Annotated in this window: 50 protein-coding genes and 1 riboswitch (1 of these 51 running past the window's edge); of the genes, 1 reads left to right on the plus strand and 49 read right to left on the minus strand. The window is 50.2% G+C overall.

Annotated features, from left to right (window positions below):
• Positions 1-178 precede the first annotated feature (178 nt).
• The 48 genes from metK to OIN60_RS04920 form a co-directional block, all read right to left on the minus strand.
• Positions 179-1381 (minus strand): methionine adenosyltransferase, encoded by a 1203-nt coding sequence (gene metK / locus OIN60_RS04685; protein ID WP_305753697.1) that lies wholly within the window; start codon positions 1379-1381, stop codon positions 179-181.
• Between the two features lie 196 nt (positions 1382-1577).
• Positions 1578-1880: an alpha/beta-type small acid-soluble spore protein gene (locus OIN60_RS04690; protein WP_305753698.1), complete on the minus strand. Its 303-nt coding sequence runs from the start codon at positions 1878-1880 to the stop codon at positions 1578-1580.
• 115 nt (positions 1881-1995) lie between these two features.
• Entirely contained in the window at positions 1996-2553 is a 558-nt protein-coding gene (locus tag OIN60_RS04695; RefSeq protein WP_305753699.1) for a hypothetical protein, read from the minus strand.
• Between the two features lie 146 nt (positions 2554-2699).
• A complete protein-coding gene (locus tag OIN60_RS04700) occupies positions 2700-4229 on the minus strand; it encodes a stalk domain-containing protein (protein WP_305753700.1) in 1530 nt (509 codons plus the stop codon).
• 127 nt (positions 4230-4356) lie between these two features.
• The gene (locus OIN60_RS04705; RefSeq protein ID WP_305753701.1) at positions 4357-6762 is read right to left on the minus strand and encodes a copper amine oxidase N-terminal domain-containing protein; all 2406 of its coding nucleotides are present in this window, start codon (positions 6760-6762) and stop codon (positions 4357-4359) included.
• 525 nt (positions 6763-7287) lie between these two features.
• Positions 7288-8637 carry an efflux RND transporter periplasmic adaptor subunit gene (locus tag OIN60_RS04710; RefSeq protein WP_305753702.1) on the minus strand — a complete coding sequence of 450 codons (1350 nt, stop codon included), beginning with the start codon at positions 8635-8637 and terminating at the stop codon, positions 7288-7290.
• 34 nt (positions 8638-8671) lie between these two features.
• A complete protein-coding gene (locus OIN60_RS04715) occupies positions 8672-11806 on the minus strand; it encodes an efflux RND transporter permease subunit (protein WP_305753703.1) in 3135 nt (1044 codons plus the stop codon).
• 291 nt (positions 11807-12097) lie between these two features.
• Positions 12098-16039: an S-layer homology domain-containing protein gene (locus OIN60_RS04720; protein WP_305753704.1), complete on the minus strand. Its 3942-nt coding sequence runs from the start codon at positions 16037-16039 to the stop codon at positions 12098-12100.
• Positions 16040-16305: 266 nt separating this feature from the next.
• The gene (locus tag OIN60_RS04725) at positions 16306-17433 is read right to left on the minus strand and encodes a glycosyltransferase family 4 protein (RefSeq protein WP_305753705.1); all 1128 of its coding nucleotides are present in this window, start codon (positions 17431-17433) and stop codon (positions 16306-16308) included.
• Between the two features lie 168 nt (positions 17434-17601).
• Complete coding sequence (locus OIN60_RS04730) at positions 17602-18357, minus strand: WecB/TagA/CpsF family glycosyltransferase (protein ID WP_305753706.1); 756 nt, start codon at positions 18355-18357, stop codon at positions 17602-17604.
• A 9-nt stretch (positions 18358-18366) separates the two neighbouring features.
• Positions 18367-19500: a polysaccharide pyruvyl transferase CsaB gene (csaB, locus tag OIN60_RS04735; RefSeq protein ID WP_305753707.1), complete on the minus strand. Its 1134-nt coding sequence runs from the start codon at positions 19498-19500 to the stop codon at positions 18367-18369.
• Positions 19473-21491 (minus strand): DUF5693 family protein, encoded by a 2019-nt coding sequence (locus OIN60_RS04740; RefSeq protein ID WP_305753708.1) that lies wholly within the window; start codon positions 21489-21491, stop codon positions 19473-19475. Before OIN60_RS04740 ends, csaB begins: the two co-directional genes overlap by 28 nt.
• Before the next feature lie 203 nt (positions 21492-21694).
• On the minus strand, positions 21695-23413 hold the full coding sequence (locus OIN60_RS04745; RefSeq protein ID WP_305753709.1) for a phospho-sugar mutase: 1719 nt from the start codon (positions 23411-23413) through the stop codon (positions 21695-21697).
• A gap of 65 nt (positions 23414-23478) precedes the next feature.
• Complete coding sequence (gene fabZ / locus OIN60_RS04750; RefSeq protein WP_305753710.1) at positions 23479-23913, minus strand: 3-hydroxyacyl-ACP dehydratase FabZ; 435 nt, start codon at positions 23911-23913, stop codon at positions 23479-23481.
• A 314-nt stretch (positions 23914-24227) separates the two neighbouring features.
• Entirely contained in the window at positions 24228-24428 is a 201-nt protein-coding gene (locus tag OIN60_RS04755) for a DNA-directed RNA polymerase subunit beta (RefSeq protein ID WP_305753711.1), read from the minus strand.
• Positions 24429-24439: 11 nt separating this feature from the next.
• Positions 24440-25258, minus strand: coding sequence for a flagellar hook-basal body protein (locus OIN60_RS04760; protein WP_305753712.1), 819 nt, complete (start codon positions 25256-25258; stop codon positions 24440-24442).
• Between the two features lie 13 nt (positions 25259-25271).
• Positions 25272-26162 carry a flagellar hook-basal body protein gene (locus tag OIN60_RS04765; RefSeq protein ID WP_305753713.1) on the minus strand — a complete coding sequence of 297 codons (891 nt, stop codon included), beginning with the start codon at positions 26160-26162 and terminating at the stop codon, positions 25272-25274.
• Positions 26163-26265: 103 nt separating this feature from the next.
• Positions 26266-27264, minus strand: a complete 999-nt coding sequence (locus tag OIN60_RS04770) for a rod shape-determining protein (RefSeq protein ID WP_305753714.1) — start codon at positions 27262-27264, stop codon at positions 26266-26268.
• Between the two features lie 162 nt (positions 27265-27426).
• Entirely contained in the window at positions 27427-27714 is a 288-nt protein-coding gene (gene spoIIID, locus OIN60_RS04775; RefSeq protein ID WP_305753715.1) for a sporulation transcriptional regulator SpoIIID, read from the minus strand.
• Between the two features lie 186 nt (positions 27715-27900).
• Positions 27901-28638, minus strand: a complete 738-nt coding sequence (gene spoIIQ / locus OIN60_RS04780) for a stage II sporulation protein SpoIIQ (protein WP_305753716.1) — start codon at positions 28636-28638, stop codon at positions 27901-27903.
• Between the two features lie 75 nt (positions 28639-28713).
• The gene (gene spoIID, locus OIN60_RS04785; RefSeq protein ID WP_305753717.1) at positions 28714-29937 is read right to left on the minus strand and encodes a stage II sporulation protein D; all 1224 of its coding nucleotides are present in this window, start codon (positions 29935-29937) and stop codon (positions 28714-28716) included.
• 217 nt (positions 29938-30154) lie between these two features.
• Positions 30155-31501 (minus strand): UDP-N-acetylglucosamine 1-carboxyvinyltransferase, encoded by a 1347-nt coding sequence (gene murA, locus OIN60_RS04790; RefSeq protein WP_305754081.1) that lies wholly within the window; start codon positions 31499-31501, stop codon positions 30155-30157.
• A gap of 381 nt (positions 31502-31882) precedes the next feature.
• Complete coding sequence (locus OIN60_RS04795) at positions 31883-32098, minus strand: DUF1146 family protein (protein ID WP_305754082.1); 216 nt, start codon at positions 32096-32098, stop codon at positions 31883-31885.
• 435 nt (positions 32099-32533) lie between these two features.
• Entirely contained in the window at positions 32534-32932 is a 399-nt protein-coding gene (locus OIN60_RS04800) for a F0F1 ATP synthase subunit epsilon (RefSeq protein WP_305753718.1), read from the minus strand.
• 68 nt (positions 32933-33000) lie between these two features.
• On the minus strand, positions 33001-34401 hold the full coding sequence (gene atpD / locus OIN60_RS04805; protein WP_305753719.1) for a F0F1 ATP synthase subunit beta: 1401 nt from the start codon (positions 34399-34401) through the stop codon (positions 33001-33003).
• 93 nt (positions 34402-34494) lie between these two features.
• Positions 34495-35361: an ATP synthase F1 subunit gamma gene (gene atpG, locus OIN60_RS04810; RefSeq protein WP_305753720.1), complete on the minus strand. Its 867-nt coding sequence runs from the start codon at positions 35359-35361 to the stop codon at positions 34495-34497.
• A 177-nt stretch (positions 35362-35538) separates the two neighbouring features.
• Complete coding sequence (gene atpA / locus OIN60_RS04815) at positions 35539-37053, minus strand: F0F1 ATP synthase subunit alpha (RefSeq protein ID WP_305753721.1); 1515 nt, start codon at positions 37051-37053, stop codon at positions 35539-35541.
• Positions 37054-37072: 19 nt separating this feature from the next.
• Positions 37073-37618, minus strand: coding sequence for a F0F1 ATP synthase subunit delta (locus tag OIN60_RS04820; RefSeq protein ID WP_305753722.1), 546 nt, complete (start codon positions 37616-37618; stop codon positions 37073-37075).
• Positions 37615-38103: a F0F1 ATP synthase subunit B gene (gene atpF, locus OIN60_RS04825; protein WP_305753723.1), complete on the minus strand. Its 489-nt coding sequence runs from the start codon at positions 38101-38103 to the stop codon at positions 37615-37617. The genes OIN60_RS04820 and atpF overlap by 4 nt, the downstream gene beginning before the upstream one ends.
• 111 nt (positions 38104-38214) lie before the next feature.
• On the minus strand, positions 38215-38439 hold the full coding sequence (gene atpE, locus OIN60_RS04830; RefSeq protein WP_305753724.1) for a F0F1 ATP synthase subunit C: 225 nt from the start codon (positions 38437-38439) through the stop codon (positions 38215-38217).
• Positions 38440-38531: 92 nt separating this feature from the next.
• Complete coding sequence (gene atpB / locus OIN60_RS04835; protein WP_305753725.1) at positions 38532-39350, minus strand: F0F1 ATP synthase subunit A; 819 nt, start codon at positions 39348-39350, stop codon at positions 38532-38534.
• 18 nt (positions 39351-39368) lie between these two features.
• Positions 39369-39761 (minus strand): ATP synthase subunit I, encoded by a 393-nt coding sequence (locus OIN60_RS04840; protein ID WP_305753726.1) that lies wholly within the window; start codon positions 39759-39761, stop codon positions 39369-39371.
• On the minus strand, positions 39754-40008 hold the full coding sequence (locus tag OIN60_RS04845; RefSeq protein WP_305753727.1) for an AtpZ/AtpI family protein: 255 nt from the start codon (positions 40006-40008) through the stop codon (positions 39754-39756). Before OIN60_RS04845 ends, OIN60_RS04840 begins: the two co-directional genes overlap by 8 nt.
• A 186-nt stretch (positions 40009-40194) precedes the next feature.
• A complete protein-coding gene (gene wecB / locus OIN60_RS04850; protein WP_305753728.1) occupies positions 40195-41349 on the minus strand; it encodes a non-hydrolyzing UDP-N-acetylglucosamine 2-epimerase in 1155 nt (384 codons plus the stop codon).
• Positions 41350-41374: 25 nt separating this feature from the next.
• Positions 41375-42004 (minus strand): uracil phosphoribosyltransferase, encoded by a 630-nt coding sequence (upp, locus tag OIN60_RS04855; RefSeq protein WP_305753729.1) that lies wholly within the window; start codon positions 42002-42004, stop codon positions 41375-41377.
• A gap of 122 nt (positions 42005-42126) precedes the next feature.
• Complete coding sequence (locus tag OIN60_RS04860; protein ID WP_305753730.1) at positions 42127-43392, minus strand: ABC transporter substrate-binding protein; 1266 nt, start codon at positions 43390-43392, stop codon at positions 42127-42129.
• A 16-nt stretch (positions 43393-43408) separates the two neighbouring features.
• Positions 43409-44245, minus strand: coding sequence for a carbohydrate ABC transporter permease (locus OIN60_RS04865; protein ID WP_305753731.1), 837 nt, complete (start codon positions 44243-44245; stop codon positions 43409-43411).
• A complete protein-coding gene (locus OIN60_RS04870) occupies positions 44245-45126 on the minus strand; it encodes a carbohydrate ABC transporter permease (protein WP_305753732.1) in 882 nt (293 codons plus the stop codon). The genes OIN60_RS04865 and OIN60_RS04870 overlap by 1 nt, the downstream gene beginning before the upstream one ends.
• A gap of 156 nt (positions 45127-45282) precedes the next feature.
• Positions 45283-46533: a serine hydroxymethyltransferase gene (gene glyA, locus OIN60_RS04875; RefSeq protein ID WP_305753733.1), complete on the minus strand. Its 1251-nt coding sequence runs from the start codon at positions 46531-46533 to the stop codon at positions 45283-45285.
• 83 nt (positions 46534-46616) lie between these two features.
• A complete protein-coding gene (locus tag OIN60_RS04880) occupies positions 46617-47204 on the minus strand; it encodes a TIGR01440 family protein (protein ID WP_305753734.1) in 588 nt (195 codons plus the stop codon).
• 155 nt (positions 47205-47359) lie between these two features.
• Positions 47360-47441: riboswitch (ZMP/ZTP riboswitch) on the minus strand.
• An 81-nt stretch (positions 47442-47522) separates the two neighbouring features.
• Entirely contained in the window at positions 47523-48113 is a 591-nt protein-coding gene (locus OIN60_RS04885) for a low molecular weight protein arginine phosphatase (RefSeq protein ID WP_305753735.1), read from the minus strand.
• Between the two features lie 37 nt (positions 48114-48150).
• Entirely contained in the window at positions 48151-48711 is a 561-nt protein-coding gene (locus OIN60_RS04890; RefSeq protein ID WP_305753736.1) for a manganese efflux pump MntP, read from the minus strand.
• A 140-nt stretch (positions 48712-48851) separates the two neighbouring features.
• Complete coding sequence (locus OIN60_RS04895; RefSeq protein ID WP_305754083.1) at positions 48852-49937, minus strand: L-threonylcarbamoyladenylate synthase; 1086 nt, start codon at positions 49935-49937, stop codon at positions 48852-48854.
• A 215-nt stretch (positions 49938-50152) separates the two neighbouring features.
• Positions 50153-50809, minus strand: coding sequence for a stage II sporulation protein R (gene spoIIR / locus OIN60_RS04900; protein ID WP_305753737.1), 657 nt, complete (start codon positions 50807-50809; stop codon positions 50153-50155).
• 146 nt (positions 50810-50955) lie between these two features.
• The gene (locus tag OIN60_RS04905) at positions 50956-52137 is read right to left on the minus strand and encodes an FtsW/RodA/SpoVE family cell cycle protein (RefSeq protein ID WP_305753738.1); all 1182 of its coding nucleotides are present in this window, start codon (positions 52135-52137) and stop codon (positions 50956-50958) included.
• A gap of 98 nt (positions 52138-52235) precedes the next feature.
• The gene (prmC, locus tag OIN60_RS04910) at positions 52236-53099 is read right to left on the minus strand and encodes a peptide chain release factor N(5)-glutamine methyltransferase (protein WP_305754084.1); all 864 of its coding nucleotides are present in this window, start codon (positions 53097-53099) and stop codon (positions 52236-52238) included.
• A gap of 25 nt (positions 53100-53124) precedes the next feature.
• Positions 53125-54192: a peptide chain release factor 1 gene (gene prfA, locus OIN60_RS04915; protein WP_305753739.1), complete on the minus strand. Its 1068-nt coding sequence runs from the start codon at positions 54190-54192 to the stop codon at positions 53125-53127.
• 368 nt (positions 54193-54560) lie between these two features.
• Positions 54561-56123: an FAD-dependent monooxygenase gene (locus OIN60_RS04920; RefSeq protein ID WP_305753740.1), complete on the minus strand. Its 1563-nt coding sequence runs from the start codon at positions 56121-56123 to the stop codon at positions 54561-54563.
• Between the two features lie 207 nt (positions 56124-56330).
• Here OIN60_RS04920 and OIN60_RS04925 point away from each other — a divergent pair, with 207 nt between their 5' ends.
• Positions 56331-56972, plus strand: coding sequence for a TetR/AcrR family transcriptional regulator (locus OIN60_RS04925; RefSeq protein ID WP_305753741.1), 642 nt, complete (start codon positions 56331-56333; stop codon positions 56970-56972).
• Positions 56973-57140: 168 nt separating this feature from the next.
• Here the strand turns inward: OIN60_RS04925 and ychF are convergent, their stop codons facing one another.
• A protein-coding gene (gene ychF, locus OIN60_RS04930) for a redox-regulated ATPase YchF (RefSeq protein ID WP_305753742.1) crosses the window boundary here: on the minus strand, positions 57141-57671 show its end. It continues 570 nt past the right edge of the window; only the last 531 of its 1101 coding nucleotides appear in the window; its start codon lies off the right edge, out of view; it ends in the stop codon at positions 57141-57143.

Genomic DNA, 57671 nt, shown 5'->3' on the forward strand with positions numbered 1-57671 from the left:
ATTCGAATTGGAGCGAAGCATGCAACCACCGCCTTGTTAGGATACTATATTATACCATATTAACGCGGTGAATAGATGAATAATGAAAACAAAAAATAGCCTGTTGAGGGTTTCTCAACAGGCTGACGACTGAACCCTTCAGTCGTCTTTGTTTATTTTTATGATGTGCAAAAAAATATTACAGTCCGGCTTGTTCCTTAAGGATGTCAGCCTTATCCACGCGTTCCCACGGAACATCCAGGTCTGTGCGTCCAAAGTGGCCGTATGCAGCCGTTTGCTTGTAAATCGGGCGACGCAGATCCAGCATGCGAATAATACCTGCAGGACGAAGGTCAAAGTTGTTGTGTATAAGCTCAACTAGCTTTTCGTCGCTAATTTGGCCTGTACCGTAAGTATCAACATGAATAGAAACCGGTGTAGCCACGCCAATCGCATAAGCGAGCTGAATTTCTACTTTATCAGCCAAGCCTGCCGCAACCAGATTTTTGGCAACATAACGAGCTGCATAAGCAGCGGAACGGTCTACTTTAGTCGGATCTTTACCAGAGAATGCTCCACCGCCATGACGTGCGTAACCACCGTAGGTGTCTACGATAATTTTACGTCCTGTAAGCCCTGCATCCCCTTGTGGTCCGCCAATAACGAAACGGCCCGTCGGATTGATGTAATATTTCGTTTGATCATCAAGCAGCTCGGCAGGTACTACCGGCAAGATAACCTGCTCCTGGATGTCCTTCTGGATTTGTTCCAGAGTAGCTTCTTCAGCATGCTGTGTGGATACTACGATAGTGTCGATACGAACAGGCTTACCGTCCTCATATTCCACAGTCACTTGTGTTTTACCGTCTGGACGCAGATAGCCCAGGGTACCGTTCTTACGTACTTCGGACAGACGGCGCGCGATACGATGAGACATAGCAATCGGCAGCGGCATCAATTCAGGCGTCTCGTTTGTTGCAAAACCGAACATCAGGCCTTGGTCGCCTGCACCAATGTTATCTGTTTCCTTATCCATCTCTGCAGGATCGCGGCTTTCCAGAGCTGCGTTTACACCCTGAGCAATGTCAGGAGATTGTTCGTTCAAAGAAGTAAGTACTGCGCATGTGCTATAGTCAAAGCCAAATTTGGCCCGGGTATAACCAATTTCTTTAATTGTGTTGCGCACAATGGATGGAATATCAACATATTCCGACTTGGTGCTGATCTCACCAATGACAAGAACCAACCCTGTAGCTACAGATACCTCACATGCTACACGTGCGTTAGGGTCATTAGCCAAAAATGCGTCCAAAACGGCATCGGAAATCTGGTCACAGATTTTATCCGGATGACCTTCCGTAACGGATTCGGACGTAAAAAGATGACGACCTTTTACAGACATAAATGTTAACCTCCCGCTAGAGAAATAATGAGTTATGGCAAAATACTTCCGTATTCAAAAAATGAACCTTTTCCAAGTGGAAAAGGTTTCACAAGCCTCAAGTGCCATATTAGCGTATTTGATTTGTGGTGTCAATTGAAAACAAGCCTAGAAATGGGTATAAGGGCTTAGCCGGAAATCATAAGCTTTAGCGTTCTTACATTAAACCAAACTTTGATAGCTCACTTTCCGCACTGCGGATCAAGCGTTGGGTTATCGCTCCGCCGACGGCTCCATTTTGACGAGAGGTCAGATGGCGCCATTCAACAGTACCGGCCCCTGTCTCACCTACCGAGCCTAATTCTCCGGCAAACTCACTATCGGCTGCAAGGCCGTTTACTGAACCCGTGTAATACGGATTGTGTACAGGCAAACCCAGCTCAGCAGCAATTTCATATTTCATCTCCTGCAGCATACTCCGGCTTGCAGGTACAATTTGATTACGACGTTTTCCCGGCATTCATGCCACCTCCATACTGTGTAGTACGGTTATTTTGCCGAGAGCGAGCCGTATTCAGCCAAGCACATATTGTTAAATAAGGTAAATGGATTACATACGAGAGAAGAAGTCCTTTTTATTGGACCGTATATCCTCCACGGACCATTACCGTTAGCTTGTAGGTCTGCCCTTCTTGTACTTGAATACCTCTGCCGTCACGAGGAAAAGATAACAAATGGTTATTTTGAACCGTTTGGTTATGGAATATTTCCTTTCCCTCTGTAATGTCAATGGCACCACTTGCATCCATACTGTAAACCGATGCATAACCGTTGCGGACGATGAATTCTGCCCCCGCTTTTGCAATAAGCTTCTTACCTGGTGTTAATTCGACAATTTTAACCTCGTTATTCGCTGCAGATGAAGTGTTGTCAGTTGGTGCATTTGCGACAGGCGCAGTACCCGCGGGTTCTTCTTTGGGACCAGACTGCGGATCACTTGTGTTAGAAGGAACTGCTCCTCCAAGCGCTTTAGCAATCTGCTCATCCACATAGCTTTTGGTTACGACCGGATCATCGGCTGTTCCCGGCTGCCCTCCGGAAGCACCGTTAACCGTATTATTCATCACCGTTCCTGCAAGAATGCCCCCACCGACCAGAAAGGCCGCTAAGACTGCTTTATAACTGGATTTCATGTATTTCCTCCCACGTCATTATAAAAAATGAAATATATCATTCTTAAATGTATTTTAATAGAAGATAAATCTATCATACTGGCTTTGTAAAAAGAGAACAAGAAAAAATCCCCTCAAGGGGGATTTTAAGTTTTCCGTCTATTCAATTATCCCTGCTGGCCTGCAACAAGCCATGGCTTCTCATAAGCTGTTTTAGCGTTATCCAGGTTCGTAACAATCGTAGTCATTTGTTGTTTAAGAGATTCGAGCTGAAGCTCTGCTTGGAACACTTCATATTCTGTGGACATACCAAGTTCAAACCGCTTTTTCGTCATGTCAAGAGCACTTTGTGCGCTTGTCATGGAAGCTTGCAGTTGTGTATATTGCGTCTCAAGCTCTTTAATTTGGTTATAGGTTTGACGAACTGCATCTTCCAATTGTTTTTTTGCATCAGCGGAGCTGATTTTTTTCAGATCTACGTTTATTTCTTTGTTTTCATAGGCGTTATCGGTACTTCCAACAAAGTTAAAATAATTAATATCCAGTTCAGCTTGCTCGATCCCCCGCTCAGCCATCCATACGGTAGGGCTGTCTGCCTGAACACGCCCAACGTGTGCTTCTACGTCATCCTTAAACACTTCAAATTTAGGGATGTCCAGCACCTCATACTTTTGATCAGCTTTATAACCGATTATTGCATTTAAGGATCGGTAAGCATCATCCAGAGCTTTAGCTGCGACCTCTTGTGCAGCCTTTTGTTGTGCCAGTGTATTTTGAGCCTGAGTTACATCATAGTCACTGGCCATTTGATTGTCGCGCTTGGTCTGTGCAATACGCAGCTTCCACTCCGCATCAGCTACATTCAGATCGGCAATGCGTTTTTTCTCAATAGCATCAATAATCGCATTATATTTATTTTTGACCTGAAGACCCGCGCCATCTTTCTCAGTCTCCAATTTCTTTTGAGATATAGAATAGTTAATTTGCTGTTGGCTATAATTATTGAAGGCCGAATTAGCCGCATCATTGGTTCCGTTGCGTGGAGGGATAAAGTCGATATCATCTGCAGCATCCTCCAAGCTGTTGTTTTGTGCCTTTAGGGTCGCTTCCTGTGACTTGATAGAATTGCTGTTACTTACGGCAAGCGCTACTGCATCCTTGTAAGCAAGCGGCTCTGTATTCGTTTCATAAGTTGCATAGGTGCTTGTAACGGCGGTTTCCAAAGGATTCAGGCTGCCTTGTCCAGCAGATGCAGTCTGCGTTGTTTGCTCTGTTTCAATCTTTACCGTCGAAGCAGCTCCATCCCAATTTACTTTGGCGCCTAACGATTCGCCGACAAAACGCAGAGGAACATAGGTTGAACCATTGATCGTTTTAGCGGGTATAGACAACGCAATGGATTGCCCATTTTTATAAGCAGTGGTGCTGTTCATTTGAAACTCAAGTGTGTCTGGACCTTTGGTCGCTGTAATTTTGTGGTTCGCTTCGTCGTAGCTTACTTGAGCTCCAAGAGATTCAAAAATGGCCCGAAATGGAACCAATGTTGCATTATGATTTAATACAGGCTGCTGAGTATAGGATTGGGTCACTCCATTAATAACCACCTTAATGTTATCAGCTGCTGCAGCAGAACCTGCACCCGCTACCACTGAAGATAGCAGTACCGTGGATAATAAAGCCGAGCCTAGTCGTTTCATATCGAGATATACCTCCAAATCTAAAAAGAATAAAGAATGTATAAAGATTCTTAAAATTGTTCATATTATTGAAAAAAGGGTTCCATAAGGAACCCCTTTCTCATTATTCATGATGGCTAGGAACTAATTACTTCTGGGAAACTGTAACTGTTTTAGCAGTTGCGTCGTAGTTAACAGTTGCTCCCAGAGCTTGTGCTACAAAGCTCATAGGCAGCATTGTGCGGTTGTTCTTAGTTACTGCTTTAACGTCCATAGTGATTACAGTACCGTTAATAGTCAGTTTGTTAGTGTTCAGTTTGATTTGTGCTACACGGTCACCCTTGATCAGAGTTACTGTGGAAGTAGCTTTGTCAAACAGAATGTCTTTAGGACCTACACCCAGAGCGTCAGCAACGTAACGAACTGGCAGGTAAGTACGAGAGTTCTCGATGTAAGGAGCAACGTCAGCAGTTCTTGTTTCACCGTTAACGGAGTAAGAAGTACTGTTGACTGTGAATACAGTTTTCAAGTTTTGATCGTCTGGAGCTGGAGTCGAAACAGCTGCGATTGCTACTTTAGCAGCCGCATCGTTGTCAGCCCATTTCGTGTAAGCTTCAGTTTCAGAAACTGCGCTACCACGAACGTCCAGAGTGATATCACCTTCTGGAACAGTACGATCCAGATCAATAGCTACGCCAGATACAGTGATTGTGCTAGCAGCAGTACTGTCAGAATCAATTGTGAACAATACTCTGTTGTCGTCAGAAGCTCTTCTTACGTTGGAAACTTTCGCATCGCCGGAAGTTACTTCAACTTTTGGAGTAGAAGTGAAGTATACACCGTTTGGCAGATCCAGAATTACAGTGCCGTCATCTTCCAGTGCCTCAGCTTGGCCTTCAGTCAGCGTGAAGCTGGAAGCTGTTTGGTTAGTAGCACCAATGATTACGTTAGGTTTGTTGGATGCTGCTGCAGTGATAGGAGCTACTGCTTTAGCAACAACAACTTCACCTTCAACACCAGCGTTACCGCCAACAGTAACCTTCACATCACCTGTGAAGTTGCTAGCCAGTGCCAGTTCCACATCTTCAAATTCCAGAGTTGCTTCGTCAGTGTCGCTGCTGCTTCTTGTAACTGTATACTTCGCTGTACGACGATCTGTACCAGTGTAACCAGCAAATTTCAGTGTAACACCTTCGTCTTTAATTTGATCTTTTCCACCAGGAGCTGCAAGGTCACGGTAATCCGGAGCAGCTGCATCTTCATAAACCGCCTTATAAACAGGCTGCCAAGCAGCACCTTCTGGCAGTGTCAGTTCAAGTGTACGGCCGTTAACCAAGCTCTCGCCAATAGTTTCGGTCAACTTAATATCTGCTACTTCTTGCTCATCTTTACCTGCAGTGATTGTTGGAGCATCAGTTGCAGAAAGTGTGCTGCCGTAGTCGCCGTAAGTACCGATTTTAGCGCTAGTTACGTTAGTGCTTGTTTTACCGGAGATACTAGCTGTAATATCGCCAGTCTTCACTGAACTGGAGTCATCAACCTCGAAATCAAAAGGAATTTCAAATTTGGTTGCTTTTTTAGATGGAACATCGCTAGTATACGTAATTACCAACTCACGGCCGTTATCACCTTTAGTATCAAATTTCAGAGCTTTAGGATCAGCGTCACCGTAAATGGCCTCAACGTTAGCGCGAAGAGACGTCCAAGAATATCCGCTAGGAAGCTTGACTTTCACTTCTGTCGCAGTTGAGAATGCACCAGCTTTTGGCTCTTCCAGAACGATTTTTGGTGTAAATCTGTTGTTGGAAGTATCCAGGCTTGAGAATGCCAGGTTCAGATCATCAGAGTCGGTGATTTTAGCAACCGTTGCTTTACCAGCTGGGAATACGCTGGAAGACGAAGCTTCAAATGAAACTTCAGCATCATCGTTTTCACCCTCATCAACCCAGATAGAACCCAGACGCAATGTGAATTTAGCTGGATCACCAGTTACTTCTTTGGTTGTACCATTGTAAGTTACAACGATACGGTCCGAAGCAGCTACTCTAGCTGAAAAATCACCTTCAGCAAGTTTCGCTTTGTCAGTCGTGGAAACAGCACCGTTAGCAGTCAAGGAAACACCGTTGCCAGCCCCTGTAATTGGGAAAGCCGAGAAGTCATAAACTGTAGTACCAAGAGTGTTGTAAGTGCTCGCAGCTACACTGGATTTGGCTTGATCTTTAGTCGCAAGATCATAATCCAATTTAATGACTACTTCGTCGCCATTATTGAGTGTAGTTCCTTCAGGAACTGTAAATGTTACGGAACCCATTGAGACAACTCCACCGTCACTAACAGTTGGAGTGTTAGTAGCTTTGATTTCTCCGCCGCCAGCAGCGTGGATTGCAGTTGGAGCAGTAAGTGCTGCTACAGGTGCTGCTACACCAGCAACCAGAGTTGCAGTGGCAAGCACGTTGATCATTTTCTTGTTAAACTTTGTCATAACCTTTTTTTCTCCTCCTTGAATATCATGCGATACAATATTCTTTTCTTTGTGTCGGATCTTGTCACTCATCAGTCGTTACACCTCCTTTCCGAGCTCTCATAACCCATATAAAATGATATCTGTGACAATATCACAGAAGCTTGTAATCAAAATAATTTTAAGAAAGCGTACATCACACAACTTACTCCAGTATTATACAATGTCATTACAATGTCGTAAAGATTTTTTTTATCATATTTTGTCTTTCCGAGATTGTAACCCGCTGTATCTTACTCACACAATTAGACGTGGGGAGTTTCGAAAAAGTTGCGTCCTTTTAAAAAAAGTTTTTTTCTTTTTTTAAAAATATGTATTCGCCTTCTCACAGTCATAATTATACTCCTAAACCTTATCCAACGTCATCCGACAATTATTCCCTTCCCCTCCTAATATCTACAAAAAAAAGATACATAGAATGATGCGTCTCCGGGGTTCAGAAATCGCATCATTCCACTGAGGAAAGGAAAACGTGCAACGTATTTTAAATAATCATACCGTGAATTCCGCTAAAACAGATGCCTCATATCAAGATATGCCAAGCAGGCTGCTATTATTCTACTGTTTTACCACAGTTACCTGCGCGCCGTCAGTAAGCATGCTTGCGCCTTTCACAACAATTTGCTGCCCTTCTGAGAGACCTTCAGTTACTTCCACCTGCTCGGCGCTCTCTTCCCCAGTCTGAATCTTCACTTGTTTGGCTGTAGTTCCTTCTATTATATAGACGTATTTTACGCCCGCCTTTTCGGAAACAGATGCCTGCGGAATGAGCAAACCTTCCGCTGCTCCGGATTGGATATACACATTAGCAACCATACCCGACTTAAGTGTATTGGAAGGATTGGCTATGGATATCTCAACAGGATAAGCCTTCAGCTCTTGATCCATAACTGAGTTGATCGCCGTGACCTTGGCGTTAATTCTCTTGTCCAGGGAATCAATTCCAACCGTAACGGAGGAACCAACTTTGACGTTCATCACCTCAGACTCGGACAAATTCACCTTTACAAGGATCGGATTAGTATTCGCAATCGTCACAACAGCCGACTGAGAGCTAACAATCTGTCCAACTGTTCCGTTGACAACTGAAATGATCCCAGACATCGGAGCCTTAACCGTAGCGTCTGTCAACTGGCTGCGGGCTGTCTCCAGGGAAGATCGTGCCTGCTCGACACTGGCTCGAGCCACATCAATACCCGCGCCTTTCCGAGCAAGTTCAAGTGATTTCAAGGAATTTTGGTATGTCGTTTGCGCACTTTCCAAGGAGGATTGAGCATTGTTCAGTGTCAGCCTTGCATTATCCAACGCGCTTTGCGCCTGCCTTGCTGTCGTCTCTGCCTGCTCCAGCTCAGTCTGAGACGCGACCCCTGCCGCAAACAATTGCTGCGTACGGTTTAGTGTGTTCTGCGCATCCCGCAAAGAGCTTTCAGCATCGGCAATCGAGTTTTGCGCCTGATCTATAGAGCTTTGCTGCTGAACAAGAGCTGCTTTAGCCTGGTCAACGCCGGATTCCGCTTGCTGAATCGATTGTTCGGTGCTGCTCTGTGCCTGCTTCAAATTGGCCAGCGCAACGTTGTAGGATTCCTGAGACTGTTTGATGCTGTCGCGGATATCCTTTTGATCCAGCGTGAACAAAACTTGTCCCTTACTAACGGTCTGACCGATTTTCAAGTTGATATTTTCAATCGTGCCGTTGATTTTGGGAGATACCTGGACCGTTTTGTAAGGAGCCAGAGTACCGACAACACCCGCTTCGGCTTCAATACTGCCTTTGGTTACCTTGCCAACTTCGACTGACATGGCCGTTTTCTCCGTAGGTGCGGCTGCCGGGGGCTCTCCCCCTGAGCAGCCGGCCAGGGCCACGGATAGGGCCAAGACCGATAGCATGGTTATACTTTTTTTATTCATGGTTTTCCCACCTCACTATGTCCTGCTTATTCTATTAAATCTGCATGCCGTTTTGTTGAAGTTTCGCCTGCTTTTTAGCTTCTCTTTTCTGCTGCCGTTTTAATTTGCGATTATTTCGTCTAACCGTAACGTTATCAAACAAAATATAAACAACCGGGATCAGAACCAACGTAATTACTGACGCAAAAGCAAGACCAAATACTACGACGACTGCCATAGGTGCCATAGACTCGTTTGCCGGATCGTTGGAAAGCACCATCGGCAGCATGGCAAGAACCGTCGCCAGTGTAGTCATCAGGATTGGCCGTAGCCGTTCAGAAGCCGCGTGCAGTATCGCCTTGTCCCTTTCCATGCCTTCTTTACGAAGCTGAATAACAAAGTCAATCAATACAATCGCATTGTTAACCACAAGTCCGGCGAGCATGATATATCCGACAAAGGCCATGACGCTCAAGGCAGTATCTGTCAAAATCAACCCCAGCACAACACCTATAAAAGTTGGCGGGATCGAGAACATAATGATAAACGGCGTAAACATGGATTCAAACTGCCCGGCCATAACCATGTAAATCAGAAGCACGGACAATAAAAGCGCGACAGCGAGACTTATAAACGACTCCATCATCTGTTCTGCTTCTCCGCCGCCTGTATCCGCTGAATAACCATCAGGCATCGACAGATTGCTCAACAGGCTGGTTACCTCCTGGTTGACAGCGACCGTATCCGTACCCTCAATGTCAGCCGTAACCTCTACTTGCCGGGTCTGATTTTCACGGGTGATTGTAACAGGGACTTCGATCCGCTTCAAGCTCGCAACGGAAGACAATGGCACATCAAAGCCCTGTGCTGTCGTAATCCGTAAGGTTTCAAGATATGTGAAATCTTCTCTGAACTGCTCCGGCATTGAGATCTCCACATCAATCTGATCGTCTCCAGTACTATAGGTCGTAGCAACCGAACCATTAAATGTGGTTCGCAGTGCCGACAATATCTGTGATGTAGACAGTCCATACTGTGCCGCCAGCTGACGGTCAACAGTTACCTGATACTCTTCACGGGCTTCATCCAGTGTACTCGCAACATTGACCGTTCCTTTAATATTACTCACTGCTGCGACGACCTGATCCGAGAGCTCCCGCAGCACTTCCATATCGTCGCCTTTGAGATTGATTTGAACGGCTGAACCGGCTGAAAATCCTTCAGTAGCATTAAGAGTTATTTTCGCATCTGGAATACTGCTGACTTTATCCCGAAGTTCCGATATGACTTGGTCCGTTGAACGAGAACGTTCATCAACAAGCGTCACATTCAACGTAGCTGCATTGGTCGGGTTGCTAAAGCTAAATCCTCCCGCCGAGCCGACAGTTGCCGTCAGCTTCTCCAATTCAGGAATGCTCATAATTTCTTTTTCAATTTGCTGAACGGCGTTGTTGGTTTCCTCCAGCTTGGCTCCATCCGGCAGTTCCACCGATATGCTGAATTCTCCCAGATCTTGAGAGGGGATAAACTCAGACTTAATCATTGGGGTCAAGGCACCTGCTCCTACAAACATAAGAAGCGTGATTGCGAGAATGCTTTTTCTGTGATGGATACTCCAATCCAACATCTTGGTGTAACCATTTTTGAACTTTTCGAACCCGATATTAAACCATACGATTGGATTAATGCCCTTGTAGGTACCAGATGTATAAACCGACTCGTCCGGAAGCTTAGGCAGCCAACGCGAACTCAACATTGGAACAATCAACAAGGAAACAAGCAATGCTGCAATGTGAGAAAAAATAACCGTTAAGGCGAGTGGCTTGAAAAGCTCCCCTGCAATTCCTTCTACGAAAACAATCGGCAGAAAGACAACAATCTGTGCAAGCGCCGATGCCATAACGGCATTACCTACCTGCTTGGAACCTTCAATGGCACCCTGCAGCATGCTTTTCCCCTCATGCCGCCGCCTGAAAATATTCTCAATAATAACGACCGCAAAGTCTACAAAGGAACCAAGTCCCAGCAACAAACCGCTAAGCGAGATAACGTTGATGGTCTGGTCGGTGAAATACATCATTAAGAATGTAGCCACAAATGAAATCGGAATAACAACAGCGGCAATGATCGTGGAGCGAACGCTGTTAAGGAACAGCAAAAGAATGAGGGATGCGATCACAAGACCAAGCACAGCATGTTCCACCAACAAGTGGACTGAGTCGCTGACCGGCTCGGAGGCATCAGTAACAAGCTCAAGCTTGGTTCCTTCCGGCAGATCCTCCCGGATCGAATCCAGACGTTCCTTTACAGCATCCGCAATCTGCAGAGTGTTACCACCGGAAGCTTTAGTGACCCCAATGTTGATACTCGGTTGCCCATTGTATGTAGAAATGGAAGTTACATCGGAGAAAGAATCCTCTACTGTAGCTATATCTTTCAGCTTAACAGTTCCCGAACCCGCTGAAATCGGAATTTCTCTCATTTCCGAAACAGCTTGATATTTTCCATCTACACGTATTTGGATTTCTGCATCACCTTTGGCCACAGCGCCAGCAGAACCTGATTGGTTATTAACCGCTAACGCCTGGCTTACCTGATCCAGGGTGATCCCATAGCTTTCCAGTTTAGCAGGATCCAACTGAATGCGTACCAATCTGTCTTGTCCACCTGTCACGCTTACAGATGCCACACCCGCTATTCTTTCAAGCTGGGGCTGAATCACATCTTCCGCGATCGGTCTTAGGGAATTGACATCCTGATTCCCTGTGAATGAAAGATTGATAATAGGAGTCGCATTTAAATCAAGCTTCAGTATCCTGGGAGAATTAGCGGCATCAGGTAAAGCATCCCTGACTCCGTCCAAGCTGTCCCGAATATCCAGTGTCGCCTGATCCAGATCCACCCCCCAGTTGAACTGGATCATAACCATTGATGAGCCTTCCTGCGATTGAGAACTGATCGTATCTACGTTCTCTACGGATGCAAGATTGCTTTCCAGCGGCTTAGTCACCAACTCTTCGACCTCAGATGGCGTTGCCCCTGTCATGCTTGTAACAACAGCCACAACAGGAAACTCAAGCTCTGGCATCTGTTCAACAGGTAACTTTAACGCAAAAATGCCGCCCCCGATAAGCAAAGCTACAACCAGCATAAAGACGGTTACTGGACGGCGTATTGAAAACTGTGACATCTCCTCACTCCCCATATGATCTCTATATAAGTATAGACTGCCATACCTTCGATACTACGTTCTTGCAAGCAAGGAAGTTTCAATTGGGCAGGCAAAATTTATATATTTTTTTAGAATAATCGCAATTTGAAATATTTGCACGCAATTAGTCCCTCTTCAGTTATTATGGCATAGTTCCCTCAGCCTAGTCAATTCCTTCAATAAACAAACGCACCCCTGTCATGCCGCATAAATATAGAAGCATTTATGCGGCATGTGGAGTGCGGTTTCAAGTCTGAATTATGGGATACATCACTGTAAAACTGGTAGTTTCTTCGTAGATGCCATGACCTTCGCTACAATGATGGCAGCATCACCGCGGAGCGTGAAGGAAGTCGGATTGAAATTATAACCTTTGCTTGTATCCTTAGCATCAATCGGAGAACCTTTAATAAAGCCTTTTTGGGCAATCGCCAAGACAGATGCGGCAGCATAATAGTCGATTTCCGCATAATCCTTGAAGTACTTGGCCAATCCCTTTTCAACCTTCGCACGGTCGGTCAACAGCTTAAGGTTGAGCGCCTTCGCGATAATAACAGCCGCATCCTGACGCGTGATGTTGCTTTCAGGATTGAACACTCCCGGCTGAATGCCTTTTACAATCCCTGCTCTCGCCGCCGTTTCTATATAACGGAAATCCCACAGATTGTTAGTGTAGCTTCTGGAAACATCGTTGAAGGACAAGTCCCCCTGATAGTTGAACGGAAGCTGCTGTGCCTTAACAATCATTTCCGTAAACTCAGCACGTGTAATGTTGATATCCGGCTTGAAGCCAACAGAAGGATCCTCTGCATTCATAATGCCTTTCGCAAACGTCGCTTCGATATAATTCCGTGCATACGGATGGCTGATAATATCGGTGTAGGTTTCGCCCAATTTAGCCACAACGTAGTAGCCGAATCTGTCAAAAGGAACGACTATTGTGTTTTTCTTGTTATTGACGACCCCACCGATATTTTCCCACTGCTCAGTTTCAGGGTTAAAATAAAGCACCGTAATCAGCTTGCCAGCATCCGCCGCCACACTCTTACTATAAGTAAGTGTCAGCTGTCCACGCTTGGAAGGAACGAGTTCATCTTCCGTATCCCGGGCATAGAAGTTTTTAACTGGAGAAGTAGGCGATAACTGATACGGGTCCAAACCATACGTTACTGGATCATACGCATCTGTCTGCAGGTCATCAGCCACCCCGGCATCAATCCAGAACACTGGGCTGGACTTCTCGAACTTGTCAGGGAACTGGCCAATGAAGTATTGTGCGCCTGCATCGAACGCTTTGTCAATCTGGTCCAACTGGACCTCATCAAGACTACCAAGGTTATTATATCGATCCACAACACCATCTTCACTGTTGGCAATGGCAAACAACAAATCATGGTTGGAGAAGACCTGGTTTTTATAACGTACAGGTACATAAGAGTCATTACGAATAAGGCTTGTACTCGAAGGGAAGGTCAATTGAAGAGCTCCCTCGAAAGCTTTATGAGACTTTTTCATGGTATCCAATTGCTGAGCGCCAGGGATATTGGCAGGTACGTATTTAACGATTACTTCATCCTTGAGCACCTGATTCCCAACAGTGACTTCAATCGGGATTTTGGTTTCTTTATTTGCTTTCAGACCTTTTACAACGTATCTGTACGCTGACGGATATTCTATTGTCCCATCATAGTTTGTATCAAAATCAACCTTTTGTGCAGGCTCCTTGTCGATCTCGACACCGGTAGCATTAGGAGCACTGACAACCACCTCTACAAAATTCTGATTGATTAGATTGCGATCCGGCAATGGACGAATAATTTTGTAGGAGGAAGTAGCAAAGTTAATCTCCAAACGGTAAGTGGCTGACGGACCGCCATCTCCCGCATTAAACAGCTTAAAGTTATACACGAGTGGAGATCCGTCCTGCGGAATTTCCTGATCAAACAGGACAAAGCTGAAATTTTCTTCTTTTGGATGGTAATACACTACCAAGTTATCAACTTGTCTACCCGAGTAATTCTTTTGCGGAGAACCATCAGAATGGAAGCTATTTTCCAATGTCCATTTCAGTGGAGCTCCGTTATTTAGTTGCTTACTCGAAGATTCAATTTGCAAAATATAATTCCCTTTATCGGTAACGTCTTTCAGTTTAAGATCAACATTCTCCTCATTATCACCCAGATCAATAAAATCAAACGTACCGAAAATGTTCATCTTCGAAACGGTTGTGGTGTAATCCCCCTCACTTCCCGTGAAGTTGGGGTCTGACTTCGTAGGTGCGATATCCTTGTACAGCGGAGTCCCTCCATCCCCTTTCTTGTAGGTGAATGGAATGATTCCTAGCGCGCCTACAGGGACCAAAGGTACATTGGTTGTCGTAATATTAATCTTCATCGTTTTCTCATACTCATCCGAATTGGATTTAAATACAAAACGGATAGTGTTGGAGCCTATCACCATAGCATCGGCTGCTGCAGCCGTATCACTGGCTACGAATTTAGCTTGGCTGCCATCTGCTTTGAGCGCTATCTTAGTATTATTCACATATAAGAATACTGTTTGGCCAGCCCCATCATATTTGATGTTACTTTCAGAAGCCACATTGAACAGTTGTCCACTGAAATTATTTACGGCACTGAGTTTAAGTTTAGTCGCTTGATCGGGGCTGTTGGTATCAATCTTAATCTGTTGGCCGTCATACACGCTGTCGAATTGCACGTAAGGGCCGTACAGCATATTGATTTTAAGCGTTTTGGTCTCAAGCTCCTCGTTACCATTCTTCAATTTCAGGCTAATTTCTTTAACCGTGCTTGGCAAAGAACTTACCTTGACAATGAAACGCTTGACATTGGTTGATACACCGTTGATGGTACGGTTTACATTTTCGGAGGCTACGTCACTCAGTACCACCACACTCGGATCGCCCGAGACGACAGTAGTATCAGCCTGTGCGTTGATAACCTGAACCTCAATCCCTGCCGGTACCGCATTAATGTTGGTAGTCGCATCAAGCATGGAGCTTCCGGTGAGCTTCAATGCATCCGCTTCTTTGGTGTTGCTGTTGTATCCTTGCAGATAATTCACACCGTAAATAAACGGTTTTGCACTGTTACGAAGCGTGAAATACAGATCGCTGTCACCAGCCAATCCAGTAATGCCAAGGTTCGCTCTGACCTTGGAATCAAAAACTGTACTATTCGGGATAGGAATCTCAAACGGCACCATGACATGGGTAGCCGCTGTTTGAGAATACTTCGCTTGGTTCACCGTCACAGTGCCGGTGCCCGTCGCTCCTCCCGAGAGCTTGTAATTAATATCTACACTAGCAGGTGCAGTCCCTGTAAAGGGAACTACCGCAGTACCATGCATTACGATATTGTTTGCATTATCAACACTAAAATCCGGCGTTGTCGACAAATCTGCCGAAGTGAGTGTACCTTGCTTTAAATAGGTATTGTAGAAGGTTGTATCGCCATTAAAAAATGTAATCTCACGGGTCGTTGTAACGGACTGATCATTGTTGGAGGCTGTAATGGTCAGCGTGTTGTTCCCTTTATTAACAACTACTGTACCAGCCGTAAACTTGTAGTTACTCGAGCTCGAAACATTATAAGTCCACGATTTTCCGTTTGCTGAAATGGTTACTTTTGATGCATTGACCGCATAGCCAGAAACTACGATCTGTGCGGAAGAATCGCCTTTATTCGTGTTGTTTGCCATGAGAACTGCCGGTGGCGGATCTTCAGGTAGTGCTACTGTTGTCCCGTTAAGGGTCGCGTTAAGATCCGATAACGTCGGACCATTGCGGTATTCGATGTAAATGGTGTCGGATACGTTGGACGATCCTTTTTTACCGCTGATCACAATTTTGTTGAGGCCAGAGAACAGCTTCACATTCAAAATCCGCAGCTCCGTACCATCCGGATAGATACTCCCGGTCTGCCCTACATTTGAACTGACTTCCTTGTAATCGGAGCCGTTTTTCGACAGTTGATACACACTGTATGAAATCGTATCTTCATCAACATTGTTGAAGGAACCTTCGAGATCTACGCGTTCAGTGGTAACCACACGCGCATCTCCGACACTGTATTTTTCTGACGGAAAAATAAAGTAAGTTCCCGAGGCGGCTTCCGCCTTGCCCATCCAAGCCGTCGGCACCATGGTTACCAATAAGGCGACCGTCAGCAACATGGAAAGTAATTTTCTCAACTTGATTGTCCTCCTTTGATTCTGCCGTACCTTTTGGCACGTAATGAGTGCATAATTAGTTTATCGGCCGGAGGAATCCAATTTTTTAGCCTTTCCCTAAAAAAGGTAAAATCCCTTGCTGCAACGCGGGCTTGTTGAACTTCTTTAACAAAGAAAACAACAAAAAGCCCTTAAACTCCATTGCTGCGGAGCTTAAGGGCTTTCGCAAGAAAAACATCCGCTAAATGCGGGCTGTCTTCTTGGCAAGTACTTCGATAAACTTTTTCTTATAATTTCGAACGTGATTGGTCCGGCTTCACCCGAAGACGGAGCAGTGTATTGATAATCGGTCTTTTCGTCTTGCTGACAAGCCCGATCACTTCTGCACCGATCTGCAGGAAAAACATCATGATACAGATAACCACAAAGGTTACCCAGTTGGCTTCATTCATGGCTGCTGATGTCTGGATGACGGCCAGTACACCGAAGAAAGCTGCGATACTATAAATAATCAGAACCGTCTGCCTATGGCTGAAGCCCAGCTCACGCAGACAATGATGAAGATGTCCTTTGTCAGGAGAAAAAATCGGCTTCTTCTGCAGCTTACGACGTACGATGGCGAAGAAGGTATCCGACAACGGAACCCCGATAATGATCAACGGTGTAATAAAAGAAACAACTGCGATTTGCTTATATCCCAAGAGTGACAGCATCGCTAGGCAGAAGCCCAGGAACAGCGACCCGGTATCACCCATAAAAATTTTAGCCGGATGGAAATTAAAGAACAAAAATCCGATAATGCTGCCCAGCAGCACCAGACACAACAAGGCAACGGGTACATTACCCATGAGCATGGACATGACGAAGATGGTACCGATTGCGATGCCGGACACACCAGCCGCAAGCCCGTCCAGTCCGTCAATCAGGTTAATCGCGTTCGTCACACCAACAATCCAGAAAATGGTCAACGGAATCGAAATCCAGCTCTCGAGTGAGGAGTAGGCATTCTGAAACGGAATATCTACAAAATCAACACGAATATCGAATCCGAAAACAACCATACTGGCGATACCAATTTGAACCAAAAATTTGAGCTTGGCATTCAGATCGAAGCGGTCATCCAAAGCACCGATAACAACAATCAAGGTTCCACCGATCAAAAAGGCGGAAATGAAGTTAATATCCCGCGATGTCAATACGCCTTCCGGTACGAACGGCAACAGCACCAGCGTCGTTAAAATAAATGCCAGAAATATTCCTAGCCCGCCCAGGCGCGGCATAATTCTGGTATGCACTTTACGGGCATTCGGCACATCAACGGCTCCAACCCTGACCGCGAATTTTTTTACGAGTGGCGTCAGGGCTAATGCCAGTGCCAATGCTGCGACAAAACCAATGATATAGATCGGTAACATTTGATCATTCGACCCCCATTTTTAACGTGAATCTTTTCGCCGTCCTCTTTACCATGTGAAGATTTGGTGAAAATGATCCAACCGCATTGAATTATACTCCGATCAAAAATAAATACCAACCTTTATTTTATGGCAATTTAGGTTGTTTACAGGTCAAATTCCCGCTTATCAGCCCATTTTTGTCACATTTTCTCTTGCACGCAGTACTTTCACTGCGAATTTCGGCAGCGCAAGCATTCTTTTATACCGACTCGGCTCCTTTAGCAGGCGATAAAACCATTCAAGACGCAGCTTTTGAAAGACGACCGGTGCACGCTTGCTCTTGCCTGAAATGACGTCAAAGCTTCCGCCTACACCCATCATTACGGGAACATTTAACCGTTCCTTATGTCTGGCGATCCATGGCTCCTGCGTATCTGCTCCGCGGGCTACGAACAGCAGATCGGGCTCAACCTCGCGAATAGCCCTGATCACCTCGTCATCCTGATCAGGACCAAAAAATCCATCCCTTATTCCGCATATCACAACTCCAGGATAAAGCTCCTTCAGCCTGGCTGCTGTCGCCTGAATCACTTCTGCAGTTGATCCAAGCAGATACACCTTCCATCCACGAGTCTCGCCCACTTTGAACAATTCGTGCATCAAATCAAATCCGGCCACACGTTCGGCTACGGGCATGCCCGCCACTTCTGCCGCCCAGACAACACCTGTGCCGTCCGGCACCAGCAGCTCAGCGCTCCTCATCACGTTCATGTAGTCCGCATTTTCCAGCGCTGTCATGACCATAATCGGATTGGCCGTAATGATTTGATGGGGCCTTCTGGAGCTAACAGCCGCTGTTAACCAAGCTACTGTCTGCTGCATATCGAGCCTTGATACCAGGAGTCCAAAGATCGGAACCGTCGGAACTGTTTGCTGCTGCATCACTTTCAATCATCCTTTACGACTCAAATATTCGATAATTTGCCGTGCGGGCAGACGAGCTTCCTGCCGCAGAGCCTGAATCGCAGCAGCCCGACTGCTGCGCCATGCTTCGCGGTTGTCGAGCAGTGTGGCTGCCTCCGTTGCAAGCTTGTCCCCGCTAAGTGTATCCGATGAACCAACCGGCGTACTGCCGATCCGGCTCAGAAAATGATTGATCTTCGGATCATAAGATATGCCGATCAGCGGAACCTCTCTGGAAGCGGCATAGATGAGACTGTGAAGCCGCATTCCGATCATAAGATCACACCTGCTGACTTCCAGCAGCATCTGCTGGGGGTCCGTGATCTCCTGCGCCATGCTGATACGGCTGCTTCCACTCGTGCTCAGATCGCCCAATTGCTCCAGAACATATCTGGAGGCCTCCACATCATCCGGCAGGTGAAAAGGCAGAAACCGCAGATGAACGGTGCGCTCGGCGCTAAGCTTGCGCAATCCGTCAGCAATGGCGCCCAGCTCTCTTTTTTCCTTATCCCAATAACGTACCGAGATGCCGACCACCGGCGGCTTTGCAGATGGCATATCTGCAGCCCCTGACTCTGCATGCGGTGGCAGCGGGAGTCCCATCACAGGATCCGGAACAACCTGAACGGAGGAACGATGTACGCCCATGGTTGCCAACAAATCTGCCGACTGCTCATCCCGGACCGATATATATGCGCAGCGGTTGAACACTGACTTAATCAGCGGGTAAAACCATCTGCGCTGCACCGGACCAATTCCCTGCGCATAGACAAATGTCGGCTTTCCTGCCCATTGCGCCAGCTTTAGTATAGCCAGGTAATACGGGATGGATTTAGGACTGGTAGCATCCTGCAGGAGACTTCCGCCGCCGCTGATGACACCCGTGCTTTCCCTGATCGCCGCTCTGACTTCCTTCAATCTCATCCGGTTCACGGCCCGCACACCATACATATTCATGGTCCATGCGGGATCAGAAGAGAGGACGATGGGCTCGACGGTTATTCCAGCTTGCTTACCGGCTTCATCCAAAGCCGTTAGAATGGATTTCAACACAGCCTCATCCCCGCTGTTGCGGAAGCCGTAATAGCCGGAAATTACAATTTTCGGAGCCGGGGAGACCATTTATTCCAACATCCTTCCAACAGTTGCCATACGGCAACCGCAATAATTCCAATCAGAAGCCCCATACCCAGACCGAGCAGTCCGCGAATCAGCGAGATCACAATCGGAGAATGGATATGAGCAAACGTATCAACCATCGACAGTTGGCCGATTACGGCGATAATCAGCACATAAATCGCTTTACGGTGCTTCAGCGCCGCGAATATCCCTACGATAAATAATGGATGTGCCATTAAAAATTCCTTGTTGCGCGGTCTGACGCCAAATGTATTTTCCAGGAACGTGCGGAACGCCATTTCATACGAAGATACAGATCCGGCATTGCCCGTGCGAGAGAGGTAATAATAGCCCGCTCCCGCCAGAATAACCGCCGCCCCCACCATCAATACCGTAACTGGCATCCGCAGCAGCTTAGGAATTTCTGTTTTAAGCGATATCCCTCTATAGAAGAACAGATACACCGCTACCAGGAAAATCGGAGCAAAATGCAGCAAGCTTACGCCCCTGAACTGATTGAGCACCAGACTGTAGCTGATGTTATTCAATAGAGCGATGACAAAAGGTACCGCTGCCAGCGACAAGATCGAGGTCTGCACAAACAGAAGCACAGATTTAGCCAGCCTGCTTCCTGCGGAAAGTCCCGGATTCTGCTCATGGAGCGCCGATACTTTCCGTATGGCCAGCACCGTGGCCACAGTGGGCGCACTAATCGCAGCAGCCAGCGCAAGCGCCTGTTCCATCAGACTGGCGTTTAGCACATACAGCCCCGCACATCCGATAATGCCAAGGCCAAAAGCAGCCAACGTCAAGGCTGGAATGAAATAGGAAATCATAATGGCGATCAGAGCAACAGCACCTGCGACAGCCACCATTTTAAAATAACGCTGCATTGAAGAATCACTTACCTGGAACGGCTCGGCTTGTCCTATAGTAAAACCGTTACTCTCTATGCGTTGAACGGCATTCCCCGGTGCAGCCAGCGCTTGTATGAGGTTATCGACGGAATCTTTAACCTTTGCTTCCACAACACTCCGGGTAGGGATCGTATTTAGATACAAAATCCGTATATTCCGGTCTTTGGTTGCCAGGACAAACCGGTCAGAAATCGTCTGAATATCGAGCGTCGAGTCACCTTCACTCAACGAATGCAGCCGGACCACATTATAATCAATCAAATAAGCGAGCCGGTTAAAGCCAAGCTGCGGAGCTTTCAGGCCTTCTATAGCCGCCACGCCGATACCATGCTTGTTCAGCAGCTCTGCAAAGGCAGTAACGCTGTTCATCTCGGCATCATCATGGAAGCCCTTCACAGACTCGCCTTCGAACAGAATACGCTTTACCCCATTTTGCTCAAAAGTGGAAAGCGTACTCTCCACCAAATGCTGGTTGTACGGCAGGCTGTCCGTCATCCGCGGCATAATATTAAAGCCCTTGGAGCGCAGCATCGCCATAGCAATCGGGTCAGGCTGCATCGGCTTCAGGGAAGCATCCTCCGGCGAGGTTTCAATCACGAGCCCGCTTTGGCCCTCATAGCTCCACGGGTTTACCGCAATCCCCAGACTTGCGAAGGTCTCTTTGATCATGGGTGCGAACGCATCCGCACTTTCCTTGTTCGAGAACTGTACGTAAGTAAAATTTTGATTTCCCGGTACAGGCTGTCCTGTCAGGCGGGAGACGTCTTTTTCATTATAAGTCACGATACGGCGAGCCTTCTCCAGTTCACCCAAGGTGCTCTCAAACAACGCCATGGAAGTGACGCCCGCTTCCTTCAATCTGTCTAACTGTTCGTTCAGATAATCCTGGGGATGTGCTTGGTAAGATGCGGCATCCGTCAAATCACGGTAATCAAATACAATTTCTACTGTTCTGGATGTTGCCTCCGTTTGCAGACGATCGCTAATCACCGGTATGGCTGCAACCAGACCGATGACGACGACTACCCATAACCATTTCCGCGCGCGGGTATTCCAATACTGCCATTTTTGATGCACCAAAGTACCTCCTCATCATTCAACACGCTGTGCAGATCTGTCCTAATCCAACAGAATGTGCAGCATGCCGTAAAACGAACTTCCCGTCAGGCCAAGCCACGACCGCGAATCCACCATGAAATTCCAGTTCAAAAGCAGGTGACCTCTCCCGGCTTGCTGCCCATTGCCGTGAGAGGTCACCGTTGCGTTCCTGCTTTAAGTTCTTAAGCGTCTACACGGGACATTACATCGTCCACCAGACGCGCAATTTTATCCTCCGCATCCGGAGTGGAAGAGCCGCGTACCGCAAAATACACCTTAATCTTCGGCTCTGTGCCGGAAGGACGCAGGCAGAACCATGAGCCATCCTCCAGCATAAACTTGAGCACGTTTTCTTGAGGAAGCCCATCCAGCCCTTTGGAGTAATCCAGCACTTCCTTAACCTTGACTCCTGCGATTTCATCGGCCGGGTTGTTGCGCCACTGGGTCATCAGGGATTGGATTTTCTCAAGCCCGTCTTTCCCCTTCAATGTGCGCGATTCAAGTCTTTCCTGGAAGTATCCGAACTGTTCATACAGCTCCTCCAGCACATCGTACAACGTTTTTCCTTGTGTGCTGTAATAAGCGGCGGCTTCAGCAATCAGCATTGCAGCCAGAACGGCATCTTTGTCACGAGCATAATTGCCGGCCAGATATCCGTAGCTCTCCTCATAGCCAAACAAATAGGTATGACTTCCAGTTTGGTCGAACTTATTCATCAGCTCGCCGATATATTTAAAACCAGTGAGCGTGTTAAACACGGTAGCACCAAAATGCTCGGCAATGACCGCACCCATCTCGCTTGTGACAATCGTTTTAACCACAGCCCCATTGTCTGGCAGTCTACCTGCTTCTTTAAGCTGGTTCAGCAAATAGTATACCATAATGGCACCGGACTGGTTGCCGGAGAGCACAACATATTCGCCATTCTTGTTTTTAACAACCGCACCCATACGGTCGGCATCCGGGTCTGTTCCGAGCAGAAGATCCGCTCCGATTTTACCGCCAAGCTCGATGGCCAGCTTAAAGGCATCGCGCTCCTCGGGATTGGGTGATTTCACCGTGGAAAACTCGGCATCCGGTTGTTCTTGCTCAGGCACAATATGAACCTGCTGGAATCCGAGCTTCTCCAGAACCCGGCGTACAGGCTGGTTGCCTGTGCCATGGAGCGGAGTATAGACCAGCTTGAAGTCCTTGCCCGGTCCATTGGCAATTAGCTCACGGTTGACGCTGACCCCGGAAACCACATTAATGAAGGCTTCGTCCTCTTCCTCGTCAAGCCATACGAGCAGCTCCTGCGCCTCTGCCTCTTCACGTGAAATGCGATGCACATCAGAGAAGGAGGGCACCTCCCGGATATAACCGATCACCTTCTCGGCCTCATCCGGCACAAGCTGTCCGCCCTGTTGGTTATACACTTTATATCCGTTATATTCAGGCGGGTTGTGGCTGGCTGTAACGACGATTCCACCGGTTGCTTTCAAATGGCGGACACTGAAGGAAAGCTGTGGTGTAGGGCGCAACGACGGAAACAGCTTCGCGACGATCCCGTTACCGGCAAGAACTAATGCAGCTTCCAGCGCAAACTCCGGAGAAAAGTGGCGGGAATCATGTGCAATCACGACAGAAGGCTTGCCCTCCCGATCCCCGTGTTCCTCCAAAATGAACCGTGCGAGCCCCTGGGTAGCACGGCCAACTACATAACGGTTCATCCGGTTGCTACCCGCGCCAATGACACCACGCAGCCCGCCTGTGCCAAACTCCAGTTCTTTATAAAAACGGTCTTCGAGCTCCTTATCATTGTCTTCCAGAGCCCGCAACTCCTGTTTTGTCTCCTCATCAATGACAGGATCTTGAAGCCAGCGTTCAATGCTCTCCAGAGCTTGTGTGCTTAATTGTGACATATAGTTGTTTCCCCTTCCTACTATTATTATTAGAATTGGGATTGCCTATGTAAGCTGAAGCAAAATCAAGACAGGGCGAACATGATTTCGCCCTCGGCGACGATTTTATCGCCTACGCTGGCGGTTGCTTTTCCCTTCCCGATCGAACCCTTCAGACGTATAATTTCAACCTCAAGCTTTAATGTATCTCCCGGGACAACCTGTCCTCTAAAACGAAAGCCATCCAGTCCGGCCAAAAAGCCGATCTTGCCGCGGTTCGCTTCAACCTTGAGGATTGCCACCGCACCAACCTGCGCAAGCGCCTCCGTAATCAACACGCCCGGCATGACCGGGTAACCCGGAAAATGTCCTGTAAAGAACGGTTCATTCATGGTGACATTTTTGATGCCTACCGCTCTCTTGCCTTCTTCCAGTTCAATAATGCGGTCTACCAGCAGAAACGGCGGACGATGCGGAATAACTTCCTGAATCTGATTGATATCCAACTGCACCTTTTCCATAGCGATCATCTCCATATCCTTTGCATAAAAACAGTTCAAACCGGTAATAACTATAGTTATCCTTACACTTTCTGCAGAAGTGTAGGTTGAGATAAGGGGCTTTTTCCGCCGATGCTAAAAACAAGGCGTGAAAAGGCCCTTTTGAACGAATATGCACTAAACTCCCCCATCATTATACATTTTCCGAGGCTAAAAAGAAAATTCCGCCCAAGTACCATTTTGGGGTACACCTGTAGCTCTATTACCATACTGATCAGCAGGCAAAAAACCGCACGTCTTCCGTCGTACGGTTAGGATTAAAATATATAAGGAAGCTATGGAGCGAATACCAAATCAAACACATGCCGCCATGTACCGATATTGAACACTTCTTCGAGGCCATGTTTACCTACAACGACATAACCGGCAATTAGCCCCCCAAACAGGGAAAGCACAAGAAGCAGCGGGATCACAAAATGACGGACGATTCGCCATACGGATTTTTTTGGAGCTGCTGTTTCCTTCTGTTCTGTCATCACTTTACCGCCTATGCCCGCAGAGTGTTAGCCAGACCCATTAACGTGTCACTGGAAGTGAGCGCCCGTGAAGCCATCTGGAACATCCGCTGAATTTGCATCATTTCCGTCATCTCATCCGTCAGATCCACATTGGACTGTTCCAGGTAGCCTTGACGAATCGTCGAAGACACCGGAGCCGTTGCGGCTCCTGCCCCGAACACATCAGCCTCGGTAGCGCCACTAGCTAATACAAACGTATTATCAGGTCCCTGCACAAAACCTTCGGGACGCTGCGGCTCCACAATTTGGAGCTGATGCGCCACGTAAGGAACGCCATTGCCTTGATCCCGAACCAGCAGATTGCCTTGCTTGTCAATTGCCACCTTCGAGCCTAAGGGTGCTGTCACCGGAATATCGTTACGATCGAGCACCGGATGGCCCTCGGATGTGGTCAGCAGCAGGCCCGTTCCTAGCGGATCGGGAGTAAAACCGAAGCTGCCATTCCGTGTCCATGCCTTCTGGCCATTGACCTCAATGGCGAACAGCCCACTGCCTTCAATCGCCAAATCCGTGGGATTGCCAGTCTCCTTCAGCGAACCCTGCTTCATATCTGTGCTCATAGCTGCTGCCCTGACCCCGAAACCCAGATTAAAGCCAAGCGGCATCGCCCGCCCGGTCTGGCGAAAGGCTTCAGGCTGCTGCTGAACCCGTGACAGCACATCCTCGAAGGAAGTATCCTTGTTTTTATAACCTACTGTATTCACATTTGCTACATTATCGGCAATCATGTCCAGCCGCTTCTGTACGCCGGACATCGTAACCATAGCGCCGATCATGGAGTTATTCATGGCTCTATTCCCCCTATACCCGTCCTACCTGGTTCACTGCCTTGTCCAGACTTGCATCATAGAATTGAATGACACGTTGATTGGATTCATAGGCGCGTTGCGCCGCCATCAGATCGACCATGGACTGGGTGGCGTCAACATTGGAGCCTTCCAGGTAGCCTTGCTTGATTTCCACAACGTCATCTTCCTGCAGCAATCTTGCAGTCGCACCGCTTTGCGTGTCCAGTCTGAAGCTGCCGTTACCTTCACGAATTAACTGGTAAGGCTGATCGATAATGCTGATGCCGAGCGTGATTTCTGTCTGCTGATCTCCTTCACGAAACTGCCCTTGGATCTGCCCCCGTCCGTTTACTTTAAGATCTTTCACCGATCCGGTCAAGGTGATGGGATCCCCATTTTCATCCAATACCTCAGCTCCTGAGGATGTGCGAAGGGTTCCTAGCTCGTCCAGCCGGAAGTGCCCGTCTCGTGTATAACGTACATTGCCTTCCTCATCCCGCACCATGAAGAACGCCTCCGGTCTGTATGTGACTTGTCCGTTCTCATCCACATATTTCCCCGAGGAGTCAAAGTTCATTGGCTGTCCTGTTGCCGGGTCATTCACGATAATGTTGGACTCCACAGCAAAGTCAGTTGTTTCTCCGCTTGGCGTAACAAGTCCCCGAACGTATGGAGAGAGGCTCTCCTCTGCAAAAACGCCCATATTCAGACGTCCTACCGTGCGATTGGGGTTGTCTGAATAACCACCTGTCATGGCAAGAAGCACTTCCGGGAACGCACGCTGCACGGCTGTCTCCTGCTTGTATCCCGGGGTGTTGATATTTGCAATATTTTGTGTAACCGTATCATGACGGCGCTGCTGGGTAATCAGGCCTGCGGCGGCGGTATAAAGTCCTCTCAGCATAACTGATTGTTCAGCTCCTCGCTGTTCATCTATTTCAAAAATGCAGCACACCGTGCTGCATCCTTTAATGCATTGAACATATCTACCACACTATATCGGCAGATCAGAACCGTTTCTTAACCACCTGATCCAAATTATTCAGCATAACTCCCGTTCCCTTAACCACGCAGTGCATAGGGTCTTCGGCCACCAGCACAGGCACGCGCAATTGCTGTGCGAGCAGCTCGTCCAATCCGCTGAGCAGCGCTCCGCCTCCGGTTAAAATAACGCCGCGATCGATGATATCCGCTGACAGCTCCGGCGGTGTCCGTTCAAGCACCGACTTTGCCGCGGCTACAATGTTGGATACCGGGTCTTCCAGCGCCCCCTGCACTTCCCGGGCAGAAATGGAGATCGTCTTCGGCAGGCCTGATACCATATCCCGTCCGCGAATGTCCATCTCAGCCTGACGTCCGTCAGGGTGTACGGTTCCAATCGCAATCTTGATATCCTCTGCAGTGCGTTCCCCGATCAAGAGCTTGTACTTCCCTTTAACAAACTTCAAAATGGCCTCATCGAACTTGTCCCCCGCCATTTTAATGGATGAAGCCGTCACAATATCCCCCATCGACAGCACGGCAACATCCGTAGTTCCGCCTCCGATGTCTACAACCATGTTTCCGCTCGGTTCAAAAATATCCATACCCGCACCGATCGCAGCCGCTTTGGGCTCCTCCTCCAGGAATACCTCCCTGGCTCCGCTTCGTTCGGCCGCTTCGCGAATCGCTTTTTGCTCAACCGACGTAATGTTCGTCGGCGCACAAATCAATATCCGGGGACGGCTGTACCAGCTTTTGCCTCCAACCCGGCTGATAAAATATTTTAACATGGACTCCGTAATTTCAAAGTCGGCGATGACTCCGTCACGCAGCGGGCGGATTGCCGTAATGTTGCCAGGTGTCCGTCCGACCATGCGGCGTGCCTCTTCCCCGACAGCAAGGACTCTCTTCGTATCCCCTTCTATGGCCACGACAGAAGGTTCGTCTAATACGACCCCCCTCCCTTTTACGTGTATCAGCACGTTCGCCGTGCCTAGATCGATTCCGATATCCTTGCTAATCATATAAAAGAGCCCCCAAAGTCATATTTTAAAAAGTGACAAGAACCGGCAAATGCATGTGTGGATTGTAGTGTTTCGTGACACAGTTCGCTCTTGTACCATCTTTTAACATATCATACTTTAGGGGAAGGATTCAATGGATAAGTGCGTATAATCTACAAAAATTCAGGACTTGCCGGAAACCAAAACATCCTGGGTGCTATCGCTTGTTTTTTTGTATTTAATCTTGGTTGCTTCCCCTCCCCGTAGATGGCGGATGGATTTATGGTATTCCAAAATATGCTTCACCTGATCCGCTAGGTCCGGATTGATTTCAGGCAGCCGTTCGGTCAAATCCTTATGCACCGTGCTCTTGGATACACCAAATTCTTTGGCGATCGTACGGACCGTATGTCTGGTTTCCACGATGCAGCGACCGATTTTGATGGTCCGTTCCTTGATGTAATCGTGCACGCTCCCGCCTCCCTACTGTGGATAGTTTGGTACATTATATGAGTGGCGGGCTTAGATATGCTCGCTTTGGCGGTATGACATGCTTCTAAAGCCCTAATTATTTCCTTTCAGGATGTGGACAAAGACGGAGAAAGACATACAAAAAAGGCAGGGGGATGATTCCCTCTGCCCTTTGGATAAGCATGATTATTTTTGTGGAAGCAAAGCTGTCGGATTTACCGGCTTGCCTTCCTGAATGACTTCGAAATGCAGATGGTTGTTCAGATCCTTCTCCATTTCGCTGCGGCCTGCCGTAGCAATAACCTGCTCCTGCTTCACATCATCGCCTTCTTTAACCTTTACTTGATCAAGGCTTTGATATACAGTTTTAAGGTTATTGTCATGTGTAATTTCAACGATGCTGCCCATCAGGGGATGCTGTTCAACACGTGTTACCTTGCCGCTCAGCGCAGCCGTTACATCAAATCCTGCTGCATCGGAACGAGCGAGGTCAATGCCTGTATTGGCGGTAAAGGTTTGATCATATTCCACCATGGCTGCCGCTTGCTCGTCTTCTGATGCAGTTTCATCAAAAAACGGCTTAACAATGCTTACCTCATCAGCGTTCGCTACTGGCCAAACCATGTTTTCCGACTGGGCGACCACTTCTACACTATCCTGCTCCTGTCCGGTAGAACCCACAGCACTCGTCACACTGCTTTGAGCCGTCTCTTGGGTGGCAGGATTCTGCTCCAGGGGGTTGGTGCTAGTATCCTGATAGACCCACACAAGAGTTAGTATGATGGCTGCTGCGGCAATGTAGGCTGCAGGATAGACCCACCTTTTGGACAACAGCGTTTTCCATGAAGACGGCCGCGAAGCTCTCTCTCCCATTACGTTTTTGGAAGATTCTTCATGATTTTGGTTTTTGTTTTGTTCATTCATGGTTTCATCACCTCAGTAACCAGTGTTACCGGGCGCTATTCTTTTATACTCGTATTCTCAGAAAATTTGAAAATTTTATATTTTATCCGGTGCTAGCAGTTTTGAAGCCTTCGAAAAAGAGATGCCTGTGTAATAGTGTTTGAGGATTTGGGTTGCAGTGTACCCTTCCTTAGCCATCCCGTTTGCACCCCACTGGCTCATACCGACACCGTGACCATAACCGTAAGTTGTAATGACCATTCGATCCCCTTGGATCCTCCAACTGAACTCGCTGGACCGGAGTCCGAGCCGCTGGCGCAATTCCGTTCCTTCAAACACGGCATCTCCAACTCGAATGCTCTTAATCCGATGGCCTTCGGTAGTAGAAAGGATTTTCATTTCCGGGAAAGCCCCCGTCCCTGAAGCAGCCTGTACAGCCTCTTGCTTCAGTCCGAGTTTGTCCAAAACCTCTGCGGTTTTCATCGTTACACTTTCCTGGTAGCCGGGGGCGATCCGCTGATCCCACGGACTCGGGACGCTGCGCAGATAAGGGACGGATGCCATCCAGACGTCCTCGGAATTTTCCGTATACCCATTGCTTGTTGAGAAAAAAGAAGCAGTGATCGGCTTGCCTTTATACGTCATTATAGTATCTTCCGTTTCTTTGACAGCCTTCCGGATGGAAGACAGCTCTGCGGCCCGTTTGGAGTCTTTCTCCTGCTGCCGGATAGCCGACAGCGGCAGATAGACCTGATGCTCGACGGTGTCGTTGACATCGGCCCCAGCAGGGGCACCGCTTGTATCTTCAGCCAACAGCCGGCGGGCGATGAAGGTCCTGGCGGCGATCGCCTGCGCTTTTAAAGCCTCATGCTCAAATTCTGGCGGCATTTCGGCAGCGACTACGCCTGTAATATAGTCTTCAAGCGGAAGAGTCTCTGTAGTGCCTGTTGAACTTACAAAGACGCTGACCTTAATGACCTTGGGCTGAACAGCGCTTTTCTTCGGGCTGGGTGGTGCAGTGGACTGCGGCAATGCTGCTGTATCGGGCTGGACCTTCCCGGAAGGCACAGGCTGCGGGTGCTGCCCCCGAGGCCATACCAGGACGGCTGGCAGGAGAAGCGCCATCACGAGCAGTCCGGTTATTGCAGCGATCGGGCCCGGCGAAAGCCGCTTCCCCCACAAACGGGAGTTCTTGGGACGGATGGGTCTAGTATCTTGCTGTTGTGCGGAGAGAGGCTCGTCGGGTTCGCCGTTGCGGCCTGCCGGTTCGTCCTCTGGCGGAAGAAGTGGAATGCGGATCCTGGCACGAGAATCTTTCATTTTGGGAGTAACCTCCGTTCTATGAAGTGAGACCGGGGTGCTTGACCGGACCGGATAATCAATCATATGAGATCTTCACGCTTGATAGAACCGGGTTTGAGAGAAAGCATGCAATCGCAGCCGCTTATTCTCACAGACAAAAATAGAGCTGTCCTGCCTTGCGGGTTCAAGCCCGAAGGAGAACAGCTCTTATGTGTAGATCTCATAGAATAATCCGTTATGCCAGAGTCGGTTGTATTTTAAATGCGCCTTTCACTTCTTCCTTGACAGCTCTCTCGGCAGGAGCCGCTTCCGGCTTGCTCTCTTCTACCGAAACCCGGTAGATATCGGCACCAAGGGTAGTGAGCTTCTCGGCCAGGTGCACATATCCGCGGTCTATATGATGCACACCGCTGACTTCCGTAGTGCCCTCAGCAACGAGACCCGTCAAAATCAGAGCAGCACCTGCCCGTAAATCCGTCGCGCACACTTTAGCACCTGTCAGATTGGCATTGCCAGTGACGATCGCTGAACGACCCTCCACCTTGATCTCCGCGTTCATCAGTTGGAATTCATCCACATGCATGAAGCGGTTTTCGAACACGGTCTCGGTAATCACACTGGTTCCTTCCGCAACCAGTTGCAGCGCCATCATCTGAGACTGCATATCTGTCGGAAACCCGGGATAAGGTAAGGTTTTGACATCCACCGCTTTAAGCGGCTTGCTGGCAATGACACGAATACCGTTCTCGTCAGGCTGGACCGTAACACCCATTTCTTCCATCTTCGCAATCACAGGTCCCAGATGGTCAGAAATAGCACCTTCTACATAGACGTCTCCGCCTGTGATAGCGGCAGCTACCATGTATGTGCCGGCCTCGATACGATCAGGAATGACCGCATGCCGGACACCGTGCAGCTTCTCAACACCCTCGATACGGATCACGCCGGTACCTGCACCGCGCACCTTGGCCCCCATCCCGTTCAGGTAGTTGGCCAGGTCTACGATTTCAGGCTCTCTCGCCGCGTTATCAATAATGGTGATACCCTCGGCAAGCGAAGCCGCCATCATAATATTTTCGGTTGCGCCCACGCTCGCAACGTCCAAATAAATCTTGGCGCCGCGCAGACGTCCGTGGCTTCTAGCCTCCACATAGCCTTGACCCAGGCTGATTTCAGCCCCAAGCGCCTCGAAACCTTTCAGATGCTGATCGATCGGACGTGTCCCGATTGCACAGCCTCCCGGAAGGGAGATTCTTGTATATCCCATGCGTGCCAGCAATGGCCCCATGACCAGAAAAGAAGCGCGCATTTTCCGTACCCATTCGTACGGCGCTTCGCAAGATGTGATCGCCCGTGCGTCAACACGAATAACTTCGTCTCGATATGTAACGCTTGCTCCCAGCGATTCCAATACTTTATTAATCGTCATAACATCGTCTAGAGGAGGAGCGTCTACAATGACGCTTTCTCCTTCTTCCCCTAAAAGAGAGGCAGCGATAATCGGAAGAACGGAGTTTTTGGCTCCGCTCACTTTAACGCTTCCGACCAGTCTATTGCCACCGCGGACGATAAATTTGCTCATCATGCTTCCCTCCGCGCGTCACTTCCCTTTTCCGGTGTGGAAAAAAAGAACGGTATCCGCTATTTTCGTGCCTCGTAACCCGGTAGCTTAAAGATCAGCCACATGGGAAACAAGTTTCATTTTTTTGTAAAGGTAGTGTAAAAAAAATGCTTAAAATTCGAAATAAACCACATGGTTGGTAACTCACTAAATTCCATCATATCATTGTTTAAGGCACGTATACAAGCATTTTTTCATTACTCATGTCTGCACACCCATGAACGGTGCCTGTCGTCCGTAAACTAAATCCATGTAAACACATTGTTAACCATTGATGTCGATACTATTCGACACTTCATGCTCCTGAGGCCTTACAGAGAGATATTACCTAACGTCTCAACTTCAGAACATATACCTCAGCATCTGGCTCCAGGAAATGTAATCCAGCAAAAAAACAGCCACAAACCGTCCAAGTACGACAGCCAAAAACAGATGCAGCAGCCTTCCTTGCGGTCCTTTGGGGTTTCTAATCCACAAGTCGAACTTAACGCTCTGCAGAGCCCACCACGCCAAGCCTATGCATACAAGGGATACCATCATGGATACCATGCCATTCATGCCTGTTGTTTGGCTAATCTGCCGTGTCAATTCATCTGTCACGATTTAACACCTCCGCAGCGTAGTCCTTTGACAGCCGCCAGACTATTTGTTTTCGTACACAGCCTATTATGCATCATATGCGTCAGCGGCAAAAATGCAAACATCGAGAACCGGATTCTTTCACGCCTGCTTGCCAGCTTGGACTATTCTATAATACTTGCCATAGGCGCAACAATCCAGTCCCATTTACGTCATTTTCAATTGTTTTCGACATTTTTCAAAATTAGTTATCTTATTTTGCTTGAAATAGCGCATAAAATTCACATAACTCCAACTTTTTCATACCATTTATATCCGTTTATATCCGTCCCACTCGACGCAAAAAAGCCCGAGCGGTTTAAGATCCCGGGCTTTTTGACCTATATTTAATACTTTTGTACTAAAAAACGAATTTTATTTCCCCGCCACATTCAAGCGGTTTATGGCTTTCTGCAGCGCCATTTCCGCTCTACGGTGGTCAAAGTCATCCTGCTTGCTTTGCAAACGGACTTCAGCCCGCTCCCGAGCCGCCTTGGCGCGTTCCACATCAATTTCAGTCGGCCGTTCCGCACTTTCAGCGAGGATGACAACTTTATCTTTACGGATCTCGACGAAGCCGCCGTTTACCGCAAGGATATCCGTCTTGCCGCCCCTTTTAATACTAAGCGGAGCAATTTGCAAAGGAGTGACCATCGGAATGTGCCCGGCCAAAATGCCGAGTTCCCCTTCCACGCCCCGAACGTTCAGACTCTCCACTTGCTCCGAGTAAACCTGGCGCTCAGGGGTCACGATTTCCAATAAAAAGGTGCTCACTTCCATCCCTCCTGACAGGCTGTCCATCGACAGCCTACTTCGTAAGGCTTACCTTCTGTTATACACGATTACAGATTTTTGGCCTTTTCAACCGCTTCTTCAATGGTGCCTACAAACAGGAAGGCCGCCTCCGGAAGATGATCATACTTGCCTTCCAGAATTTCTTTAAAGCTACGCACCGTTTCTTTAACCGGAACATATTTGCCCGGGAAGCCGTTAAATGCTTCGGCCACATGGAACGGCTGGGACAGGAAACGCTGGATTTTGCGCGCACGCGCAACCAGCATTTTGTCTTCTTCGCTAAGCTCATCCATACCCAGAATCGCAATAATGTCCTGAAGCTCATTGTAGCGGGCTAGGATACGCTTAACACCTTGAGCAACCTGGTAGTGCTCTTCACCTACGACCTCTGGGGAAAGAATACGAGAGCTGGATGCCAATGGGTCTACCGCCGGATAGATACCCATCTCGGAAATTTTACGTTCCAGATTCGTCGTAGCGTCCAAGTGAGCAAACGTCGTGGCCGGAGCCGGGTCCGTATAGTCGTCAGCAGGCACATAGATGGCCTGGATCGAGGTAACCGAACCTTTTTTCGTGGACGTAATACGCTCCTGCAACTGACCCATCTCTGTTGCCAGTGTCGGCTGATAACCTACCGCAGACGGCATGCGTCCCAGCAAGGCCGATACCTCGGAGCCCGCCTGGGTAAAGCGGAAGATGTTATCAACGAACAGCAGCACATCACGGCCTTCTTGATCACGGAAATACTCCGCCATCGTCAGACCCGTCAATGCCACACGCAGACGGGCACCCGGCGGCTCGTTCATTTGTCCGAACACCATCGCTGTTTTATTGATTACACCAGAATCTCTCATCTCATGGTAAAGGTCATTACCTTCACGTGTACGTTCACCTACACCCGCAAATACGGAAATACCGCCATGCTCCTGAGCGATATTATTGATCAGCTCCTGAATCGTTACCGTTTTGCCGACACCCGCGCCGCCGAACAATCCAACCTTGCCGCCCTTAGCGTAAGGAGCCAGCAGGTCAATAACCTTGATGCCTGTCTCCAGCATCTCAGCTTGCGTTGTCAGTTCGTCAAACGATGGCGCTTGGCGGTGAATCGGGTTTTTCACAGCACTGTCCACAGCGCCTGCATCATCAATCGGCTGCCCCAGCACGTTGAATACACGGCCGAGCGTAACCTCACCTACAGGTACCGAGATCGGCGCCCCCATGTCCACTGCTTCCATACCGCGTACAAGACCGTCTGTAGAAGACATTGCGATACAGCGTACACGGTTGTCTCCCAGATGCTTGGATGTTTCCAGCGTCAGGTCGATTCTTTTACCGCCTTCCAATTCGCCTTGGATAGTGATGGCATTAAGAAGCTCCGGAAGTTGACCACGTTCGAATTCAACGTCGACAACCGGACCCATAATGCTCACAACGCGTCCTTTGTTCATTTTCTTCTTTCCCTCCTACAAGCTTTGCACAGCAAATTCCGATACCTTGCTTATTGCTTTGCGAGCTAAGCTCTGATATTTATGAAACTCCGATCACACTTGTGCATTTGCTCCCGCTACAATCTCCGTGATTTCCTGGGTGATTGCCGCTTGGCGGGCGCGGTTATAAGTAAGCGTCAGCTCATTAATCATTTTCGATGCGTTCTTGGTCGCCGAGCCCATCGCCGTCATCTTCGCGCCCAGCTCACTGGCTTTACCATCAAGCAAAGCTCCGTAAATAAGCGTCTCCGCATAACGGGGAAGCAGCACTTCGAGAACACCCTCGGCTGAAGGCTCATATTCGTAGCTGGCAGTCAGAGACGCTTCAGTGGCTGTCGGTGCGGCCATCGGCAGCAGACGATCCACCGTAGGAATCTGGGTTAACGCATTCACGAACCGGTTGTAACATATATACAGCTCATCAAAATCGCTCTGCTCAAATCCCCGGACCGCATTGTAGGCGATGGATTTGATATCCGCAAATGCAGGTGAATCGGACAGGTCCGTTACTGTATCTGCCAGAGCATAACCGCGGCGTGTGAAGTAGTCGCGTCCCTTGCGCCCGATGACGAACAGTACAAACTCATCCTGTGAGCTGTGGCGTTCAGCCAGCGTTGCGGTGACAGCACGCAAAACGTTCGAGTTGTATCCGCCGGCTAAGCCACGATCTGAAGTGATGATCAGATAAGCTGTTTTCTTGACTGGGCGGGTTTCGAGCATAGGGTGCTTAATCCCTTTGGTTCCGGTGGCGATGCTGGCAACCACTTCCTTAAGCTTCTCCGCATAAGGACGAGCGGCGTCAGCCTTCTCCTGCGCTTTTCTCAGCTTGGAGGCCGCCACCATTTCCATCGCCTTGGTGATCTGCTTCGTGTTCTGCACACTTTTGATTTGGCGTTTAATCTCGCGCATGCCTTTTGCCATGATTTCACCACCTCAAATCTTTGACGTAGTCAAAGATATCTTCGTAAGCACTCGCTTAAAGCTTTGACGAAGTCAAAGCTATCTTCGTAAGCAAAGCAACACAATATCCTATTTATGAGCCAAGTCCGGCAAAGGAGAGCGGACTTGGCTGGAAATTACTCATTTTTAAGGTACAGCTTAAGCCGAGGCAGCAAAAGTTTTCTTGAACTGCTCGATCGCAGCTTTCAGCGCTGTTTCATTATCTGCAACAAGATCCTTCGTATCGCGGATCGATTGCAGAACATTGTCATGATTGGACTGCATGTACATGAGGAATTCCTTCTCGAAACGACGAACGTCTCCTACCGGAATATCGTCAAGGTAACCTCTAACCGCCGTATACAAGCTTACAACCTGCAGCTCAACAGCGAGCGGCTGATTCACGTCCTGCTTGAGAATTTCCATCATACGCGCACCGCGGTCAAGACGGGCTTTTGTCGATTTATCCAGATCGGAGCCGAACTGTGCGAAAGCCTGCAACTCCCGATATTGAGCCAGATCCAGACGCAGGGAGCCTGCAACCTTCTTCATGGCTTTGATTTGCGCGGAACCGCCGACACGGGATACGGAGATACCTACGTTGATCGCCGGACGCTGACCTGCATAGAACAAGTCTGCCTCTAGGAAGATTTGTCCGTCCGTAATCGAGATTACGTTCGTAGGAATATAAGCCGAAACGTCGGAAGCCTGGGTTTCGATGAACGGCAGCGCCGTCATGGAACCGCCTCCCAGCTCGTCGTTCAGTTTGGCTGCACGCTCCAGCAAGCGGGAGTGCAGGTAGAATACGTCACCCGGATACGCTTCCCGGCCCGGAGGACGGCGGAGCAACAGGGACAATTCGCGATATGCTGCAGCCTGTTTGGACAGGTCATCGTATACGATCAGGACATGCTCGCCTTTAAACATGAAGTACTCGCCCATTGCAGCACCTGCATACGGTGCTATGTACAGCAGTGGTGAAGGCTCGGAAGCCGATGCCGTAACAACGATGGTGTATTCCAATGCTCCGTTACGACGCAGCGTTTCAACTACTTGAGCGACGGTTGATTGCTTCTGGCCAATAGCAACATAGATACACTTCATGCCGCTGCCTTTTTGGTTCAGAATGGCGTCGATGGCAACCGAGGTTTTACCCGTCTGACGGTCACCGATGATCAATTCCCGCTGGCCGCGACCGATTGGAACCATCGCGTCAATCGCCTTGATGCCGGTTTGCATTGGCTCATGAACAGATTTACGGGCCATAACGCCAGGGGCCTGATACTCCACCGGACGGAACTCTTGTGTGTCGAGCGGACCTTTACCGTCTACCGGAATACCCAGCGGATTCACTACGCGGCCGATCAATGCTTCGCCTACAGGCACCTGCATGATTTGTCCTGTACGTTTTACCTGTCCGCCTTCACGGATGTCGGAGTATTCACCCAGAATAACGACACCGACATTGCTTTCTTCCACGTTGAGTGCCAAGCCCAAAACGCCGCTCTCGAATTCAACCAGCTCGCCTGACATAACTTTCTCGAGACCGTAGACACGGGCGATACCATCACCGACTTCTACAACGGTGCCGACCTCAACAACCTCAATGTCCGTTTTATACTGCTCTATTTGACTTTTAATCAATGTGCTGATTTCTTCAGGTCTGATACTCAAGTGTGTTCACCCCTATCTTCTATACTCGTCTATTGAAAGACTTCTCCAGCCGCTCCAGCTTGCCGGCCACACTGCCGTCGAACATCGTGTCACCGATGACCACTTTCAATCCGCCGAGCAGTTCCGGGTCCACGATATTTTCCACCCGGATCGTTTTATTTACACGCGCACCGAATTGTTCGGCTACCGTCGCTTTTTCCTCGTTGCTAAGCGCATATACTGAGAACACTTTGGCATCAGCCACACCAAGCTTATCCTCCTGAATCGCCAGATAGCCATCCAGTAATGCGCTGAACAGATCGGCTCTGCCCCGCTGAATCATCAGCTTGATCGTACTGAGGACCGGAGCGGACAGCTTGTTCTCAAAGCTTCCTGCCAGCACCTGCAGCTTAACCGACTCCGTAACATTCGGGGAATGAATGAAATCCCGGATTTCCGCATCTCCTGAAACAGCCTCCACGAAGGCTCTGAGCTCCTGCTCTGTCTCCGTCACCTTCTGCTGCTGCTCGGCCACTTCAAAGAGCGCCTTTGCATACCGTTTGGCAACTACAGTGTCCTGGCTCATGCTCTGCCCCCTACCTCTTTCAGGTACTGGTCAACGAGCTCTTCCTGGACTTGATCTTCCTTGATTTCTTTCTGAATCAGCTTGGAAGCAATCTGCACAGATGCTTTGCCCACTTCGCTGCGCAGAGCGGCGATCGCTTTATTGCGCTCGCTTTCGATCTCGCGCACGGCTTCACCCTTGAGACGGTCGGCTTCGCTGCGCGCCTCGCCAATAATTTGCTCAGCCTGTTTGCTGCCGGTTTGCTTCGATTGCTCAATGATATCATAGGCTTCCTTGCGCGCCTGCTGCAGAGCCTGCTTCTGCTCCTCAACATAGGCAGCCGCCTGTTCGCGGGTTTGTTTCGCTTCGTTCATTTGCTGAGTGACAAGCTCACGCCGCTTCTCCATGACGGAAAAGAGGGGACCGAAAGCGTAACGGGTCAACAGCCAATACAGAATCAAAAACGCAATTAACGTAAGAACGATGGATGTCCATTCTAAATGCAATTGAAGTCACTCCTTTCCGGTAAACGTCAGTTCCATTGACCTGATCATATTAGACTCAACAAAGAAGGCGCGGATGGCTGTGCCTTCCCCGCCAAACCTTGTTCCATTCAATTAAGCTGCAGCGTAGAAAATGAACGCCAGTACGACACCGATGATTGGCAGGGCTTCTACCAGACCTACACCGATAAACATTACCGTTTGCAGTGAGGATTTCGCCTCAGGCTGACGAGCGATCCCTTCAACTGTTTTACTTACGATCAGACCGTTACCGATACCTGCGCCAAGCGCACCCAAACCTACAGCGATAGCTGCTGCTACAAATGCCCAAACTCCCATTGTTAATAATCCTCCTTAGAGATGTGTAGTTGTGTTAAATAGATGTATTTGTAGTTAAGCGCGAAGCGAACTCCTGAACTTAACCTTGAAACCTAGTGTTCATCATGCGTTTCTATTGCCTGAGAGATATAAACGAACGTCAGGATGGTAAAGACGAACGCCTGGATCGCTCCGACAAATATACTGAAGCCTTGCCAAACAACCAATCCGAGTACGGAAGCAATCGAACCCGCCACACCCAGAGCCCCCAGCTTGAGCAGCACGGAAATCAGAACCTCGCCTGCGAAAATGTTACCGAACAAACGCATTCCGTGTGTCAGCAGCTTGGAAAACTGCTCGATCAGGTTGATAGGCAGGAAGAAAGGGAACGGCTGCACATAATGCTTAAAGTAAGCCTTGGTGTTCCGGAACATGCCCAGAATATGTACCAGCAAGAAGATCAAGCCGGCCAGCGCCATAGCCACTCCTGCATCCGCCGTAGGTGATTTCCACCACTGCACGGCTGCGTGAGGATGTTCCTCAGCATTCGCTGTGTGCGCCTCTGCAAACAGCTCTTGAACCGTAACCAGCGGTTTACCGAAGAAGGTTGCCTTAGCGGGATCTTCATAGTTCGTTACGATACCAAATGGCAGCCCCAGCATGTTGCTCACAAAAATGAACATGAGCAGCGTCATGCCAAGAGCCAGGAAAGGCTTGCCTTTCTTCAAATCCATCGTGCTGGAGATCATGTTCTGAATAAACTCTACGACCCATTCCATGAAATTTTGTAATTTCCCCGGATTTTCTACTGATAAATTGCTAGTAGCCAACCTGGCAAGAACAAACACAATGGTGCAGGTTACAAGCAGCATCAGTATGATGGACAGGTCAAAACGTAATCCGCCCAGTTCGATAATCGGTGATAAATGCATTTTTTTCTCACCCCTTTCTCAGCCTCGCTGTTTATCCTCCTGAAGTGCCAATATGATACCTATAACTAGAAGAAGGAGTTGTCCGAAGACAAGACTTGCAGCGACCGCGATTTCATGAAAATAAGACGGGAACTCCAATGCGAGCACCATGGCGAGAATAGAGGTTGCAACCCTCACGCCAAAGCCGAGTCCCATGATCCTCTTGCCACCTTCGCCTGCGGCTGCAGACGCCACCTTCCGGACTTTGTAGGACATATAAAGCACATTTAGACAGCTTACTACGGTTCCAAGAACCAAACCGTGACCTACATCACGGTGATGCGGCATCAACGCCGCCAGCAAGAAACAAAGAGCCATAAAAAAAAACGCGACAATCCACAATACTCTTTGAAATCTGGCCATTTCACTCATTGCTGTTCCTCAATACCTTTCTGATGACCATGGCAACGCTGACTCCACCGGCAGCCAACCCCACGAGAACGCTTACGGCAATCCATATACCTGTCCCTCCCAGCTTCTCATCCAGCCAGTTGCCTGCATAAAATCCAGCAAATGCGCACACAGCCAAATCAATGCCGAGAGCGCTGACAAGGCCAACTGCCTTCCAGGGATTCCCCCCGTTATTCCGGTTGTTATCCGGCTTCTCCGGTCTGGCCATTTCCACGTCACCCCTGCAATTCCAGTCCATTTTACTGAATGAGCAGACTTTTTGTCAATGAACAGATTTTAGCGCCCTAAAGCGAAAAAACCGGCCCAAAGCAAGGCATTAAAGCAGTGTAACCCTTATAAACCGTACAGTTGAACTGTATGTTCAACTGCAGGTTTATAAGAACTTTATCCAAACTTATTTTGTGAACATTCTGTGAAATTGTTCGGGGCGTTCCTCCCGGATACCGAAATGGTGAAGAATGGCATTGACAATTCTTACCGAAGCCTGCCCATCGCCGTATGGATTAGCCGCCTTGCTCATCGCTTCATACGTTGCCGAATCCGTCAGCAGCGCCTTCGTGCGCTCATATACCTTTTCCTCATCCGTACCGACCAACTCCAGCGTACCGGCTTCGATGCCCTCAGGGCGTTCCGTGGTATCTCTCAACACCAGGACAGGCACACCAAAGGACGGCGCTTCTTCCTGCATCCCACCCGAATCGGTCAGAATCAGGTGCGTATGAGCGTAGAAGTTGTGGAAATCCACCACATCCAGTGGATCAATCAGCCGGATGCGCGGATGATCGCCCAAAATTTCAAAGGCTGGCTCTTTCACCGCAGGGCTCGGATGTACCGGATATACGATAGCCACATCCTCGAATTCATCCGCAATGCGCTTGACCGCGCGGAAAATGTTGCGGTGCGGCTCCCCCTGCGATTCACGGCGGTGTGCGGTCATCAGGATCAGGCGCTTGCCTTCCGCCCACTTCAGGACCGGATGCTCATAATCCTTGCGCACCGTATATTGGAAGACATCAGTCACGGTATTACCCGTAACGTAGATGCGGTCTTCCGCCTTGTTCTCCCGACGCAAATTGCTCGCAGACCAATCCGTCGGCGAGAAATGAAGATCGGACAGTACGCCTGTCAGCTGCCGGTTCATCTCCTCAGGGTAAGGGGACAGCTTGTTCCACGTCCGCAGCCCCGCTTCCACATGTCCAACCTGAATTTGCTGCATGAAGGCCGCGTAGCTGGCCAGGAAAGTGGTAAGCGTATCTCCATGCACCAGTACAATATCCGGCTTCGCTTCGCGGAGGACAGGCTCCAGGCCCGCCAGGACCCGCATCGTAATTTCGTTCAGCGTCTGCCGGTCCTTCATGACGTCCAGATCATAATCAGGGACGATCTGGAACACCTCCAGCACCTGATCCAGCATCTGCCGATGCTGTGCCGTTACACACACGATCGATTCAATATGCTCAGGGTGACGCTGAAGCTCCAGAATAAGCGGTGCCATTTTGATCGCTTCAGGGCGCACACCAAAAATTGTCATAACTTTTATTTTAGACATGTCGGACTCCTTTTAACGGTTTCACTCACTTGGTTCCGTACAGCCGGTCACCAGCATCGCCAAGTCCCGGTACGATATAGCCATGATCGTCAAGACGCTCGTCCAACGCAGCTACATAAATATCAACGTCCGGATGCGCATCCTGTACCGCTTTGACTCCCTCCGGAGCCGCAATCAGGTTCATCATTTTGATCTGCGAGCAGCCGCGCTTTTTAAGCACATCAATAGCCGCTATCGCCGAACCGCCGGTCGCAAGCATCGGATCGATCACAATCAGCTCGCGCTCCGTTACATCCGTAGGAAGCTTCGTGTAATATTCTACAGGCTGCAGCGTCTCTGGGTCGCGAAACAATCCGACATGCCCTACCTTCGCTGCAGGAATCAGCTTAACCACGCCATCCAGCATACCCAGCCCGGCCCGCAAAATCGGAACGAGCCCCAGCATACGGCCGGAGATGACCTTACCTTCCGTCTCCGCCACCGGGGTTTGTACCCGGATGCCTTCAAGCGGTATGTCACGCGTAATTTCATAAGCCATCAACGTGGCCACTTCATCCACCAATTCACGAAAATCCTTGGTATTGGTGCGAACATCGCGAATAAATGTTAGTTTGTGTTGAATCAAAGGGTGATCGCATATCACCAATTTACCCATAAAATGTCCCTCCGGTGTTCACTCGATAAAATGCCTGTACATACATACTGCCACAAATCCTGTTTATTATATCATTCCCCGCCATGATTTAACACCTACAGCGAGCCGAGTTTTCCGAGTATTCACCTGAACTTCAAATTATTCCAGCTTTCCTGAAATTCCTGCAGCATTTCCTTCCTCGTAATGACACCAGCGATATAAGCCTGCATGCTGCTGCTGTTATCATGATTGTATCCCTTTGGAAATCCCGGAAAATTCCAGGTCCAGATTTCACCTGACTTTGCATGCTCAGCCACGACCATGCCAAGATCGCCGGTAACTCCCTCATTAGCTTCCATCGTCTTGAAGGCAGGCACAAACTGAAATTTCTCCGTAATGAATTTCTTCCCTGTTTCTGAAGTGACCAGCCAATTTAGGAATTCCTTCGCCTCCTCCTTTACCGGCGAATTCTTGTTCACCACCCAGTTCGCAGCTACCCCAACAGCCAGCTTGTCCCCCTGGGCGGAGTCATTATTGATCGGCGCAGGCAGCATGCCCAGATTGAGATCCGGGTTAATGCCGTCGATCTGCGGCTGCGTCCAGTTCCCCTGATGCATCATAGCCGCCTGCCCGCTCGCAAACATCGTGACCTGCGCGTTGTAATCCGTCGTCAGCGGATAAGGATTCCCGTATTTCACCATCAAATCAAGCAGGTCGACCCACTGCTCAAATACAGGGTTGCCGGGGATTTGCCCGCTCCCATCGTTAAGCCCTGCGATAAAGCCCGCCGGATCCTCCTGCTGGGCGAAAGGGATATTGCCCAAATGATTTCCAAGAATCCAATACTCTGCAAAGCCGTTGGCAAAAGGCGTAATCCCGGATTCCTTGAGGCGTTGGGCCGTCTCCTCCAGCTCATTCAGCGTCCGCGGCAGCCCCGTAATCCCCGCTTTCTTGAAGAGATCCTTATTGTAAATAATACCGAAGCCCTCCAGATTCATGGGCTGGCCATAGATTTTCCCGTCCACGGTCATCGGTTCGCGGGCGAAATCGTCCAGGTCCTTCACCCACGGCTGATCAGACAAATCCTCCATGTATTCAAACCACGTTTCCCGGTCCTCATATCCCTCGTTCGTAAAAATATCAGGCTCGTCGCCAGACGCAAACCTGGCCTTTAGAGCAGATGCATAGTCGGAACCCCCGCCCACGGACTGAATGTCCAGCCTGATGCCCGGATGCGTCCTTTCATACTCCGCCTTCAGCTCCTTCAGCGGCTCCAGCAGCTCGACTTTAAACTGAAAAATATGAATCGTTTTCACATCTTCATTTCCCCGCACAGCGTTTCCGCAGCCGGACAGGGTCCCCGTCATGGCAGTAACGAGCGCAAGGACAAGCATGATTGATCTCCTCATCGTTTCATCCCCCTGTTCATCCCTTTACCGCACCGGCCGCGATTCCCGACACGATGTATTTTTGCAGCGCCAGAAAAAAGATCACAATCGGCAGAATGCCGAGCACCAGTGCAGGCAGCGCCAAATCCCACTGCTTGGTGTACTGGCCGAACAGCGTGTAGGTCGCAATCGGAATCGTGCGCTTGTCCGGATATGTCAAGATCAGCGACGGCAGCAGATAATCGTTCCATATCCAAAGTGTATTCAGAATGAGCACCGTAATCATCATTGGCTGCAGCAAAGGCAGCACCACACGGAAAAAGACGCCGTATCGGTTCGAGCCATCCACACGTGCCGCCTGTTCAATCTCAAGCGGAACTGTTTTGATAAAACCGTGAAACAGAAAGACGGACAACGGAGCGCCGAAGCCCAAATAACACAGGATCAGTCCAGCAATGCTGTTGTTCAGGCTGAGCATGTTCGAAATCTCCATCAGCGGCAGCATAATGGATTGGAACGGAATGACCATTGCCGAGACGATCAGGCCGAACAAAATGCGGTTAAACAGCGTGTTATTCCGCACCATTTGGTAAGCTGCCATGGAGCTGATCAGCAGCAGCAGGACGTTGCTGACGAGCGTGACAAGCAGCGAATTGCCGAAGGCCGAAGGGAAATCGATGGATTCCCAGGCTGCTGCGTAGTTGGAAAAGTGAAAAGCTGTGGGCCAAGCCGCCGCATGGGTCAAAATTTCGCCAAAGGTCTTTACCGAATTGACCAGCAGAAAATAGAACGGGACCAGAAAAAGAAGTCCCGCCAGAATGAGCAGTACCTCAACGAGAAAAGCGGCTATTCTGTAGCTGAATGCTCTTTGCATTACATTTCAACCTCCCTCTTCTTCGTCAGGCGGACCTGGATGCTAGTAATGATGGCTACGATCACAAAGAAAATTATCGCCTTCGCCGTGCCCAGGCCCAACCGGTTGTTCGTGAAGGCTTCGTTATAGATGTCCAGCGCAACCGATTCCGTGGATTTGAACGGCCCCCCTTGAGTTAGGGCCAGGTTCAACTCAAACACCTTAAAGGACCACGAAATCGCCAGAAACAGGCATACGGTTACCGCAGGCATAATCAGCGGAATGACGATCTCACGTAAAATCCGCCACCGGTCAGCACCGTCAATTTGCGCCGATTCCAGCAGGGATTTGGGAACATTGCTAAGAGAAGATATGTAGATCACCATCAGGTACCCGGCATACTGCCAGACAAATACAATCACCGTGCCCCAGAAGGCAGTCGGCCCGTCTCCCAGCCACGGCATCGTAAAGAAAGAGAGCCCTGTAGCTTCCCCAACTGCCGAGAAACCCCTTACAAAAATAAACTGCCAAATAAAGCCGAGCAGCAGGCCGCCAATCATATTGGGCATGAAAAACACCGTCCGCAGAACATTCCTCGTCCGCAACGGCTTGGTCAGAAAATAAGCAAGCCCAAAGCCCAGCAGGTTCGTGAACAGAACACCACAGACTGTAAACTTGACCGTAAACCAGAAAGCCCCGCGAAAATCAGGATCCTTCAGGAAGATATGCACATAATTGTCCAAACCGATCCAGGTCACGTGCTCGGTTACCCCGTCCCAGTTCGTCATCGAATAATACAGTCCCAGGAAAAATGGAACGATCATAATCAGAATAAAAAACAGAGTCATCGGCCCGACGAATATAAACTGCTGCATCAGCCGTGCGGGTTTGCTTGAATTCATAAGTATCGCTCCTTTACTGTGATCTGAATTTCACTTTTCGCTACGGGGCTATATGGCTATTACCCGAAAATGGACCCAGCAAAGCAAAGAAACCGCCCGCATCCCTTATAGGATACAGGCGGTTTCTTGCATCAGCGCTATCGTTCAGACAGAGCCTTAGTATTGAATTTCCGGGTAAATCGGGAATTGATCGGTCAATTTGGTTACACGGCTGCGCAGCTCCGACAGCACAGTTTCATCCTGCGCATTTTTCAGCGTTTTGGCAATAATTTGGCCGATTTCAACCATGGCGTTCTCATCCATGCCACGGGAAGTCGCCGCAGGTGTACCGATACGGATGCCGCTTGTGACAAACGGGCTTGTCGGATCAAACGGGATCGCGTTTTTGTTAACCGTAATGCCGATCGAGTCCAGCACGTGCTCTGCGTCTTTGCCGGTAATGTTCAGACTGCGTGTATCAATCAGCATAAGATGGTTGTCCGTACCTCCGGAGACGATATTGACACCTTCGTTAATCAGCGTTTCGGCCAGTACTTGAGCGTTGCGCACCACTTGCTTCGCATACTCGGTGAAGGACGGCTGAAGCGCCTCTCCCAGCGCCACGGCTTTGGACGCGATCACATGCATGAGCGGCCCGCCCTGCGTGCCCGGGAATACAGCTTTATCGATAGCCTGCGCCCAGGCTTTGCGTGTCAGAATCATGCCGCCGCGCGGTCCACGCAGCGTTTTGTGTGTCGTAGTCGTTACAAAATGGGCATGCGGCACCGGATTCGGATGAATGCCCGCAGCTACCAGACCTGCGATATGAGCCATATCCACCATGAATAATGCGCCCACATCGTTTGCAATCGAAGCAAAGGCTTCGAAATCAATCGTGCGGGGGTATGCGCTGGCACCGGCTACAATGAGACGCGGACGGTGCTTGAAGGCTGCCTTGCGCACTTCATCATAATCGATCAGGAAATTGTCCTCACGCACGCCGTAAGCCACGAAATTGTACAGCAGGCCGGATGCGTTCACCGGGCTGCCATGTGTCAGGTGGCCACCGTGCGCCAGATTCATGCCAAGCACCGTGTCGCCGGTATTCAGTGCCGTCAGGTATACGGCGAGATTCGCCTGTGCTCCGGAATGGGGCTGTACGTTGGCATGCTCCGCACCAAACAGCTCCTTCGCACGGTCACGTGCGATATTTTCCACAATATCGACATGCTCGCAGCCGCCGTAGTAACGCTTGCCCGGATATCCTTCGGCATATTTGTTCGTCAGAACAGAGCCCATCGCCTCGATTACGGCTTCGCTGACAATATTCTCAGACGCGATCAGCTCAATATTATTCCGCTGGCGCTTGAGCTCAAGCCCCATCGCCTCCAGCACAGCCGGATCATTCTTGCGCAAATTTTCCATCATGATAAAGTTCCTCCCCGCGATAATGATGTTTATTTCTATTCTTGATGCTTACTGTTGCCAAGGCGGTGCAGCGTATGGACGGTTTAATCGCAGCCTGCACCCTCGTTTTCCTGCTCCATTCGGTATACTGCCCGTTCCCCGCCGATCAGAGGAGGACGGGTAACGGCCGCATTGACACGCGCTTCCCCAATATAACGGAGGCTAGGACGAAAAGGTACAGCCACCCTGCGCAGATGCATGCCGATGAGCGTTTCGCCGATATCCAGACCAGCATGCGCCTCAATCGTCTCAGCCAGGCACGGCTCCTTCATCGACTTGAACGCCGCGGCTGCCATCGAACCACCTGCTTTCGGCACCGGCACGGCTGCCACTTCCCTTAGGCCGAGCCGTTCCATGACGGCCCTTTCCAGCACAAGGGACCTGTTGAGATGCTCGCAGCATTGGAACGCGGTATCGAAGCCGTATTCCTGCTGCACCTCTCTGACACCTTCCAGCAGCCGCTCAGCTACTTCGAGCGCGCCGGATGTGCCAATTCGCCGCCCCGACACCTCGCTGGTGCTTACACCGATAACCAGCAGCTTGCCCGGCTTCAAATCCGCGGCTTCAGCCAGCTCTCTTAATACCGTCGCGATATTCCCGCGCAGGCCGGCTGCCGTCTCCAACTGCTCCATCTCAGGCCCTCCTATCCTGCGTCCGGCATAGTTTCAGCTTTTATTATAGCTGATTATGCCGGCTTTTGTTTCGACAAAAACGGCCGGCTGCCGCACTGCAGCAAGGAAGCCTGTCACAACGAAAAAAGAGCAGTCCGCGAATGCTCGCGTAATTGCTCTTTTGCCCAGGCGACCGGCCGTATATCCGATGCTCCACCGTGGTTTAGCCCACTCTCGTCGCCAGTCACACCGGATTCTCGTTCATGTACCCTTATCTTAATTTATCAAAGCGGGGAAATCAACAGCAATCTGAACAAAAGGGCTATTGCCCACTGTAAATTAACTCCGATTTTTCCCCTGTTCCAGTTTGTCCGTGAGACGGTGCAGCGCCGTGCGGATTTCAGCGGCCGCAATGTCATAGTCCTCTCTCGATCCGCCGAAGGGATCAGAGATATCAAAGCTCGGAATCCGCTGGCGGATTTCAATCATACGCTCCCTTTCACCCACGGAAAGCTCTTTTCCGAGGGAGGCCATCATTTCTTGGGAGGCGTACAGACTGTCCAGCTCTTTCAGATCATTCAGCACCGCCGGATCATCCTCAACATACTCCTTCAACGTATACGTCTTCCCCGCTGCCGCAGGATGGCGCTGGATCACATGCCTCTTATGGCTTTGCGTAAGGGTCAGGATCAAGTCGGCCCATTCCACCAATCCCCGATGCAGAGACGTGGAGCGGAAGGTCTCCTCAATTCCGTGATCCCGCAGGACCGCCTCGGTATGGCGGGAAAGGGTTGCGCCGTCCATTGCAGCCACTCCCGCCGAACGCACCTCCAGACCAAGCTGGCGTTCTCCCGCCAGCTTGCGCAGCATTGCTTCCGCCATCGGGCTCCGGCATGTGTTGCCTGTACACACAAACAAAATATTTTTCAAGATTTCCCACCTCCTGCTCTCCATGCGCTTTAATTTATTAAAAAATAAACATAATTCCAAAAGCAAACAAAACAGCTCCGCCGATAGCCTCCCCATAGTCGCCAAGATTGCGGCTGACGCGACCTCCAAGCAGCAGCCCCAGCACCGACATCAGACCACCAGCCGCTCCAAAGACGGCGATCGTCAGCAGCAAATCACTCCGGAACATGCCGAGGGTCACACCAACCGAAAAGGAGTCCATACTCACGCCAAGCGAATACAGGATCACTCCGGCCGTGGAACGATAATCGAGTATCTGAACACCGTTCCCGTATATAGAATTATAAATCATGTGACAGCCAAGTAAAATGAGCAAAACCCCAGCCGCATATGATGCGGCATGACCAAGCATTTCGCCCATGAAATGTCCTGTGAACATGCCCAGCAGCGGCATCACCATATGAAACAAGGCAACGACCGTACTGATGCGCAGGACTTCATTCAGCCTGACACCCTTCATCCCTACAGCGACTCCGAGCGAAAAAGCATCCATCCCGAGTGCAAGGGCTAGGATCAGCACAGTGAGAAGTTGTCCCAAATGGGAAGTGGCTTCAAGCATGTTCATTCCTCCATGTACAGTTTCAATCTGTACACGATATGCGGACAAGGAGGGAACTAGTACATGCCGTATCCACGCCAGCAGCTCAGAGACCCATTAGCCATACGGCATTCAGCGGGTGTTCTGGACAAGAAGAAAAACTATTCGTTTGCTGCGTCCGCGCGGAGCACCCGGTGTCCGGCCGCCTTCAGCAGCCGGTTCATAATGGCTTCACCCAGCCCGCGCGGAGGACAGGCTTCGGCGAGGATGAAGGTAATGCCATCCTCGTCACAGCGGCGCAGCAGCCCGTACAGGCGCTGCCCCGCCTCCTGCAGCGTGTCGAGACTGCCAAGCGAGTATACACGCTGCCCGATATAATCGGCCGCATGCTCGTCAAAAGCGAGCACGGCCGTGCGCTCTCCGCTGGCCTCCGCAGCGGCCAGCTCACGCCGGATCAGGCCCGTCACCATTGCCGGCGACGGGCCTTCCACCACGCTTAAGCGCCCGAGGGGCGCATAATGCGTGTACTTCATGCCCGGCGAGCGCGGAGCCGGGGTGCCGGGACCGGCTTCGCCGTCCAGGCCCGGGTCGGTCGTGACAGCCGCGCAGACGGCGGCAAGCTGTTCGGCGGTAATACCGCCCGGGCGCAGAATCGTCACCGTCCCGTCGTCACCGGCCTGCACCACGGTCGACTCCAGGCCGACGCCGGTCGGGCCGCCGTTGACGATACCGCCGATCCGGCCCTGCAGGTCCTCGCGCACATGCTCGGCGAGCGTGGGGCTCGGGCGGCCGGAGCGATTCGCACTCGGCGCCGCCACCGGGCAGCCTGCTTCGGCAATCAGGCGCAACGCCACCGGGTGATCCGGCATCCGGACGGCAACTGTGTCGAGCCCTCCCGTTACACGGGGGGACAGCACACCCGGCCTGACCGGAAGCACCAGCGTGAGCGGCCCTGGCCAGAACGCCTGGATCAGCGCCTCAGCCGTGCCGTTCACTTGCTGCACAAGCTCATCCAATTGACTCCTCCGGGCAATGTGTACAATAAGCGGATTGTCCGCAGGTCTGCCTTTGGCGGCAAAAACCGCCTCCACGGCTGCGGTATTGCGGGCATCGGCACCCAGACCGTATACGGTTTCCGTCGGGAAAGCGACCGTATCCCCCGAACGCAGCAGCGCAGCAGCTTCCTGCAGCGCCATCGCCGCAAATTGAGAGGGATGCCTCGTATAAGAGCCCCCTTCCGCTTCCATACCGTCCTTTACCCTTTCCTCAAGCTTCTTCACGTCCCACCAGAATGTCAGGCGCTGCCCGGCTTGCGGCCACGCGGACTGTGAGTGCGCACCAGAGGCTTCAGGCTGTAATTTTTGATCATCATTCATAGCTGTTCATCCTCAGACTCTTACTTTTCGTTCCCCCATTATAACATAAGTAAGGAAGACGTTTATCGATGTACTTTGTGATATCCTCAAACGAACAGTCCGCTAACCCAATCCCATACATCAACAGCTTTATCCACCAAATAGAAGCGCGCCTCCACCTGTTCCCCGTTATTCCCGCCTTGTGCAGTCTTTTCACTGCCTGCAGACGTTTTTTCAGCTTCCTGCGGGCTATTCGCCCCCACAAAGCATAGAGGAGGAAACAGCACACACCACCAATTCTTTCCTGCGCCCTCTCCAAGCGTAATCCGTACAGCCTCGTATTGTCCGGCAGGGTATACCCTGCTACCGTAAATTTTAGTCGGAAACGGGACTTGTCCCAACTCAACCTTATACGTATAAGTCATTCCACGGCGGGCAAGCTCCTTACCCACCGCTTCGCTGATTTCAGGAAGCCGTGCCTGCACCATACTCCGGGCCTCCTCCAAACTTTGCGGCTGTTCCATTTCATCGATCCAGGTATTCATCTCAGCTACGACCGCATCGCGGACTTCCAGTTTAATGAGCTGATCTTCTGGCAGATCCGAATTGGCAAGAATGCGCAGCCGGATCGATTCATGCGGGATTCTAGCGGACTGCTGTACCCAGCCGGGTACGGCTGCGTCTACTTTCTGTCCCTCCCAGGACATCACTAATATAAATAAACAGATAACAATGATTATAGTTTGTCTGAATAATGCCGACATGATCGTTTCCCCCCGGACTCTTTATGTCTATCAGTATGTCCGCCTGCCGGAGGGATAAACCTATCAATCTACTAAAAAAACAAGACAAAAAAACGGAGGCCCTTTCCTTACGGAAAGAACCCCCGTGAACCTTTGAACTGCTCCGTTCAAGCCTGTTTAGCTGGGCGGGCCCGCGCCGGATCAGGCAAATCATCGTCCACTTCCTGCCCATGAACACGGATGCTCATAATCAGGCCCATGCTTGCCATGTTAATTAGAAGCGACGTGCCGCCAAAGCTGATAAACGGCAGCGTGATGCCGGTCAGCGGCATAATGCCGATAAAAGCGCCGATATTCTCAAATATCTGATACAGCAGCATGGACACAATGCCGACCACAATATACGGACCCGTCCTGTCTCTGCATTCCAGAGCGATTAAAATCATGCGGTGAATCATAATAAAATAGAGCAGCAGCAGCGCCGAGGAGCCTACAAATCCGAATTCCTCCGCGACGACCACAAATATGGAGTCCGAGTACGTGTACGGAACACGGCCGGACTGCACCGAAGAGCCCTGCAAAAAGCCCTCCCCGGTCATACCGCCGGACGCAATCGCCAGTTTAGCGTTCTCCGTATGCCACTTGGCTGCCGCCGTGGCCTCCTCCGGCATAAGCCAAGGGTCCAAACGCTCTGTCCAGTGCTCCCGGCCAATACTTTCCATGAAGGTATTGATCTGTTCGTGAAAGGTAATATATGCCTTGATTCCGCCACCTACCGCTACCGCAAATATAACAAGACCAATCAGTGCATGAGAAGCCTTCACATTGCCGATCCACAGCATGCCTATAAGAATGACAATATAAGAGAGCGCGTTCCCCAAATCGTTTTGCGCCATGACGATGGCAAAAGGAACAAACGTGACCAATCCAATCGGGAGCACGTCCCGGACAAAACGGAGCTCGCTTTGCCTCCTAAGCATAAGCATGTAGGCCAAACTGATAATGAGAACAAGCTTGAAAAGCTCGGCAGGCTGAATACTGAGACCGCCGATGTTCAGCCATCCTTGTGCATTGTTGAGGGTGCTGCCAAAAAAGAATACAAGTACCAGCACCAGCAGACCGCCGAGATAGATATATCTTGCATATTTGGTGAATATACGGAAATCAAGCAGAGTAACACCGGCCAACGCTACAAAGCCAATCGCGAAGTTGGTAATGATTTTGAGATAATCGTTCTGATGACCAGTCCAATAGCGGCCGGCACTATATACGGCAACAATACTGATCCCCATCAATAACAGCAAAATGGTAATGATGGGGCCGTCGATTCTTTTTAATTTCTGAAGCATAGTTTCCCCCTGAAGCGAATTCTGAACTTTGATCCAACAACTTCAACCATTCAGCTTCCTTCATTGTAAAGGATCGGCCGCCAAAAATAAAATACGGCTCAGTCCGCTATCCCCAGTACATGCCGTTCAATGCCTGCCAAGTCGGGCACGATGACAATACGGCTCCAATGGCCTGCCTCCTCGAGGAGACGGGCTATGTCACGCGCTTGTCCCATACCCAGCTCAAAGCCGATCAGACGCGGCGGTGCAGCCAGCAGCGGTAGCTGGCTCATCATCGCCCGGTACGGGCCCAGGCCGTCCGGGCCGCCGTCCAGCGCCGTGCGCGGCTCATGATCTCGTACCTCCGGCTGTAATTCGGCAATGTCCGCAGCCGGAATATAAGGCGGGTTAGACACCAGAATGTCCACCGCCTCCCTTGCGAACGGTCGCAGCAGGTCGCCGTCGCGCAGCTCCACGGAGACACCATTCGCCTCCGCGTTCCGGGCCGCTACTTCAAGCGCAGCCGTCGAAATATCTCCAGCCATGACCCGCCAGCGCGGCCTCTCGGCGGCCAGTGTCACGGATATCGCGCCGCTGCCGGCACCAATATCCAGGGCACGAGGAGCGCCTCCCGGCCACAGCAGGTCGCCGTGCTGCAGGATCGCCTCGACGAGCAATTCCGTCTCCGGGCGGGGAATCAGCACGGACGGATTGACGCTGAAGGGGCGCCCGTAAAACTCCTGCGAGCCGATAATGTACTGCGCTGGCTCACCTGCCGCCTTGCGGTTCACGACCAGCGCCCACTCCGCTGCGCGGTCCGCCGGGAAAGGCTGACCCAGCTCAGCGTAGAACGCCGTCCCTTCCAGACCGAGCACATACTCCAGCAAGAGCCGCGCGTTATGCTGCGGCTCCATCACCCCGACAGTCCCCAAAAAAGAAGAAGCCTCTGCTAAGGCTTCTCTGATGCTTCGGCCCGACGCCATCTGATAAGTCGCGCGCCCCAAAGCTTTATACCTCTTGTGCCATCAAATCAGCCTGCTCCGCAATGGTCAGCGCCGATACGATGTCTTCAATTTCCCCATTCATGACCTGATCCAGCTTATGCAGCGTCAAACCAATCCGGTGGTCGGTTACACGGCTTTGCGGGAAGTTGTACGTGCGAATCCGCTCACTGCGGTCGCCTGTACCCACTTTACTTTTGCGTTCACCAGCATACTTGGCTTCTTCTTCCTGACGCATCATGTCATAGATCCGAGCGCGCAGCACCTGCAGCGCCTTCTCTTTGTTGGAGTTCTGTGATTTTCCGTCCTGGCACGTAGCCACAATGCCGGTAGGAACATGGGTTACGCGCACCGCCGATTTGGTTGTGTTAACCGATTGTCCGCCTGCACCACTGGAGCAGAATGTGTCGACGCGGATATCCTTGTCATGAATCTCAATATCGACTTCCTCCGCCTCTGGCATCACCGCTACTGTAGACGTCGAGGTGTGAATACGGCCGCCTGATTCCGTCGTCGGAATCCGCTGCACCCGGTGTGCACCACTTTCAAATTTAAGCTTGCTGTAGGCCCCACGGCCGTTGACCATAAACGTAACCTCTTTAAAGCCCCCGAGATCGTTCATGTTCGCATCCATCAATTCCACGCGCCAGCCCTGAGTATCTGCATAACGGGTATACATACGGTACAGATCGGCCGCAAAGAGAGCCGCTTCATCTCCACCAGCCGCGCCGCGAATTTCCACGATCACGTTTTTGTCATCATTCGGATCTTTAGGAAGCATGAGGATACGGATTTTCTCATCCAGCTCTTGCTTGCGGGCGGAAAGCTCCTCAATTTCCATTTTGACCATATCGCGCATTTCATCATCAAGCTTTTCACCCAGCATTGCTTTGGCGGCGTCCAGCTCTTCCGTAACACTTTTATATTCTGTATAAGCCTCGTAAGCGGGCTGCAGATCAGATTGTTCTTTGGAATAATCCCTCAGCTTCTTGCTGTCATTAGCCACATCTGGATCACAAAGCAGCTCGCTCAGCTTGTCATAGCGGTCCGCTAAAGATTGCAGTCGATCCAACAAGAGAATCCACCTCTTTCCCACAAATTATATAAATTAAATTCAATGTTTTTTCATTGTTTTAGTACATGGATATACAACACTTTATTATAGCATGCTTGGCTTTATTTGAACAGGGAGTGTGCTTAGGTTGAGCACTTTATTTGGCAGCAATAGACACTCACAATGTGAATTACTCGTTTTTCGAAGATCGAGCCTTTGATATCTACCGAATTTCCCATCCCAATTCACAACACGAAAGGACCTCAAATTCCACTGTATAGTGGAGACTGAGGTCCTTTTTTTGTGGAAAATAGGATCATTTCCTGTTCGTGTCTTTCAAGGCAAAAATCTGATCGTTAGTGTCGGATTTATCGCTAGGGCATTTGACATCAGACTTTGGACAGAAGGGGAAGCAAGTAGTCCAAGAGCGATTCGGTATCCTCAATCGAAGCACGCATCGCTACGTATCCGTCCGGACGAATTAATATAAGCTCGTTGTTTTCCGCAGCGTAGGCTCGGTACGCGTTCCCTTCGCAGTCTACGATGGCGTCCGCATCCTGTGGTTGCGTTCGTACGATTCGGTGTACGTGCAGTTGATCGTTGCCGATATCCGGCAGCGACGTGCTGCCATCGACAAAGGCCAGAAGCGTCCAGTGCGGCCCACGCAGCAAATCAAAGACGCTTCCTTCAAAGGTCCCTTCTAGAAGGCCCGTGGCCTCGGGCGCCCGATCTCCGGGCTGGGGACCGCTCTCGCTTGAGCGGGCTGAAGCCCGCGTGAGAACACTAAAGCGGTAGGAGACGAGAAGTCCGCTTGTCAAATCATCGGAAATGGTGCTCAGCGATTTCGACAGCGCCCCCCTGTCGGTATCGGTCTCCATGACTGCGTCCATCTTCTTCGTGCTGTCCTTCAGCACGGTGCGGGCAACTGGGCGGCGCTCCTCGTCGTACGTATCGAGCAAGGCAGCATCCGAGCCGTGAAGCACGGCTGCCAGTTTCCACCCAAGGTTGTACGCGTCCTGTATCCCTGTATTCATGCCTTGACCGCCTGCCGGTGAATGCACATGGGCCGCATCGCCGGCAAGGAAGACCCGTCCGTTGCGGTAATGTTCGACCATGCGGACGTTGACCCGGTAGATGGACAACCAAGAGGCATCAGTGACTCGGACTTTTCCTGCTCCGGCCCGGCGGTCGAGCATAGCTTGATAAAGCGCAAGCGATGGCTGCTCTGGATCTTCGATCTCTTCCTGAATCGTGGCCTGTAACTGAAAGAGCTCGGAATTCGGTAAGGGGGTCAGCCCGAACATCCCTTCCTTTGAAACCCAGACGTGAATGCGGTCTCGTTCCAGGCCTTCCAGGCGGATGTCGCCCAAATACCAGCGCTGCTGTTCGAAGGTTTCCCCGACGAGGGACAGGTTCATGAGCTTGCGAATGGTGCTTTTCCCGCCGTCGGCGCCGACCACGTAGCGGGTCCGGATTTGCTGGGCTCCTTCTGGCGTTTCTGCGGTAACTGTTACGCCTTCCTCATCTTGGATCAGGTCAACGACCGTCAAGCCAAGCTCCACTTGACCACCGAATTGGGCATACCGTTCGCGCAATGCTCCTTCCACATCGAATTGGGCAATCCAGATCGGATTCGGGTACGGCGTCGCGAGACCGGCACTTGCGGCGACGGTAATGCTCGGCTTGTCTACAAACGTGCCATCCTCGCTGTAGTACCGGACAGGAAGGTCGACGATCCCTTTCCGGACTACGCTGTCCACGGCCCCCAGATCGTCCAAGACTTCGAGGGAGCGGGGTTGGATGCCTTTTGCCTTGGAGGCTGTATTAAAGGCGTTGGAACGCTCGATGATGCGATGAGAGATGCCTCGGCGGGCCAGATCGCAGGCCAGTGTAAGGCCCGTAGGTCCGGCTCCGACAATTAGAACATCAATGGTTGGCAAAGTGAAATGCATGGTGTATTCCTCCTACAAAATGAGTTTGGTCAATTATTATACTACACCGTATAGTGTAGAAAGTAAAGTGAGAAATATTCCATTGCTGCTTTCCTCCATTACGGAGTTGATATGAAACGAAATACATTTTATACTTTACCGTATAGTGTAGTAAATTTCTTTATATAGCCGAGATCTTTTGGAAACTACAGTCCGGGGGTAAAGGTCATGACAGCCAATTTGACGAACAAGCCACGGCGCGAAAGCGCCATCCGAAAGCGCGCCGACATTCTCGCGGCAGCGCGTCATTTGTTCCTGATGGAAGGATTCAACCAATCAAGCGTGGACGCAGTGGCAGCACAGGCGAACGTGTCCAAGCGGACGGTCTATGATTATTTCGGCGATAAACGGGCCTTGCTGCTCGCCGTCGTTGAGGAGACAGGGCAAGCGATTATGACCTCGATCGAACAGGCCGTCGAAGACAAGCTTCAGGAAGTCTCCGATCTTGAACAAGCGCTTATCGCGTTCTGCGAGCAAATTATGACGTCAACCATCGGATCGGCCGATTATGCTGCGCTTCTACGGCTCGTGACGATGGAAGCAGAGCACTTGCCGGATTCGACGTATGACCAAATGGACCGGATGCCGGAGGAAGCGCTCGCCAAGCGCTTGGCCGAATTCGGGAAGCGCGGATGGTTGACGGTGCCGGATGCCCAGCTTGCCGCGAAACATTTCGCTGCTTTGACATTTTTGTTGGTTTTGAGTTATCCGGGACAGGAACGCCAAGAGGAAGATGCCCGGAACCAGCGCCTCATTGTCGAAGGAGTTCGTGCCTTTCTTCGCGCCTATGCGCCGGAGCATCGGGAATGAACCTGCAAGAGGCTGCCCCAAAAGCGTTCGCATGACATGGGAACATCAGAAAAAAAGAGCGGGCTATCTTTTCGATAACCTGCTCTTTTTCTTGATTTTTGGCCCTGCACCTTAACTTAATGACATTGGGCTGATTCACAGCTCCCTCTCAGGGTTTAAAAAGCTATATTAAACATTAAAGCGGAAATGCATAATATCGCCGTCCTGCACGACATAATCCTTGCCTTCCAGACGAAGCTGGCCGCGTTCCTTCGCTCCGTTCATGGAACCTGCCGCCACCAGATCATCATAGGATACCACTTCCGCCCGGATAAAGCCGCGCTCAAAATCGCTGTGAATCACGCCTGCTGCGCCCGGAGCCTTCGTGCCTTTATGAATCGTCCATGCCCGAACCTCCTGCACCCCAGCCGTGAAGTAGGTGTACAGTCCGAGCAAGCGGTATGCCGCCTTGATCAGACGGTTGAGTCCCGATTCCTCCAGTCCAAGCTCCTCCAGGAACATAGCTTTGTCCTCACCCTCAAGCTCGGCGATCTCGGCTTCCACCTTGGCGCTGATCGGAACCACCTCGGCATTCTCACCTGCCGCGAAATCGCGAACCTGCTGGACATAAGGATTGTTCTCCGCATCGGTCACACCGTCTTCGCTGACATTCGCCGCATACAACACCGGCTTCATGGTAAGCAGGTGCAGATCGCGGAC

It is taken from the genome of Paenibacillus zeirhizosphaerae, assembly GCF_030705605.1.
In the GTDB taxonomy this organism is placed as follows: domain Bacteria; phylum Bacillota; class Bacilli; order Paenibacillales; family Paenibacillaceae; genus Paenibacillus; species Paenibacillus zeirhizosphaerae.

Excerpts from the sequence above, each read along its gene's own strand:
- metK (WP_305753697.1), bottom strand. The coding sequence starts at position 1,381 with ATGTCTGTAAAAGGTCGTCATCTTTTTACGTCCGAATCCGTTACGGAA.
- OIN60_RS04690 (WP_305753698.1), bottom strand. The coding sequence starts at position 1,880 with ATGCCGGGAAAACGTCGTAATCAAATTGTACCTGCAAGCCGGAGTATG.
- OIN60_RS04695 (WP_305753699.1), bottom strand. The coding sequence starts at position 2,553 with ATGAAATCCAGTTATAAAGCAGTCTTAGCGGCCTTTCTGGTCGGTGGG.
- OIN60_RS04700 (WP_305753700.1), bottom strand. The coding sequence starts at position 4,229 with ATGAAACGACTAGGCTCGGCTTTATTATCCACGGTACTGCTATCTTCA.
- OIN60_RS04705 (WP_305753701.1), bottom strand. The coding sequence starts at position 6,762 with ATGAGTGACAAGATCCGACACAAAGAAAAGAATATTGTATCGCATGAT.
- OIN60_RS04710 (WP_305753702.1), bottom strand. The coding sequence starts at position 8,637 with ATGAATAAAAAAAGTATAACCATGCTATCGGTCTTGGCCCTATCCGTG.
- OIN60_RS04715 (WP_305753703.1), bottom strand. The coding sequence starts at position 11,806 with ATGTCACAGTTTTCAATACGCCGTCCAGTAACCGTCTTTATGCTGGTT.
- OIN60_RS04725 (WP_305753705.1), bottom strand. The coding sequence starts at position 17,433 with ATGTTACCGATCTATATCATTGGTTTTGTCGCAGCATTGGCACTGGCA.
- OIN60_RS04730 (WP_305753706.1), bottom strand. The coding sequence starts at position 18,357 with ATGCAGCAGCAAACAGTTCCGACGGTTCCGATCTTTGGACTCCTGGTA.
- csaB (WP_305753707.1), bottom strand. The coding sequence starts at position 19,500 with ATGGTCTCCCCGGCTCCGAAAATTGTAATTTCCGGCTATTACGGCTTC.
- OIN60_RS04745 (WP_305753709.1), bottom strand. The coding sequence starts at position 23,413 with ATGTCACAATTAAGCACACAAGCTCTGGAGAGCATTGAACGCTGGCTT.
- fabZ (WP_305753710.1), bottom strand. The coding sequence starts at position 23,913 with ATGGAAAAGGTGCAGTTGGATATCAATCAGATTCAGGAAGTTATTCCG.
- OIN60_RS04755 (WP_305753711.1), bottom strand. The coding sequence starts at position 24,428 with ATGACAGAACAGAAGGAAACAGCAGCTCCAAAAAAATCCGTATGGCGA.
- OIN60_RS04760 (WP_305753712.1), bottom strand. The coding sequence starts at position 25,258 with ATGAATAACTCCATGATCGGCGCTATGGTTACGATGTCCGGCGTACAG.
- OIN60_RS04765 (WP_305753713.1), bottom strand. The coding sequence starts at position 26,162 with ATGCTGAGAGGACTTTATACCGCCGCCGCAGGCCTGATTACCCAGCAG.
- OIN60_RS04770 (WP_305753714.1), bottom strand. The coding sequence starts at position 27,264 with ATGATTAGCAAGGATATCGGAATCGATCTAGGCACGGCGAACGTGCTG.
- spoIIQ (WP_305753716.1), bottom strand. The coding sequence starts at position 28,638 with ATGAATGAACAAAACAAAAACCAAAATCATGAAGAATCTTCCAAAAAC.
- spoIID (WP_305753717.1), bottom strand. The coding sequence starts at position 29,937 with ATGAAAGATTCTCGTGCCAGGATCCGCATTCCACTTCTTCCGCCAGAG.
- murA (WP_305754081.1), bottom strand. The coding sequence starts at position 31,501 with ATGAGCAAATTTATCGTCCGCGGTGGCAATAGACTGGTCGGAAGCGTT.
- OIN60_RS04795 (WP_305754082.1), bottom strand. The coding sequence starts at position 32,098 with ATGAATGGCATGGTATCCATGATGGTATCCCTTGTATGCATAGGCTTG.
- atpD (WP_305753719.1), bottom strand. The coding sequence starts at position 34,401 with ATGAACAAAGGACGCGTTGTGAGCATTATGGGTCCGGTTGTCGACGTT.
- atpG (WP_305753720.1), bottom strand. The coding sequence starts at position 35,361 with ATGGCAAAAGGCATGCGCGAGATTAAACGCCAAATCAAAAGTGTGCAG.
- OIN60_RS04820 (WP_305753722.1), bottom strand. The coding sequence starts at position 37,618 with ATGAGCCAGGACACTGTAGTTGCCAAACGGTATGCAAAGGCGCTCTTT.
- atpE (WP_305753724.1), bottom strand. The coding sequence starts at position 38,439 with ATGGGAGTTTGGGCATTTGTAGCAGCAGCTATCGCTGTAGGTTTGGGT.
- atpB (WP_305753725.1), bottom strand. The coding sequence starts at position 39,350 with ATGCATTTATCACCGATTATCGAACTGGGCGGATTACGTTTTGACCTG.
- OIN60_RS04840 (WP_305753726.1), bottom strand. The coding sequence starts at position 39,761 with ATGAGTGAAATGGCCAGATTTCAAAGAGTATTGTGGATTGTCGCGTTT.
- OIN60_RS04845 (WP_305753727.1), bottom strand. The coding sequence starts at position 40,008 with ATGGCCAGACCGGAGAAGCCGGATAACAACCGGAATAACGGGGGGAAT.
- wecB (WP_305753728.1), bottom strand. The coding sequence starts at position 41,349 with ATGTCTAAAATAAAAGTTATGACAATTTTTGGTGTGCGCCCTGAAGCG.
- upp (WP_305753729.1), bottom strand. The coding sequence starts at position 42,004 with ATGGGTAAATTGGTGATATGCGATCACCCTTTGATTCAACACAAACTA.
- OIN60_RS04860 (WP_305753730.1), bottom strand. The coding sequence starts at position 43,392 with ATGAGGAGATCAATCATGCTTGTCCTTGCGCTCGTTACTGCCATGACG.
- OIN60_RS04865 (WP_305753731.1), bottom strand. The coding sequence starts at position 44,245 with ATGCAAAGAGCATTCAGCTACAGAATAGCCGCTTTTCTCGTTGAGGTA.
- OIN60_RS04870 (WP_305753732.1), bottom strand. The coding sequence starts at position 45,126 with ATGAATTCAAGCAAACCCGCACGGCTGATGCAGCAGTTTATATTCGTC.
- glyA (WP_305753733.1), bottom strand. The coding sequence starts at position 46,533 with ATGATGGAAAATTTGCGCAAGAATGATCCGGCTGTGCTGGAGGCGATG.
- OIN60_RS04880 (WP_305753734.1), bottom strand. The coding sequence starts at position 47,204 with ATGGAGCAGTTGGAGACGGCAGCCGGCCTGCGCGGGAATATCGCGACG.
- OIN60_RS04890 (WP_305753736.1), bottom strand. The coding sequence starts at position 48,711 with ATGCTTGAAGCCACTTCCCATTTGGGACAACTTCTCACTGTGCTGATC.
- OIN60_RS04895 (WP_305754083.1), bottom strand. The coding sequence starts at position 49,937 with ATGGAAGCGGAAGGGGGCTCTTATACGAGGCATCCCTCTCAATTTGCG.
- spoIIR (WP_305753737.1), bottom strand. The coding sequence starts at position 50,809 with ATGTCGGCATTATTCAGACAAACTATAATCATTGTTATCTGTTTATTT.
- OIN60_RS04905 (WP_305753738.1), bottom strand. The coding sequence starts at position 52,137 with ATGCTTCAGAAATTAAAAAGAATCGACGGCCCCATCATTACCATTTTG.
- prmC (WP_305754084.1), bottom strand. The coding sequence starts at position 53,099 with ATGGCGTCGGGCCGAAGCATCAGAGAAGCCTTAGCAGAGGCTTCTTCT.
- OIN60_RS04920 (WP_305753740.1), bottom strand. The coding sequence starts at position 56,123 with ATGCATTTCACTTTGCCAACCATTGATGTTCTAATTGTCGGAGCCGGA.
- OIN60_RS04925 (WP_305753741.1), top strand. The coding sequence starts at position 56,331 with ATGACAGCCAATTTGACGAACAAGCCACGGCGCGAAAGCGCCATCCGA.